This window comes from Micromonospora sp. NPDC023956 (genome assembly GCF_040639195.1).
Taxonomy (GTDB): domain Bacteria; phylum Actinomycetota; class Actinomycetes; order Mycobacteriales; family Micromonosporaceae; genus Micromonospora.
Genome location: NZ_JBEZZN010000011.1, coordinates 57,672 through 113,932, shown reverse-complemented (window position 1 = coordinate 113,932; position 56,261 = coordinate 57,672). Strand labels below are relative to the sequence as shown.

At 73.8% G+C, this 56,261-nt stretch carries 52 protein-coding genes (2 of these 52 cut by a window edge); 10 read left to right on the top strand and 42 right to left on the bottom strand.

Annotation, left to right across the window (positions count from 1 at the left end):
- The 12 genes from AB0F58_RS21345 to AB0F58_RS21290 all read right to left on the bottom strand — a co-directional run.
- On the bottom strand, nt 1–551 hold the 5' portion of the coding sequence (locus AB0F58_RS21345; protein WP_357145483.1) for a hypothetical protein. The gene continues 808 nt to the left of window position 1, outside the view; only the first 551 of its 1,359 coding nucleotides appear in the window; the start codon lies at nt 549–551; its stop codon lies off the left edge, out of view.
- Nucleotides 552–1,523: a transketolase C-terminal domain-containing protein gene (locus AB0F58_RS21340; RefSeq protein WP_357145481.1), complete on the bottom strand. Its 972-nt coding sequence runs from the start codon at nt 1,521–1,523 to the stop codon at nt 552–554.
- Nucleotides 1,523–2,494 (bottom strand): thiamine pyrophosphate-dependent dehydrogenase E1 component subunit alpha, encoded by a 972-nt coding sequence (locus AB0F58_RS21335; RefSeq protein ID WP_357145478.1) that lies wholly within the window; start codon nt 2,492–2,494, stop codon nt 1,523–1,525. The genes AB0F58_RS21340 and AB0F58_RS21335 overlap by 1 nt, the downstream gene beginning before the upstream one ends.
- Nucleotides 2,494–3,288, bottom strand: a complete 795-nt coding sequence (locus tag AB0F58_RS21330; protein ID WP_357145476.1) for a DUF3050 domain-containing protein — start codon at nt 3,286–3,288, stop codon at nt 2,494–2,496. The genes AB0F58_RS21335 and AB0F58_RS21330 overlap by 1 nt, the downstream gene beginning before the upstream one ends.
- Nucleotides 3,289–3,290: 2 nt before the next feature.
- Nucleotides 3,291–4,226, bottom strand: coding sequence for a phytanoyl-CoA dioxygenase family protein (locus AB0F58_RS21325; RefSeq protein ID WP_357145473.1), 936 nt, complete (start codon nt 4,224–4,226; stop codon nt 3,291–3,293).
- Entirely contained in the window at nt 4,223–5,314 is a 1,092-nt protein-coding gene (gene hppD, locus AB0F58_RS21320) for a 4-hydroxyphenylpyruvate dioxygenase (RefSeq protein WP_357145471.1), read from the bottom strand. Before hppD ends, AB0F58_RS21325 begins: the two co-directional genes overlap by 4 nt.
- A gap of 68 nt (nt 5,315–5,382) precedes the next feature.
- Nucleotides 5,383–6,621 (bottom strand): beta-ketoacyl-[acyl-carrier-protein] synthase family protein, encoded by a 1,239-nt coding sequence (locus AB0F58_RS21315; protein WP_357145468.1) that lies wholly within the window; start codon nt 6,619–6,621, stop codon nt 5,383–5,385.
- A complete protein-coding gene (locus AB0F58_RS21310) occupies nt 6,618–8,234 on the bottom strand; it encodes a class I adenylate-forming enzyme family protein (protein WP_357145465.1) in 1,617 nt (538 codons plus the stop codon). The genes AB0F58_RS21315 and AB0F58_RS21310 overlap by 4 nt, the downstream gene beginning before the upstream one ends.
- Complete coding sequence (locus AB0F58_RS21305) at nt 8,189–8,722, bottom strand: hypothetical protein (protein WP_357145787.1); 534 nt, start codon at nt 8,720–8,722, stop codon at nt 8,189–8,191. The genes AB0F58_RS21310 and AB0F58_RS21305 overlap by 46 nt, the downstream gene beginning before the upstream one ends.
- 197 nt (nt 8,723–8,919) lie before the next feature.
- On the bottom strand, nt 8,920–10,005 hold the full coding sequence (locus tag AB0F58_RS21300; protein ID WP_357145462.1) for a beta-ketoacyl synthase N-terminal-like domain-containing protein: 1,086 nt from the start codon (nt 10,003–10,005) through the stop codon (nt 8,920–8,922).
- Entirely contained in the window at nt 9,998–10,243 is a 246-nt protein-coding gene (locus AB0F58_RS21295) for an acyl carrier protein (protein ID WP_357145459.1), read from the bottom strand. The genes AB0F58_RS21300 and AB0F58_RS21295 overlap by 8 nt, the downstream gene beginning before the upstream one ends.
- Nucleotides 10,243–10,512 (bottom strand): phosphopantetheine-binding protein, encoded by a 270-nt coding sequence (locus tag AB0F58_RS21290; protein WP_357145456.1) that lies wholly within the window; start codon nt 10,510–10,512, stop codon nt 10,243–10,245. The genes AB0F58_RS21295 and AB0F58_RS21290 overlap by 1 nt, the downstream gene beginning before the upstream one ends.
- 18 nt (nt 10,513–10,530) lie before the next feature.
- Between AB0F58_RS21290 and AB0F58_RS21285 the strand changes: the two genes are divergently transcribed.
- Nucleotides 10,531–11,211: a 4'-phosphopantetheinyl transferase superfamily protein gene (locus AB0F58_RS21285; RefSeq protein WP_357145453.1), complete on the top strand. Its 681-nt coding sequence runs from the start codon at nt 10,531–10,533 to the stop codon at nt 11,209–11,211.
- Here AB0F58_RS21285 and AB0F58_RS21280 read toward each other — a convergent pair.
- The 6 genes from AB0F58_RS21280 to AB0F58_RS21255 form a co-directional block, all read right to left on the bottom strand.
- Nucleotides 11,142–12,533, bottom strand: coding sequence for a class I adenylate-forming enzyme family protein (locus AB0F58_RS21280; protein WP_357145785.1), 1,392 nt, complete (start codon nt 12,531–12,533; stop codon nt 11,142–11,144). The two genes, AB0F58_RS21285 and AB0F58_RS21280, sit on opposite strands and share 70 nt — an antisense overlap.
- Nucleotides 12,534–12,997: 464 nt before the next feature.
- A complete protein-coding gene (locus tag AB0F58_RS21275; RefSeq protein ID WP_357145450.1) occupies nt 12,998–14,254 on the bottom strand; it encodes a beta-ketoacyl synthase N-terminal-like domain-containing protein in 1,257 nt (418 codons plus the stop codon).
- Complete coding sequence (locus tag AB0F58_RS21270) at nt 14,251–15,525, bottom strand: beta-ketoacyl-[acyl-carrier-protein] synthase family protein (RefSeq protein WP_357145447.1); 1,275 nt, start codon at nt 15,523–15,525, stop codon at nt 14,251–14,253. Before AB0F58_RS21270 ends, AB0F58_RS21275 begins: the two co-directional genes overlap by 4 nt.
- Nucleotides 15,522–15,920 (bottom strand): cupin domain-containing protein, encoded by a 399-nt coding sequence (locus AB0F58_RS21265; RefSeq protein ID WP_357145444.1) that lies wholly within the window; start codon nt 15,918–15,920, stop codon nt 15,522–15,524. Before AB0F58_RS21265 ends, AB0F58_RS21270 begins: the two co-directional genes overlap by 4 nt.
- On the bottom strand, nt 15,913–16,695 hold the full coding sequence (locus AB0F58_RS21260; RefSeq protein WP_357145441.1) for an SRPBCC family protein: 783 nt from the start codon (nt 16,693–16,695) through the stop codon (nt 15,913–15,915). Before AB0F58_RS21260 ends, AB0F58_RS21265 begins: the two co-directional genes overlap by 8 nt.
- A gap of 125 nt (nt 16,696–16,820) precedes the next feature.
- Nucleotides 16,821–17,159, bottom strand: coding sequence for a TcmI family type II polyketide cyclase (locus AB0F58_RS21255; protein WP_357145438.1), 339 nt, complete (start codon nt 17,157–17,159; stop codon nt 16,821–16,823).
- 385 nt (nt 17,160–17,544) lie between these two features.
- On the opposite strand from AB0F58_RS21255, the gene AB0F58_RS21250 reads away from it, so the two are divergent.
- The 3 genes from AB0F58_RS21250 (at nt 17,545) to AB0F58_RS21240 (ending at nt 20,252) form a co-directional block, all read left to right on the top strand.
- Nucleotides 17,545–18,345 (top strand): bacterial transcriptional activator domain-containing protein, encoded by an 801-nt coding sequence (locus AB0F58_RS21250; protein ID WP_357145436.1) that lies wholly within the window; start codon nt 17,545–17,547, stop codon nt 18,343–18,345.
- 255 nt (nt 18,346–18,600) lie between these two features.
- Nucleotides 18,601–19,932 carry a hypothetical protein gene (locus tag AB0F58_RS21245; protein WP_357145433.1) on the top strand — a complete coding sequence of 444 codons (1,332 nt, stop codon included), beginning with the start codon at nt 18,601–18,603 and terminating at the stop codon, nt 19,930–19,932.
- Between the two features lie 110 nt (nt 19,933–20,042).
- The gene (locus AB0F58_RS21240) at nt 20,043–20,252 is read left to right on the top strand and encodes a hypothetical protein (RefSeq protein WP_357145430.1); all 210 of its coding nucleotides are present in this window, start codon (nt 20,043–20,045) and stop codon (nt 20,250–20,252) included.
- A gap of 308 nt (nt 20,253–20,560) precedes the next feature.
- Here AB0F58_RS21240 and AB0F58_RS21235 read toward each other — a convergent pair whose 3' ends face one another.
- The 6 genes from AB0F58_RS21235 to AB0F58_RS21210 all read right to left on the bottom strand — a co-directional run bounded on the left by AB0F58_RS21235 (nt 20,561) and on the right by AB0F58_RS21210 (nt 30,511).
- On the bottom strand, nt 20,561–22,978 hold the full coding sequence (locus AB0F58_RS21235; RefSeq protein WP_357145427.1) for a PQQ-binding-like beta-propeller repeat protein: 2,418 nt from the start codon (nt 22,976–22,978) through the stop codon (nt 20,561–20,563).
- Nucleotides 22,975–23,283, bottom strand: a complete 309-nt coding sequence (locus AB0F58_RS21230; RefSeq protein ID WP_357145424.1) for a hypothetical protein — start codon at nt 23,281–23,283, stop codon at nt 22,975–22,977. Before AB0F58_RS21230 ends, AB0F58_RS21235 begins: the two co-directional genes overlap by 4 nt.
- A gap of 977 nt (nt 23,284–24,260) precedes the next feature.
- Nucleotides 24,261–24,701: a hypothetical protein gene (locus tag AB0F58_RS21225; RefSeq protein WP_357145421.1), complete on the bottom strand. Its 441-nt coding sequence runs from the start codon at nt 24,699–24,701 to the stop codon at nt 24,261–24,263.
- Between the two features lie 140 nt (nt 24,702–24,841).
- A complete protein-coding gene (locus tag AB0F58_RS21220; RefSeq protein WP_357145418.1) occupies nt 24,842–26,362 on the bottom strand; it encodes a S8 family peptidase in 1,521 nt (506 codons plus the stop codon).
- 359 nt (nt 26,363–26,721) lie between these two features.
- Nucleotides 26,722–27,492, bottom strand: coding sequence for a DUF5995 family protein (locus AB0F58_RS21215; protein WP_357145415.1), 771 nt, complete (start codon nt 27,490–27,492; stop codon nt 26,722–26,724).
- Between the two features lie 124 nt (nt 27,493–27,616).
- Nucleotides 27,617–30,511, bottom strand: coding sequence for an AAA family ATPase (locus AB0F58_RS21210; RefSeq protein ID WP_357145412.1), 2,895 nt, complete (start codon nt 30,509–30,511; stop codon nt 27,617–27,619).
- Nucleotides 30,512–30,698: 187 nt separating this feature from the next.
- Here AB0F58_RS21210 and AB0F58_RS21205 point away from each other — a divergent pair, with 187 nt between their 5' ends.
- The gene (locus tag AB0F58_RS21205; protein ID WP_357145409.1) at nt 30,699–32,591 is read left to right on the top strand and encodes an adenylate/guanylate cyclase domain-containing protein; all 1,893 of its coding nucleotides are present in this window, start codon (nt 30,699–30,701) and stop codon (nt 32,589–32,591) included.
- Between the two features lie 190 nt (nt 32,592–32,781).
- Here the strand turns inward: AB0F58_RS21205 and AB0F58_RS21200 are convergent, their stop codons facing one another.
- The 13 genes from AB0F58_RS21200 to AB0F58_RS21140 all read right to left on the bottom strand — a co-directional run bounded on the left by AB0F58_RS21200 (nt 32,782) and on the right by AB0F58_RS21140 (nt 45,703).
- Nucleotides 32,782–34,419, bottom strand: coding sequence for an FAD-dependent oxidoreductase (locus AB0F58_RS21200; protein WP_357145406.1), 1,638 nt, complete (start codon nt 34,417–34,419; stop codon nt 32,782–32,784).
- Nucleotides 34,419–35,126 carry a GntR family transcriptional regulator gene (locus AB0F58_RS21195; RefSeq protein ID WP_357145403.1) on the bottom strand — a complete coding sequence of 236 codons (708 nt, stop codon included), beginning with the start codon at nt 35,124–35,126 and terminating at the stop codon, nt 34,419–34,421. Before AB0F58_RS21195 ends, AB0F58_RS21200 begins: the two co-directional genes overlap by 1 nt.
- Nucleotides 35,123–35,809, bottom strand: a complete 687-nt coding sequence (locus AB0F58_RS21190; protein ID WP_357145400.1) for a putative N-acetylmannosamine-6-phosphate 2-epimerase — start codon at nt 35,807–35,809, stop codon at nt 35,123–35,125. Before AB0F58_RS21190 ends, AB0F58_RS21195 begins: the two co-directional genes overlap by 4 nt.
- On the bottom strand, nt 35,806–36,771 hold the full coding sequence (locus tag AB0F58_RS21185; RefSeq protein ID WP_357145397.1) for a BadF/BadG/BcrA/BcrD ATPase family protein: 966 nt from the start codon (nt 36,769–36,771) through the stop codon (nt 35,806–35,808). The genes AB0F58_RS21190 and AB0F58_RS21185 overlap by 4 nt, the downstream gene beginning before the upstream one ends.
- Nucleotides 36,768–37,757, bottom strand: coding sequence for an oligopeptide/dipeptide ABC transporter ATP-binding protein (locus AB0F58_RS21180; RefSeq protein ID WP_357145782.1), 990 nt, complete (start codon nt 37,755–37,757; stop codon nt 36,768–36,770). The genes AB0F58_RS21185 and AB0F58_RS21180 overlap by 4 nt, the downstream gene beginning before the upstream one ends.
- 10 nt (nt 37,758–37,767) lie before the next feature.
- The gene (locus tag AB0F58_RS21175) at nt 37,768–38,790 is read right to left on the bottom strand and encodes an ABC transporter ATP-binding protein (protein ID WP_357145394.1); all 1,023 of its coding nucleotides are present in this window, start codon (nt 38,788–38,790) and stop codon (nt 37,768–37,770) included.
- Nucleotides 38,791–38,817: 27 nt separating this feature from the next.
- On the bottom strand, nt 38,818–40,332 hold the full coding sequence (locus AB0F58_RS21170; RefSeq protein ID WP_357145391.1) for an ABC transporter substrate-binding protein: 1,515 nt from the start codon (nt 40,330–40,332) through the stop codon (nt 38,818–38,820).
- Between the two features lie 30 nt (nt 40,333–40,362).
- Nucleotides 40,363–41,295, bottom strand: a complete 933-nt coding sequence (locus AB0F58_RS21165; protein ID WP_357145388.1) for an ABC transporter permease — start codon at nt 41,293–41,295, stop codon at nt 40,363–40,365.
- A 13-nt stretch (nt 41,296–41,308) separates the two neighbouring features.
- Nucleotides 41,309–42,232, bottom strand: coding sequence for an ABC transporter permease (locus AB0F58_RS21160; RefSeq protein WP_357145385.1), 924 nt, complete (start codon nt 42,230–42,232; stop codon nt 41,309–41,311).
- A gap of 9 nt (nt 42,233–42,241) precedes the next feature.
- Nucleotides 42,242–43,237, bottom strand: a complete 996-nt coding sequence (locus tag AB0F58_RS21155) for a Gfo/Idh/MocA family oxidoreductase (protein WP_357145382.1) — start codon at nt 43,235–43,237, stop codon at nt 42,242–42,244.
- Nucleotides 43,238–43,618: 381 nt separating this feature from the next.
- Nucleotides 43,619–44,179, bottom strand: a complete 561-nt coding sequence (locus AB0F58_RS21150; RefSeq protein ID WP_357145380.1) for a dienelactone hydrolase family protein — start codon at nt 44,177–44,179, stop codon at nt 43,619–43,621.
- A 77-nt stretch (nt 44,180–44,256) separates the two neighbouring features.
- Nucleotides 44,257–45,222, bottom strand: coding sequence for a zinc-binding dehydrogenase (locus tag AB0F58_RS21145; RefSeq protein WP_357145377.1), 966 nt, complete (start codon nt 45,220–45,222; stop codon nt 44,257–44,259).
- Nucleotides 45,223–45,277: 55 nt separating this feature from the next.
- On the bottom strand, nt 45,278–45,703 hold the full coding sequence (locus tag AB0F58_RS21140) for a DUF6766 family protein (RefSeq protein ID WP_357145374.1): 426 nt from the start codon (nt 45,701–45,703) through the stop codon (nt 45,278–45,280).
- A 237-nt stretch (nt 45,704–45,940) separates the two neighbouring features.
- On the opposite strand from AB0F58_RS21140, the gene AB0F58_RS21135 reads away from it, so the two are divergent.
- Entirely contained in the window at nt 45,941–46,354 is a 414-nt protein-coding gene (locus tag AB0F58_RS21135) for a CrcB family protein (protein WP_357145779.1), read from the top strand.
- A complete protein-coding gene (locus AB0F58_RS21130) occupies nt 46,351–46,713 on the top strand; it encodes a CrcB family protein (protein ID WP_357145371.1) in 363 nt (120 codons plus the stop codon). The genes AB0F58_RS21135 and AB0F58_RS21130 overlap by 4 nt, the downstream gene beginning before the upstream one ends.
- 52 nt (nt 46,714–46,765) lie before the next feature.
- Here the strand turns inward: AB0F58_RS21130 and AB0F58_RS21125 are convergent, their stop codons facing one another.
- Nucleotides 46,766–47,338, bottom strand: coding sequence for an alpha/beta hydrolase (locus AB0F58_RS21125; protein WP_357145368.1), 573 nt, complete (start codon nt 47,336–47,338; stop codon nt 46,766–46,768).
- A 196-nt stretch (nt 47,339–47,534) separates the two neighbouring features.
- Between AB0F58_RS21125 and AB0F58_RS21120 the strand changes: the two genes are divergently transcribed.
- Nucleotides 47,535–48,203: a hypothetical protein gene (locus AB0F58_RS21120; protein WP_357145365.1), complete on the top strand. Its 669-nt coding sequence runs from the start codon at nt 47,535–47,537 to the stop codon at nt 48,201–48,203.
- A 126-nt stretch (nt 48,204–48,329) separates the two neighbouring features.
- Here AB0F58_RS21120 and AB0F58_RS21115 read toward each other — a convergent pair whose 3' ends face one another.
- The 4 genes from AB0F58_RS21115 to AB0F58_RS21100 are packed head-to-tail and all read right to left on the bottom strand — an operon-like array spanning nt 48,330 to nt 52,592.
- The gene (locus AB0F58_RS21115) at nt 48,330–49,190 is read right to left on the bottom strand and encodes an SDR family oxidoreductase (RefSeq protein WP_357145363.1); all 861 of its coding nucleotides are present in this window, start codon (nt 49,188–49,190) and stop codon (nt 48,330–48,332) included.
- Entirely contained in the window at nt 49,187–50,029 is an 843-nt protein-coding gene (locus tag AB0F58_RS21110; RefSeq protein WP_357145360.1) for an amidohydrolase family protein, read from the bottom strand. The genes AB0F58_RS21115 and AB0F58_RS21110 overlap by 4 nt, the downstream gene beginning before the upstream one ends.
- Nucleotides 50,026–51,213: a mandelate racemase/muconate lactonizing enzyme family protein gene (locus AB0F58_RS21105; protein WP_357145357.1), complete on the bottom strand. Its 1,188-nt coding sequence runs from the start codon at nt 51,211–51,213 to the stop codon at nt 50,026–50,028. Before AB0F58_RS21105 ends, AB0F58_RS21110 begins: the two co-directional genes overlap by 4 nt.
- A complete protein-coding gene (locus tag AB0F58_RS21100; protein ID WP_357145354.1) occupies nt 51,213–52,592 on the bottom strand; it encodes an aspartate aminotransferase family protein in 1,380 nt (459 codons plus the stop codon). Before AB0F58_RS21100 ends, AB0F58_RS21105 begins: the two co-directional genes overlap by 1 nt.
- A gap of 266 nt (nt 52,593–52,858) precedes the next feature.
- On the opposite strand from AB0F58_RS21100, the gene AB0F58_RS21095 reads away from it, so the two are divergent.
- Both AB0F58_RS21095 and AB0F58_RS21090 read left to right on the top strand, forming a co-directional pair.
- A complete protein-coding gene (locus AB0F58_RS21095; RefSeq protein WP_357145351.1) occupies nt 52,859–53,674 on the top strand; it encodes an IclR family transcriptional regulator in 816 nt (271 codons plus the stop codon).
- A 282-nt stretch (nt 53,675–53,956) separates the two neighbouring features.
- A protein-coding gene (locus AB0F58_RS21090) for a hypothetical protein (protein ID WP_357145348.1) crosses the window boundary here: on the top strand, nt 53,957–56,261 show its 5' portion. 1,019 nt of this gene lie beyond the right edge of the window; only the first 2,305 of its 3,324 coding nucleotides appear in the window; the start codon lies at nt 53,957–53,959; its stop codon lies beyond the right edge, outside the window.

The following is a 56,261-nucleotide window of genomic DNA, read 5'->3' as shown; positions in this document are numbered from 1 at the left end:
GTCGCGCGGATCGCCGCGAAGCGGGTGTCCATCGCGGACGGGGCCGGTCGCACCGGAGCCCTGTCGAGGATGCCCCGTTCCCGGTAGAGCCGGGTGAAGCGCTCGAGGACGGTGTCGGCGTCCAGGACCCCGCCGATGCTGCTGTCGATGTTGAACTCGACGACCCGGGGCACCCCGTCGCTGAGCAGCACGTCCGGTCGGACGGCGGCGAGCAGGTGCGCGCCGAGCGGCTCGTCGGTGGGGAGCATCCGGGTGCCGACCGGGTCGACGCCGAGCAGTGCGGCCAGCTCGCCGGTGGTGCGGGCCCGCCGCTGGGCGGCCTCCAGGAGCAGCTGCGCCAGCCGGTCGACGACGGCGACCATCACCCGGTAGCTCTGGGCGGTCAGGACCGGCGGCCGGGCCAGCCGCCACTGCTTGTTGTACGTGGCCCGGCCGTGGAAGATCTCCGCCCAGTTCTCGGCGCCGGCGGTCACCATGGCGGCGCGGACCGGCTCCGGCAGGTCGAACCACGCCTGTCCGGCGGCGGGCCAGGCGTACGTCGCGTCGATCATTCATCCGTCCTTCGTGACGTGGTGGATGGCGGCGGTGAGCTGTTCCCGGCTGGGCTGCACGGCCCGGTCCAGGGCCTGCGCGAACGGCAGCACCGCACCGTCCGGGCGGGTGACCCGGGCCGGGGGCGCGACCATCCGGACCCGTTCGGCCATGGTCGCGATGATCTCCCCGGCGATGCCGCAGGAGCGGTTGGAGTCGTCCACGACGACCAGCCGGCCGGTCCGGGCCACGGACGCGGTCAACCCGTCCCAGTCGAACGGGTAGAGGGTGCGCGGGTCGAACACCTCCACCGACACCTGGTCGGCGAGGTCCTCGGCGACGGCGAGCGCGTCGTGCACCAGGTGCCCGACGGCGACCACGGTCACGTCGGTACCGGGGCGGCGGACCGTCCCGACGCCGAGCGGCACCGGGGCGAGGGCGGCGAAGTCCACGTCGTCGCGGACGCCGAGCGCCCCGGCCGGGGCGAAGACCACCACCGGGTCGTCGTGCCGGATCGCCGAGACCAGCAGCCCGTACGCGTCGGCCGGGGTGGCCGGGACGACGGTGGTGATCCCCACGTGCGCGAAGAGGCTGTACGGGTGGTCGGAGTGCTGCCCCGCCCAGCCGGTCCGGGACCCGGAGCCGGGCACCAGGTAGGTGACCGGCGCGGCGCACTGCCCGCCGGTCATCAGCGGGAACTTGTGCGCGTGGTTGACGATCTGCTCGAAGACCAGGAACAGCAGGGACGGGATCTGGAACTCGATCACCGGCCGCAGCCCGGCCAGGGCCGCGCCGGTGGCGAAGCTGGTGAACGCCTGCTCCGACAGCGGGGTGTCGAGCACCCGCTCCGGGCCGAAGCGCTTCAGCAGCCCGGCGGTGACGTTCGACGCTCCGACCCGGATGTCCTCGCCGAGCAGGAACACCCGCTCGTCGCGGGCCAGTTCGTCGCCGAGCGCCCGGTTGAGCGCCTTGAGGTACGACAGCCGTGGCATCAGTGGCTCCCCGTCCGGGCGACCAGCCCGCTCGCGTACAGGTGGTCCAGCGCGCCGGCCGGGTCGGGTTCCGGGCCGGCGAGGGCGAACTCCACCGCCCCGGCGAGCACCGCCTCGACCTCGGCGTCGATCCGCTCCCGCACGTCGGCGGCGAGCCGGTCGCCCTGAATGGTGACCGGGTCGCGCGAGCGGCCCCGGGCCACCTCGTCGGGGTCGCGGTAGTCGAGGCGTACCGCGTGTTCGAAGGTGTGGTGGGCGTCGAACCGGTAGGTGTGGGCCTCGATCAGTTCCGGTCCCCCGCCGGCTCGGGCGCGGGCCACGGCGGCGGCGGTGACGTCCCGGACCGCCTCCGGGTCCTGGCCGTCCACCACGGACGCCCGGATGCCGAACGCCTCGGCCCGGCCGGTGACGGTACCGGCCACCGCGCCGTCGACCGGCATGGTGGTGGCGTAGCCGTTGTTCTCGCAGACGAACAGCACCGGCACCCGCCAGAGCGCGGCCAGGTTGAACGCCTCCAGCAGCATGCCCTCGTTCACCGCGCCGTCGCCGAAGAAGCTCACCCCGACCTGGTCGCCGCCGCGTCGGCGCAGCGCCCAGACCGCCCCGGTGACGATCGCCCCGGACGCGCCGACGATGGCGTTCGCCCCGTAGACGCCGACGCCGAAGTCGGCGGCGTGCATCGAGCCGCCCCGGCCCCGGTTGAGGCCGTTCTCCCGACCGCACAGCTCGGCGAGCATCCGGGCCGGGTCGGCGCCCTTGGCGAGGACGTGCCCGTGCCCCCGGTGGGTGCCGGCGACGATGTCGTCCGCCCGGAGGGCGCCGCAGACACCGGCCGCGACGCCCTCCTGCCCCAGGTACGGATGGATGCCGCCGACGATCGCACCGGAGCGGACGAGGTCGATCGCCCGCTCCTCGAAGCGCCGGATCAGCCGTACGGTCCGGTAGAGCCGGACCGGCTCGGGCTCGGCCACTATCCGCGGCCCTCCTTGATGGCGGCGAGGATGTCGTCCCAGAGCCGGGCGCGGGCGGCGAGCGCGGTGTTGACCGTGTCGGCGCACTCCTGCCACTTGGTGTCGTCGTCGCCGCACAGGTCGGCGAGCATCTGCATCGCCATCGGGGTGTGCTGCTCGCCGTCGACCTCGATGTGCCGCTCCAGGTAGTCGACGAACGTGTTGAGCTTCCGGCTGCGCTCGTTGACCGCGACGACCTGGGTGAACATCTCCGGGATGAGGTCCTCGCGGCCGAACGCGAAGGCCGCCGCCTGGCAGTGCACCGGGGTGTTCTCGATGATGTTCCAGGTGGTGCCGGCGAACGCCGCCGACGCGGCGGGCACACCCGCCTCCACCAGCGCCTCGGCCACGCCACGTCCGGTGCGGAGCAGGTCGATCAGGTTGTCGATGGCGGTGGTGTCCGCGCCGGCCTCGGCCATGCCCCGCACGTACAGCTCGAAGTGGCTGATGTAGCCGTCGCCGAGTGCGTCGCTCTCCTCGACCATCACGATGTCGTTGATCAGGCGGCGGCTGCCGGTCGGCCCGGTGGGGATCCACGGGACCGTGACGCAGGTGAGCTGCCGCTGGAGCGACTTCAGCAGGGACATGAAGTCCCAGACCGCGAAGACGTGGTGCTCCATGAAGGTCACCAGCGCGGCGTGGGTGTCCAGGTTGGCGTAGAGCGGGTGCTGGACCACCACGTTACGGCGGTCGGTGACGGCCTGCTCCAGCCGTTCGATCCCCGGGTGGGTCTGGCCCCAGTCGTACCGTGACATCGTCAGCCTCCTTGGGTGGCGCCATTGCGCCAGATGACCGGGCAGAAATCGGGGTCGGCGTAGTCCGGCCGCCCGTCGGCGGTGCGGCGGACCAGCACGTCGTGGTTGTACGCGGCGCGCGTGCCGTCGGAGAGCGGATACTCCCGCCAGCCGTTGACGCCGTCCTGCAGGTGCAGCGAGACCGCCCGGCGGGGGCGTCCGCTGACGTTCGCACCGCTGCCGTGGTAGGTGCGGCAGTGGTGGAAACTCACGTGTCCCTTGGGGATCACCACCGGGATCTTGCGGATCTCGGCGCCGTTGTGGGCCGCGTTCTCGGCCAGCATCTGCTCGAGCTGGCTGCGGTCGCGGTCGGCGAAGTGCCGCACCACGGTGTCGTCGGCGCCGATCTCCCGCCAGCGGTGCGAGCCGTCGACCATGGTGATGGTGCCCATCTCCTCGCCGCAGTCGTGGAACGGAATGAACGCGGTGAGCATGTTCTCCGAGGACGACGACGCCCAGTAGTGCTTGTCGAAGTGCCAGGGCACGATGTTGCTCGGCTCGCCGGAGATCGGCGGCTTGTAGATCAGGGTGGACTGGAACACCCGGATCTCGTCGGCGCGGGCCAGCCGGGCGGCGACCGCGCCGAGCAGCGGCTTGCGCAGGATCCGGCTGAGCGCGTCGTGCTCGTAGTGGACGTAGTCGTTGTGCCGCTGCACGTCGCCCTGTGCCGGCTCCCAGTAGGCGAGCTTCGGCGGACGCGCCGGCAGCCGCCGGTCCCGCTCGCCGGTGTAGTACCGGTCCGAGGCGGCGACGAGGTCGTCGACCTCGGCGTCGGTGAAGAGCTTCTTCGACAGGTACCAGCCGTGTTCGGCGTAGAAGGCGACGTCCTCGTCCGAGGGGAGCAGCGCCTTCTCCTCGGCGGTCAACGTCACGTCGGTGCTGATCTCGGTCGTGGTCATGCCCCCACCCCCTGAGGAGCCGCCGCGGTGGCGGCCAGCTCCCGTTCCTTTGCCTCGTAGAGCGCCTTGATGTTGCCGCTGCCGAAGGTGAGCGCGCCCCGGCGCTCGATCAGCTCCAGGAAGAGCGTCCGGCGCACGTGCATCGACTCGGTGAAGATCTGCAACAGTTGTCCGGCGTGGTCGCGGTCGACCAGCACCCCCAGCTCGCGCAGCTTGTCGACCGGGGCGTCGAGCCGGCCGACCCGGTCCTCGACCGCGTCGTAGTAGCTGCCCGGCGTGCCGGCGAAGCGGACGCCGCGACTGCGCAGCGTCTCGACGGCGGCGACGATGTCGCCGGTGCTCAGGCCCAGGTGCTGTACCCCGGCCCCGGCATGCTGGGCGAGGAAGGCGTCGATCTGTCCGGGCCGGTGCGTCGTGTCCGGCTCCAGCAGCACCAGGGTGACCTGCCCGGAGGGGCTCTGCACCACGGTGGAGTTCATCGCCTGCCCGGCCACCTCGACGTGCTCGGTGAAGATGTCGGCGAAACCGAAGACCTCCCGGTAGTGCCGGACCGTCCGGTCGAGCTGACCGGGCGGGACGCAGATCGCCAGGTGGTCGATCCCGGTGAGCGGCCCGGCGTCCACCCCTGGCGGGGTGGGCAGCATCTCGACCGCGCCGGGCAGGAACTCCACCCGGGAACCGCGCCGTTCGACCAGTCGGTGCCGCACGTCGCCGAAGCCGCCCACCTCGGCGACCACCACCTCGGCGTCCGCGCCGGTGAAGGTACGCGGCGGGGTCACCCCGGTCGCCCCCCGGCCGACGAGTTCGGCGTACGCCCCGGCGGCGTCGTCGACCTCCAGGGCCACCACCGCGATGCCGTCGCCGTGCCGCTGCACGTACGTCGCGGCGGGGTGCTCGGCGGTCAGCCCGGAGGTGAGCACCATCCGGACGTCGGCCTGGCGCAGCAGCAACGACCGTTGGCCGGTCAGCCCGGTTTCCGGGCCGCCCTCCCCGCAGAGGTGGAAGCCGACCGCCGTACCGAAGTAGAAGGCCGCCTGCCGGGCATCCCCCACGAACATTTCAATATGGTCAATTCCCCGGATATCCATCTTTTCTAGCCTCTCCACAGATCCCCCGTGTGGTACGGACCGGGCCCACCGCCCGGGTGCTGCCTCGGTCACCTCCCCGGCCCGGCGGCCCGACCGACCAGCAGACTGACGTTCTGACCGCCGAAGCCGAAGGAGTTGGACAGCGCGTATTCCGGCGAGGCCACGCGGGGCTCCGTGCGGACGTGGTCCGCCGGACAGTCCGGGTCCGGATCGTCCAGGTGGTACGTCGGCGGCAGCAGTCCCCGGCCGAGCGCCAGGGCGGTCACCGCCGCCTCCAACGCCCCGGACGCGCCGAGCAGGTGACCGGTGAGCCCCTTGGTGGAGCTGACCGGCACCGCGCCGGTGCCGAAGACCGCCGCCAGTGCGGTGGTCTCGGCGATGTCGCCGAGTTTCGTGCCGGTGCCGTGCGCGTTGACGTAGCCCACCGCCGACGGGTCGACGCCCCCGCTGGCCAGGGCGCGACGCATGCTCTCCGCCGCGCCGGTGCCGTCCGGGCGGGGCGCGGTGGGGTGGTGGGCGTCGGTGGTGACGCCGTATCCGGCGAGCGTGGCGTAGCCGGTCACGCCCCGGGCGGCGGCGTGCTCGGCGCGTTCCAGCACCAGCAGCGCGGCCCCCTCGGCGAGGACGAAACCGTTGCGCCGCCGGTCGAAGGGACGGCTCGCCTCGGTCGGGTCGGCCCAGCCCCGGGCCAGGGCGCGGGCGTTGCCGAAGGTGTCGGCGAAGGTCGGGAAGAGCGGTGCCTCGCTCGCCCCGCACAGCACCACGTCGGCCTCGCCGGAGCGGATCAGCCGGACCCCGTCGGCGACGGCCTGCGCGCCGGACGCGCAGGCGGTGCCGACCGACGAGGCGTAGCCACGGATGCCGTGGGCGATGGCGATCCGCGCCGCCGGCATGTTCGGCAGGATGCCGGTGAGCAGGTACGGGCTCACCGCCGCCCGGCCCCGTTCGGCCCGCGCGACGACCTGCGCCTCCAGGGTGGCCATCCCGCCGACCCCGCCGACGATCACCCCGATCCGGCCGGGGTCGACGTCCCGGCCGGCCTCGATGCCGGCGTCGGCGAGCGCCTCGGCGGCGGTGACCAGCGCCAGCACCACGGTCCGGTCCAGCACCCGGGTCTCCGGACCGGAGGCGACCGTGCGCGGGTCGACCTCCGGCAGGAACCCCCCGGCCTCCAGGGACGCCTCGGCGGGGTGGCCCGCCGGCGGACGGCCCAGCCCGGACCGCCCGGTGGTGAGCGCCTCGAAGGTGTCGGCGACGCCCCGCCCGGCCGGGGTGAACAGTCCCATCCCGGTGATCAGCACGGTCATGACGGCGACTCCGTCAGGTACCGCTCGCGCAGCACCACCTTGCGGACCTTGCCGGTGACGGTGACCGGGATGTCCTCGGCGCCCACCGGCACCACCCGGCGCAGGGTCGCCCCGACGTCCGGGCCCAGCGCGGCGCGCACCGCCTCGGTGCGGTCGGTCGCCGGGTCCGCCCCGGCGGCCAGCTCCAGCAGCACGTCGGTGACCACGCCGTCGGCCTCCCGGACGATGACCGCGGTGCAGTCGACGACGTCCGGGCAGGCGGCGAGGACCCGTTCCTCGCTCAGCGCGGTGAAGAAGCGCCGCCCGTCCCCGGCGTCGACGGAGTCGACCGCCCGGTCCAGGTGGTAGTAGCGCCCCTCGTCGTCGGCGTGGACGAGGTCACCGGTGAGGTACCAGCCGCGCAGCCGGGACCGGTGGGTGGTCACCGAGTCGTTCCAGTAGCCCCGGAACAGCGACGGCGAGTCGATGCCGAGCCAGCCGACCTCGCCGGGCGGGAGCGGGTTGCCCTCGGCGTCCAGGACGGCGACCCGGGCGAACCGGTACGGGCGGCCGACGCAGCGGCCGTACCGGTCGGTGTCGGTGCGGTGGGTGATGTGGAACATCGAGTGGCCCATCTCGCTGGAGCCGAGCCCGTCGACGAAGACCGAACCGGGCACCCGCCGCACGCCCTCGCGGGTGACGGTGTCCCGGGAGCCGACCGCGACCAGCCTGCGCACGTGCGGCTCGTGGGAGCAGTCGCCGGTGTTGAACCAGAGCCGCACCGAGTCCAGGTCGTATCCGGACAGGTCGAAACGGGCCAGCTCCGCCCAGGTGACCGAGAAGCCGAACACGCCGTCCGGCCGCCAGCGCTGGATGGCGTCGAGCACCCGTTCGCCGCTCTGCTCGGAGAGCAGGAACATCTCCGCGCGGTTGCCGAGGGCCTGGTTGACCATCAGCACGGTGGCGGTGTGCGGCGCGGGCAGCGCGTTGAGGATCCGGCTGGTGCCCTGCGCCTGCGGCATGGTGAGCAGGTGCCGGGTGGCGGCGAAGAGGCTGGCGTGCGAGTGCAGCACCGCCTTGGGGATGCCGGTGGTGCCCGAGGTGTGGGTGATCACGATCGGGTCGTCCGGGTGGTGCCGGTACGGCGGCGGGGCGGCGGCCGGGTCGCCGGTGCCGGCCTCGGCGGGCGTGCCGAGCAGCGGCACCCCGAGGTCGTGCCCGGCCAGCAGGTCGGTGTGCGCGGCGTCGGCGAGCACCCCGGCACCGCGCAGCCGGCGGATGTACTCGGCGGCGATCTCCGGACGGAGCCGGCCGTTCATCAGCGCCGGGATCGCGCCGACGCGGGTCAGCGCGAGGTAGCTGAGCACCATGTCGGCGGCGGTGCCGGCCCAAACCGCGATCGGGTCGCGCGGGCCGACGCCGTGGGCGTGCAGCCAGGCCGCGCGGGCGTCGACCATCCGGTCGAGCTGGCCGAGGGTGAGCGGGTGTGCGGCCGGATGGCCGTCGACCGGCGTGTCGAAGGTGAGACCCGGGCCGTCCGGGTCGGCACCGTGGGCCAGCACCCGGGCCAGCACGTTGCCCGCGCCGATCAGCTCGTCGGCGGCGAGCCGTCCACGAAGTCCCCTGGAACGCATGCGGATTCTCCTTGCCCCAGCAGCACCGCGACCGCGTGGTCGCCGTCCGCCGTTTGTTCGATGAGGAGCAGCAACGCCTCGTCCGCGTCGCCGTCGTGCAGCAGCAGGTCCGCCGCGGCGGTCGCGTCGGCGCGGGAGTCTCCGGTGGGGCTGAGGCAGACCACCGGCCCACCGAGTCCCCAGCGCGCCGCCACGTGCCCGGCGACGCTGTTCGGCACGGACTGGAAGAAGAACAGCGGTCCCGGTCGGCCACCGGCGGCCACCGTCGCCCGCACGTGGTCGGCGCTGGACCGGTCGCCGCTGGCGCTGACCAGCAGCACGGCGGTCCGCGCGCCGACCTGCGGCGGGGCCGGCGCGTCGCCGTGCCGCCGGGTCAGGCAGCGGTCGGCGACCGCGGCGACCAGCGGCGGGAACGTGGAGTGCACGAACCCGGGCACGGTCGGTGGCGCGGCGTCGCCCGGCTCCGGCCAGCGGGCCTCGGCGAGCACCCGGTGCGCGGCCGGAGTCCGCCCGCCCGACCCGTCGTCGGCCGGACGACCGGCGGTCGTGCCGGCGGTCGTGCCGGCGGACGTGCCGGCGGACGTGCCGGCGGTCGTCGCGGACGTGCCGGCGGTCGTCGCGGACGTGCCGGCGGTCGTCGCGGACGTGCCGGCGGTCGTCGCGGACGTGCCGGCGGTCGTCGCGGTCATACCGCACCGACCAGCAGGGCGGTGTTCGCGCCGCCGAAGGCGGCGTTCAGGCTGAGCGCGTACGGGGTCGCCGCCGGGCGGGGCGCGTGCAGGACCACGTCCAGCGGGCACCCTTCGTCCGGGCCGAGGAAGCCGGCGTTGACCGGCAGCTTCCCGTGCCGTACGGCGAGGACGGTGACCACCAGTTCGAGCAGTCCGGACGCTTCCAGGGCGTGCCCGTGCAGCGCCTTGGTGGAGCTGACCGGCACCCGGTCCGCCGCCGCGCCCAGCGCCAGCCGCAGCGCGTTCGCCTCGGAGGCGTCGCTGAAGCCGGTGCCGGTGGCGTTGGCGTTGACGTACCCGAGCGCCTCGGCGGGCAGGCCCGCGCGACGCAGCGCCGCGTCGACCGCCCGGGCCAGGCCGCGACCCTGCGGGTCGGGCCGGCAGGCGTGGAAGGCGTCCCCGGCCCGGCCCCAGCCGAGCAGGTCCGCCCGCGGCCGGCGGGCCACCGTGGCGGACTCCAGCACCAGCGCCGCGACCCCGTCGCCGAGCAGCAGCCCGGTGCGGCCGGCGCTGAACGGGCGGACCGCCCCGTCGGTGGCGAGCGCGCGGCCGGCGTCGAAGAGCGCGTACTGGTCGGGTTCGACGAGGTAGCCGGCGGCGACCACCACCCGGTCGACGTCGCCGCGCCGGATCAGTGCCGCCGCGTCGGCCACCGCGGAGCTGGCCGACACGCAGGCGGTGGTGTAGACCCGGCGGGGTCCGCCGATCCCGGCGCGCCCGGCCAGCCCGGCGGCGAGCGGGCCGGCGTCCGGCCCGCCGTGCACGGCCAGCAGCAGGGCCGCTGCGCCCCGGTCGGTGCCGGTGAGCCCGGCGTCGGCGCAGGCGGCGTCGACCGCGTCGGCCAGCTCGTCGGCGAGCGGGCCGACGTCGGTCAGGGTCGCCGCCCGGTCCACCCGCCGGCCGGCGGTGTCGAAGCGGGACACCGGTCCGAACCCGGGTTCCCCGGCGAGTACACCGGCGAGCTGCGCCCCGGCTCCCCGGCCGAGGGCGCTGGTCGCGTGGACACCGGTGACGCGGGCGACGACACCCCGCTCAGCCATCTGCGGGGGCGGTCAGCCAGGTGCGGAAGACCTCCTGGGCGTCGTCGACGGTGCGGATCCCGGCGAGCTGGTCGTCGGTGAGGTCGAGGCGGGTGTCGTAGCGCTGCTCGACGAGGTGCACCAGCCAGGCCAGCTCCATCGAGCCGAGCCGCTCGGGCACCTCGGACACCGGCTTGCCGGTCAGCTCGGCGAGCATCTCGACCAGCTCCGCCCGTTCGGGTCCGGGGTGGGCGGCCATCAGGCGACGTCGCTCGTGGCCCCGGCGGAAACCCGGTCGGCCACCATCCGGGTGAACTCGCCGACCGTCATCAGCGCCAGCTTCTCGTTCTCGTCGTCGGCGAACGTCAGGCCGTACCGGTCCTCGACCCGCACGGCCAGGTCGGCCAGGGCCAGGGACTCCAGGTCGACGCCGGCGGGGCCCAGCGTGGTGTCGTCGTCGACGTCCTCGACGTCGTAGTTCATGTCCGTCAGCTGCTCGATGACGAAGGTGCGGACCTCGTCGGACATGGGGATATCCTCTTTTCCGTGAGCCAGCTACCGGTGCCCGGTCGGGACACCGTGTACGTGTGGATCAGCCGTACCTGCGGCGGTCAGCCGGAGGTGACGCGGCGGCTGCTGGTGCACGCGGGGGTGGCACTGCTCGGCCGGGACGGGTCGGAGCTCTCGGTAGAGCGGGAGGCGCGCGGGCGCCGGGTCCGGGGCGGCGGCGTGGAGCTGCCGGTGAGCGTCAGTCACGTCGACGGCGTGGTGGCCGTCGCCGCCTGCCGGGACGCCCCGGTCGGGGTGGACGTCGAGCGTCGTCGGCCGGTGCCGGCGGTGGCGCTGGCGTGCCGGTGGTTCGACCCGGCGGCCGTGGCGTGGCTGCGCGGGCGGCCGGACGCCGACCGGGCCGAGGGTTTCCTGCTGCTCTGGACGGCGAAGGAGGCGGTGGGCAAGGCCCTCGGCGTCGGTCTGCGCGACGGTGGGCTCGCCCGCCCGGTGCCCCGGCCGGACGGACCGGGCCCCCTGCTGCGCCCGGTACCCGGCGGCGGTGGGCTGTGGGTGGGTCACCCGCCGGCCGGGCCGGAGCTGGTGCTGGCCGTGGCGGTCGGCGGGGCACCCCGGGAGGTCGTCGTGGTCGACGTCGGGGACCCCGGTCATGAGGTGGCCGCCCGGAGCGCCTCGGTCGAGCGGACCAGCTTGCCGGTGGTGGTCCGGGGCAGTTGATCCAGCAGGTGCAGGGTGCGCGGGCGCTTGTAGCCGGCGAGCCGCTCGGCGAGCTGCCGGTCGAGGGCGTCCTCGGTGAGGGATCCGTCCGGTTGGACGTAGGCGGTGATGCCGTTGTCGTACACCACCACGGCGGCGCTCACCCCGGGCAGCGCGGCGACGGTCGCCTCGACCTCGGTCAGGTCGACCTTCAGGCCACCGACGCTGACCTGCGAGTCGAGCCGTCCCCGCACGGTGACCAGGCCGGTCACCGGGTCGACCGTGCCGGCGTCGCGGGTGTGCAGCCAGCCGTCGGCCCACCGGGTCGGGTCGGACAGTCCCACGTACGGCGAGGCCGGGCAGCTGACCAGCAGTTCACCGTCGACCTCGCGGACCTCGATGCCGGGGGCGGGCGTGATCGACGGACGGTGCCGGCCGTACAGGTCGGTGCCGATGACCCCGACCTCGGTCATCCCGTACATGTTGCCCAGTGGCACGCCGTGCCGGTCGGCGAAGGCCTGCGCGACGGCGGCCGGGACCAGTTCGCCGCCGGTGGTCATCCGGGTGAACTGCGGGAGCGGGGCGGGTGGCCGGGTGGAGGCGAGCAGGCCGATGTGGAACGGCACGCCCAGGACGGTGGCCGGCGAGTCCTGCGCGGCGATGGCGGCGAGCACGGCGTCCCCGCTGAGCCGCTCCGGCGGCACCAGCTCCACCCGGGCGTGCAGCCCGTAGAGCAGCCCGCCGACCAGCCCGAGGACGTGCACCATGGACGGCAGCAGGATGATCCGCTCACCGGGCCGGGCGACACCGTCGATCTCGGTGTAGCGGCGCACCTCGGCGACCAGGTCCGCGGCGGTGCGTCCGATCACCTTGGAGGGTCCGGTGGAGCCGGAGCTGAGCTGGACCACCGCGTGCGGGCTGCCGGCCGGGCGGTCCGAGTGGGCGGTGAGCCCGGGGGTGACGTCCACGAAGACCCGCAGCGCACCGCCGCCGGTCCGCACCGGCGCGACGACCACCTGCGGGTGGAGGCGGTCCAGCGCGCGGTCGACCTCGTAGTCGGTGAGCCGGTGGTCGAGCAGGACGGCCTGGCCGCCGCTGCGCCAGGTGGCGAGCAGGTGCACCACATAGGAGAGCGAGGGGGGCAGCCGCAGCGCGACGGCGCCCCCGGGACGCAGTCCGGTTGCGGCGAGCCCGGCCTGCGCCTCGGCGACCAGCCGGCGCAGGGTGCCCCGGTCCACCGGTTCGGGCAGCCGCAGACAGATGTCCGTGGCGGGGCCGGCGAGCAGGACGTCGTCCACCCAACCCGGATCCGCCACCGCAGGATCTTCGGCCGAACGCACCATCGTCACCGCCGCCCAGCGCCCAGCACAAAGTAGGGCGAACACGCCCATCGAGTGCGTCTGATTGTTTGCTGCGGGGAACCCTACGACAGCCGTCCGAGGCCTGACCAGATGCGAATGGCTAGATCAATTAGAGCGGCGGACCCTATTGCCGGATGGCGGTCGGCACGGCAGGATCGTCCAGCTGAGCACCCCTGGGGCGGCTGTCCCCTGTGACCGTCCGATCAGGCAGCACGGACCGATCGTACGACGGATCGTCGTCCCTCGTCGTCCCGGCGGTCGGCGGCCGACGCCGGGGCAGGTGCCGGCCGCCGTCACCCGGGGCGGACCCGGACGGGAACGCCGACGGGCCCGCCCCGGTCCGCCTCACCGGTGCGCGACGCCGGCCCCCGCCGGCACCGCGCAGGCCGCCCCGGGTGCGCAGGGCTGGGCGTGCACCCGGGACGGCACACCCGCCCGTCGTCCGGTCATGGTCCCCCGCCGTCCTCACCGGCCGACCGCGCCCCGCGCAGCACCAGCGCGCTGTTGAAGCCGTCGAAGCCACGGGCGCACACCACCGCGATCCCGCTCTCCGGCGACCGTGGCCGACGCAGGAAGTCCAGCTCACAGCCGTCCGCCGGGTGCTCCGGCCCGGCGGAGACGGGCAGCTGGCCGTGATGCAGGGCGAGCAGCGCGGTCGCCACGTCCAACGCCGAACCGCCCTGGTGGGCCCGGCCGGTGAGCGGCTTCTGGGTGGTGACCGGGGGCGGCCGGGTGCCGAACACCGCCCGCAGGGCCTCGGCCTCGGCCCGGTCGTGACGGGGCGTGCCGAGGGCGTCCGGCAGCACCACGTCCACCTCGTCCGGATGCACGCCGGACCGGTCCAGAGCCAGCCGGACCGCGCGGGCGTACTGGACGGGGTCACCGGCGGTCTCCGCCGTGGTGTGCGCCGCGTCGTGGGTGGCGCCCCAGCCGGTCACCTCGCCGTAGATCCGCGCCCCCCGGTCCAGGGCGTGCCCGTGCTCCTCGACCACGAAGACCGCGCCGCCCTCGGCCGGCACGTACCCGCTGGCGTCGACGTCGAACGGGCGGTACGCCCGCTCCGGGTCGTCGACCGGGCTGAGCAGTCCGGAGCGGAGCTGGCAGGCCAACGCGTACGGGCTCAGCGGGCACTCGGTGGCCCCGGCGATGACCACCGGGGTGCCCCGCCGGACGGTGCGCACCGCGTGCGCCAGGCTGTCCAGCCCACCGGCGGACTCGGTGACCAGCACCCCGCACGGCCCCTTGAACTGGTGGTGGATGGAGAGCTGCCCGACGCTGGCCGCGTAGAACCAGGCGATCGACTGGTACGCCCCGACCGTACGGGACGGCCCGCTCCAGAGCCGTTGCAGCTCCCGCTGGCCGAACAGGTTGCCCCCGGAGGAGCTGGCCAGGGTGACCGCGTACCCGTACGGGTCGGGGGCCCGCTCGGGCAGCCCGGCGTCGGCGAGGGCGAGCGCGGTGGCGGCGAACCCGAGGTGCGTCCAGCGGTCGGTCTGCACCAGCCGCCGGCTGTCGGCGTGCCGGGTGGCGACGAAGCCGGGCACCTCGCCGGCGATCCGGGTCGGGTAGCGGTCGTCCGGGTCGAAGAGGGTGATCGGCCCGGTCGACCGGGTGCCGGCGGTCACCGTACGCCAGTGCGCGTCCACACCGATGCCGCTCGGGGCGACCACCCCGATACCGGTGACCACCGCCCGGGAGCTCACTCCCGCACCGCCCCGGCGAGCCGACGGAAGATCAACGCGGACTGGAAGCCACCGAAGCCGCTGCCCACCGAGAGCGCCACGTCGACCGGCAGTTCCCGGGCGACGTTCGGCACGTAGTCCAGGTCGCACTCCGGGTCCCGGGTGACCCAGTTCGCGGTGGGCGGCACCACCCCGTACTCGATGGCCAGGGCGCATGCGGCCATCTCGATCGAGCCGATCGCGCCGAGCGAGTGCCCCACCATCGACTTGATCGAGCTGATCGGCACCCGGTACGCGGCCTCGCCGAGGGCCCGCTTGAACGCGGCGGTCTCGTGCCGGTCGTTCTGCCGGGTGCCGGAACCGTGCGCGCTGACGTACGACACGTCGGTCGGGTCGAGCCGGCCCTGCCGCATGGCGTCGGTGATGGCCAGGGCCATCTCCAGTCCGTCGGGACGCAGGCCGGTCATGTGGTAGCCGTTGCTGCGGCTGGCGTAGCCGACCACCTCGCAGTAGACGTGCGCGCCACGCCGCCGGGCGTGTCCGGCCTCCTCGAGCACCAGCACGGCCGCCCCCTCGGCGAGGACGAACCCGCGCCGGTCGTTGTCGAAGGGCCGGGAGGCGTGCGCCGGGTCGTCGTTGTCCGGGCTGGTCGCCTGGATCGCGTCGAACGAGGCCACGGTGACCGGCGAGATGGGCGAGTCGGCGGCCCCGGCGAGCACCACCTCGGCCTCGCCGTCGGTGATCAGCTGGTGGGCGTAGCCGATCGCGTCGATGCCGGAGGTGCAGCCGGTGGAGACCACCTGCGCCGGGCCGTGCAGCCCGTGCCGGCAGGCCACGTCGGCGGCCAGGCTGCTGGGCACCAGCGCCTGGTAGAGGTACGGGCCGGCGCGGCCCGGGTCGACCAGCCAGTGCGCGCCGTGGTCGCTGACCCGCACGTACTCCTGTTCGAGGGCGGTGGTGCCGCCGACGGCGGAGCCGAGCACGACCCCGGTGGTGTCCCGCAGCGCGTCGGTGAGGTCCAGTCCACTGTCGGCGAGCGCCTCGGCGGCGCAGGCGAGCGCGAACTGGACGTACCGGTCGGCGCGGCACCGTTCGGCGAGGGTGAGGCCGGCCGCGTCCGGGTCGAAGTCGCACTCCGCGGCGATCCGGGACCGGAACGGGGACGGGTCGAAGAAGGTGATCCGACGGGTGGCGGTGCGCCCCTCGGTGATCGTCTTCCAGAACCGGTCCCGGGTGGCGCCGCCCGGGGCGACCACCCCGATGCCGGTCACCACCGTGCGGCGCCCGGTCACGGCGACGCCTCCACGACCTCGGTGTCGACGTGGCCCAGTTCCGGGCGGGGCGCCAGCGGCCCCAGGTGGAACACCACCTCGGCCGGTTCGTCGCCGGTGTTGCGCAGCCGGTGCCGGACGTTGACCGGCACGAACAGGGCCTCCCCGGCGGCGAGCGGCACCGGCCGGTCGTCGAGGTCGACGGTGATCGCGCCCCGGGTGACGTAGAGGAACTCCTCGCTGTAGGGGTGGTAGTGCTCGGCGATGCGCTCGCCCGGCAGCAGCGCCGCCACCCCCATGAACCCGGAGGTGGCGCCGACGGTCTTCGGGCCGAGCAGCACCCGCAGCTCCGCGCCGCGCCGCCGGTCGGCGCAGACGTCCCGGGCCGCGACGACCCGGTCGGCGGTCTCACTCATCGTCGTCCACCTCCAGTCCCCGTTGCCGGGCGGTCCGCTCGACCTTGTCGCGGATGATCACCATCTGTTCCCGGGTGTTGGTGTTGAGCCGGTCCTCCATGCCCCGGTCGTCGAGGGGCGCGTCGGGCCGCAGGTGGAAGTCCTGGATCCAGGTCATCCGGGTGCCCCCGTCGGGCAGGGTGTCGTAGCGCCAGTGCAGGCGCATGTACTCGAACGGTCCGGTCTCCACCCGGTGCGCGTGGACCTGCCAGGTGGCCGGGTCGGTGGTGCGTTCGCTGACCCAGCTCCACACCGTGCCGTCCGGGTCGGGGTGCATGGTCAGTCGGAACCGCACCGTGTTCCCGTCGCGGTGGAGTACCTGCACCGACCGGTACTCGGTGAACAGGTCGGGCCAGGTCTCCACGTCGTTGGTGAGGTCCCAGACCAGCCGCCGGGGCGCGTTGATCACGATGCTGTTCTCGGTGTGGCCGGGCGGGTCGACCGGCTCCCGGGGCGCCGGCGTACCGGCGCGCCCGGACGGGTCGCGCTGCCCGGCGACCAGCTCGGCGACGGCGGGGATGCTCAGGTGACCCGTCTCGGTGGGGATCCCCGCGCCGTACCGGTCGGCGACCACGGCCTGCAACTCCAGCAGGGCCAGCGAGTCCATGCCGAGTTCGGCCAGGCAGGCGTCCGGGGCACGGGCCGCGGCGGCGGGGTCGAGGCCGCAGTGCGCGACCAGGATGTCGGTGATCTCGGTGGTCAGGGCCGTTCCGGCCGGTCCTCGGGTGACGGTCATGGGATCCTCCTCAGCTGTGGGAGCCGCAGCCGCGGCGCGGGCGGCGCGCCGGGGGCGGTACGGGTTGCCGGCACCCGGGACGGGACGGTGGCGGGATCATCCCGACCCGGGCCGGCCGTTCCCGGTCAGGGCCGTCCCCCGTGGCCGGTGGCGTCCCAGCGGTAGAAGCAGCGCGCCATCGCGTCGCGGGGGGACCGCCAGGTGGGCAGGTACGGGGAGATGAACGGCCGCAACCGGTCACTGATCCGGGTGAACTCGGGGTGCCGGCGGGCGGTCTCCACCGCCCCCTCCCCCGCCGAGTCGGTTTCCAGCAGGTGCACGTAGAGGTCGTCCAACCGGTACAGCGACCGGTGACGCACCCCGGCCAGACGCGGCAGTTCCGTCGCGTCCGACTCGGCGAAGATCTCGGCGACCCGCGACTCCGCGGTCGGCAGCACCTTCGCCACGATCAGCGAACGTTCCATGAAGGCCCTCTCCCTACGGCGGACGCCGCGCCGCACGCGGCCGGACGACTGCCGACACGATGCCCAGACCGGCGTCACCGGGGCGTCACCGCAAACCGTCCGACCGCACCCCACCGCCGTGACGCTGGGTTGACGACGGGCCAGGATGATGTCGCCACACCTGCCGGCGCGATGGGAACGGATTTCCAGTAAGTGCAGCTCAGAGGCATTCTCAGGGACGCGCCGAAACGTCCACAGTGACGACAATCGGATTGACTCAGCGTAATTGTTATTGATAATCTTCGTCGCTATCAGCCCGGCGGCGCTGGCCCCGGCCCACGACCGGACACCGCCGTCGCGGGCAGCCGGCGGGCACCGTGGACGACGGGACGAGGGGGGTGCGGCCGTGGCCGCTGACGAGCCGACGACCACCCCCCGGACCCGTCTGCTGCTGCTCGGTGGCTTCCGCCTGCTGCACGACAACCGGCCGGTGGTCGTCCCCCGAGGACTACAACGGATCATCGCGCTGATCGGGCTGCGCCCCGGCGCCACCCGCAGCCACCTCGCCGGCCTGCTCTGGCCCGACGCCTCCGAGGAACGCGCCTTGTCCTCGCTGCGCACCGCCCTGTGGCGGCTGCGCCAGGACCCCTGGTGTCCGATGCTGACCACCGGCGACACCGTACGACTCGCCCCGACCGTCCACCTCGACGTGGACGAGCTGGTACGCACCGCCGCCCGGGTCGGTGACGGCGGCGACCCGAGCGGTGCCGCCGTCGCGCTCGCCGACGGGCGGCACGACCTGCTCCCCGGCTGGTACGACGACTGGGTGCTGCTGGAACGCGAGCGCCTGCGCCAGCTCCGCCTGCACATGCTGGAACAGGTCGCCCGCACCCATCTCCAGGCCGGTCGGCACGGTGAGGCCCTCCAGGCCGCCCTGGAGGCGATGGCCGCCGAGCCGCTGCGGGAGACCCCGCACCGGCTCGTGGTGCAGATCCACCTCGCCGAGGGCAACGCCTTCGAGGCCCTGCACGCCTTCTACGTCTACCGCGACCTGATCCTGCGGGAACTGGACCTGGAACCCTCGGCGGCGATGTGCGCCCTGCTCGACGACACCCTCGCCCCGATCCGCCGCCGCCCCGCGGCACCACCCGGCCCTCGGCGACCCACCCGTCCCGCACCCGGGCCGTCGCCACCGACCTCCGTCTGACAGTTCGCTGACGGGGCGCGGAGGACCGAGCCCTCTCTCCACGGTGGTGCCGGCACCTGCTCGTCGAGGCCCCGACACCGCCGTCACCGTGTGCGACGCCGCGCCCGGCACCCCTGTCGCCCCCCGGCCCGAGCCGCCCGGCCCGGCCGGCGGTCGACGGTATCCTCCCGGCCAGGCTGAGGCCGGTTAACACGCGTATGCGAAGCTGCGGCGGACTTTTCTCGCACTTTCGCCGTACGCACTGGGAGGTACGCCGTGGCGTGGACGTTCGGACACTCGTTGTTACTCATCCTGGCGGTGGTGGGCGGCGCAGCCGCCGGTTGGGCGGTACGCGGCCGGCGGGTCACCGGCCGCCCGACGTCCGGGGTGGACCCGGTCCCCACCCGACCGGACCGCCCGACCGCCGCCACCCACGCCACCCCGCCGATCGCCCCGGTCGCCCCGGCGACGGGCGGTACCGCCGGACCGACGACGCCGGGCGACGCACCGACGGCGGCAACGGACGCCGGCCCGACGGACTCCGTCGGCAGCCCGGAGCCGGCCGACGTGTCCGCAGCGCCCGACCGGTCCGACCACACGCCGGACCTTCCCGTCACCACGGATCCCGCCCCGGCCCGCCCGGTCCCGGCCCCAGCCGGCTACGACGCGGAGGCGCGGAGCCTCGCCGGTGAGGAGCCCGTCGACGCGCAGCCGGAGCCGACGACCGCCCAGCCGGAGCCGGTCGACGCCCAGCCCGAGACGGTGACCGCCCAGTCCGAGCCGGTGGACGCCCAGCCGGAGCCGACGGCCGCGCCGACCGAGCCGACGGGCACGCCCCTCGGAGCCGAGGACACGCAGACCGAACCGGTGACCCCGCAGTCCGCCCTCGTCGACGAGGACTCCGCGCCGGTGACCCCCGGGACCGAGCCGCTCGTCGCGGGCACCCGGCCCCTGCCCGCGCCGGTGGCCGAGGCCGCCCAGGCCCGGCCGACCGTGACCGAGGCGGCCACGCCCGCGCCGGTCGACGAGCCCGGCCCGGCCGGGTCGACCACCGAGGAACCGACCGCAGCCGAGCCGACGGGCGATACGCCAGGGCGGAACCAGACGGTCGTGGCCGAGGCAGCAGAGCCGGCGGTGACCGAACCGGCCGTGGCCGAGCCAGCAGAGCCGGCGGTGACCGAACCGGCCGTGGCCGAGGCAGTGGAGCCGGCGGTGACCGCACCGACCGAGCCCACGGCGGGGTCGTCCGCGACCGAGGACGACCAGATCCCGCCGGTCGCGCCGACGGTGGTGTCCGCCCCGACCGCGTCGGACACCACCGGAGAGCACGGCACCGCGCTGCCTGCCCCGCGCGCCGGTGACGACGCCCCCGATGACGACTTCCGGCGGATCCAGGGCATCGGGCCGAAGATCGCCGCCGCCCTCCAGGCCGCCGGCATCCGCACCTACCGGCAACTGGCCGAACGGGACGAGGCGGGGCTGCGCGAGGTGATCAAGGGTGCCGGGCTGCGTTCCGCCCCGGGCCTGGCGAGCTGGCCGCAGCAGGCCCGGATCCTCGCCGACGCCCCCGCCGAGGCCAACCGGGTCTTCCCCGCCCCCACCGCCTGATCCGCTACCACTCCGCCGAATTCGCCGGGCCGCGCCCGGACGCGGTTAGCCGTTCACCGCGTCTGGGTACAACCCGCCTCACTCGACCCACCGTTACCAGGGAGGCAGCCATGCGGCGTGGCCCGTCGATATTCGGAGTTCTCTTGGTCATCTGGCTCGTCATCGGCGCGATTGCCGCAGGTCAGCGCGGCTACTTCAAGGGTGAAGACACCAACTGCGCCGAGGCCGGCACGATCCTGGTCACCATCGTGGCCGGACCGCTCAACTACGTGGGCGCCAACCCGAAGGTCGACTGCGAACTGCCCCAGCCGTCCAGGTAGCCATTCCCCGGGCTCCGGCCCGGTGGGCGTCAGCTACGTTGATCTACCAGCGCGTGACCAGGCGGCGTTCCGGTCGAGACACCTTCGCGGTGGAGCGGCCGGGCGCCGCCCGCCTGAGCTGGGGCATGGGGTGGGTTCGTACGTGCTCCAGCCGCCGGGCGAGAACGAGCCGTGCTCGGGACCGGAAACGGACGAGCTGCTGAGCCCCACCCCCGAGAACCGAGCTGGCAGGCGCGGCGGCGCCGTACCGGATCATCGTCGCGGACGGCGCGGAGTTCGCTGACCCACCTCCGGCGCGGAGGCGGTGGTCAGGCCTCGAGCGCGCAGATGCCGTCCCCGTCCGGGACGAGGACGAGCGGACCGGCGACGGCCGGGGCCGGCGCGCTGTTCTTGGCGGTGATCGGATACTCCCAGACGACCTCGCCCGTCGCGGCGTCCAGGGCGTACAGCTTCGTCGGGATGTCCGTCGCGTTGGGGGCGACCGTGACAAGCAGCTTCCCGGATTTCAGGAGCAGGTGCGAGGCGTAGCGGATGTCCAGGGATTCGGTACGCCAGCGCCGGGCCCCCGTCGCGACGTCGAAGGCGTAGACGGCGTCGCCGGCGAAGAAGACGGTCTGGTCGGCGAACACCACCGAGAGGGCGGAGAAGAGTTCGGCCCCGGCGGCCCGTGCCCGCCACTTCACCGTGCCCGCAGCGACATCGACGACGTAGAGGTAGCCGGCAGGGCCACGACCGTCTGCGGTGAACAGGTACAGGAGACCACCGCCGAGGTGCAGCGGATCGACGTCGACGAGGAGCGGAAGGCTCCAGCGCTGCTGTCCGGTGCGCGCGTCCCAGGCCAGCAGGGTGGTGTGGCGGCTCTTGACCGCCGAATACCCGAAGGTGACATCGCCGTCCGACCGAAGCGCCCCGATGTATCTGCCCGCGCCCGCGATCCGCCACAGCTGGCGCCCCGTCGTCGCGTCGGTGGCGACGGCGTAGGGAGGGACGTCGTCCTCGTCATCCCGGAAACTGCTGGAGTACAGCACGCCGTGCGACAGGAAGAAGGATCCCTGGTTCGGTGGCAGCGGAGCCGTCCGGGTCAGCTTCCCCTTGGCGTCCAGCGAGTGCAGGCGCTGGTCCTCGCCCCCCACCACCAGGCGGACGGTTCCGTCGCTGACGCCGACGAAGTCCACCGTGTCGTCGACGATCTGGTAGGACCAGCGCCGCTGACCGCTGGCCGCGTCGAGCGCGTGGACGTAGGTGGTCGTGCCGTCGTCGACCTTCGCGTACACCACCCCGCCGTCGATGACGACGGAGTCGGCGTTGTCCCCCGTGGGAAAGGTCCACCGCTGGGCGCCGGTGGCCGGGTCCAAGGCGACGATCGCGGCGCTGGACAGCACGTCGGACACCTTGGAGGTACCCGTCACGTAGGCCAGTCCGTCCGTGACGAAAAGGGTCACGAGTTGCTCCAGCCCCAGCGAAACCCTCCAACGCCGCTTCGGGGCCGGCCGTTTCGGGCGCCCACCGAGCCCCGGGGCACCGGCGAGCCTCCACGTCAGGGCACCGGCGCCCAGGGCACCGGCGCCGACGATGGCGTTGCGGCGGGTCAGGCCGCGCCGGAGCGCTTCCGGCAGGCGGTCGACGGGTGACGCGGTGAGCATCGCCGAGGCGACCGGCGCGGCTGGTGTCTCCGCAGGTGGTACCTCCTCCGGCGGCGGTGTCTCCCCTGCGGGCGAGGACCGCTCGCCGGTGTTCACCGGCAAGGTGGTTTCGGGCCGTCCCTCCCCCGGCTCCGGCGGCAGGTCGCGACCGCGAGCGGCGGCCGGCTCCCCACCGTTGCGGCCGGCACGGACAGAGTCCTGGGCCAGGAGACGGAGGTACTCCCTGCCGGTGATCCCGGTTCGGGCCAGGTGGGCACCGGCCTGGGCCACCGCCGACGGCAGGCCCCCCACCTCGGCGCAGACTGCGGCGGCGTCGGCGGGATCGATGACGGCCCCGCCCCGGGTGACGATCCCGGTGAGCAGCTCGACCGCCTGGTGTGGTTCGAGGACGTCCAGGCGCAGCGGGGTCACGATGTCGGGCCAGCCGGTGCCGTGGCGGCTGGTCAACACGATCAGTCCTCGGGGCAACCTGGCCAGCAGCTCGCTGAGGTGGTGCGGGTCGGTGACGTCGTCGAGGATCAGCAGCCACCCGTCGTGGCAGGCCAGCCACCGTACCGCCCACTCCCGCAGTGCCCGGGGCGGCAAGACCGCGCCGAGGCCCGCCTGTAGCGCGACGGCCAGCGCGACCAGGCCGGCGTCGAGGGCGGCGGGGCTGTCGGCGGTGATCCACCAGACAGGGCGGTGGTCCTCGCGGCGGGCCGCCGCCCACCGGGCCACCACTGCGCTCTTGCCGATCCCGGCCGGTCCGTGGACCGCCTGAACGACCACCGCCCCAGGATCCTCGACGGCCCCGTCCAGCCAGTCCAGCGCGTCCGCACGACCGACGAAGAGCCGCAGTCGCGCCGGCAGGTTCACCAGCCCGGCCGGGGCCGGCACCGCCTCCGGCGCGACCAGCGCCTCCGCCGACACCACGGTGACATGCTGGGTGTTGGTCGCATGGTCACCCGTGGACGCGATACCGGAGATGCTGCCGGCCGTGGTCGCCCGCGACCCGCCCGACTCGACGGTGTCGCCCGCCGGCTCGGGCGTCGCCGGTCGGGCGTGCCCGGGCGTCGACCGCCCGCGTCGGGACCACCAGCTCACCGGTGCTGGGTGTTCGTCGTGCTGTCGCCGGTCGAGACGATTCCGGTGACGTCACCCGTCACGACGACCGACCTCGGCCCAGCCGGTGGCAGCGTCGCCACGTCCGGAGCCGACGCAGCCGGCGTCGGCGTCGACGCTCCCGACGGGGCCAGCAGGACCGCCGTGACCGCGACCACCAGGCTGGCGACACCGGCCAGCCACCCGGCCACCTCCACCCCCTGCAACCCGAACAGCACCGCAGCCACCACCAGCCCGGCAGCGACCGCCCCACCCACCCCGACGATCACCCAGCGTCGCGAACGCATATCGACATCATCGACCACCATCGCCAGCACAACCAGACCGGGAGGATCGCGCAGGCGAGAGCCCCTCGGGAGGTCGTGGACGCCGTCCTCGTTCAGGTCAGGTCACACCGTCGCCCCGCCGGGGCATCCTCCATCGCGATCGCGGTGTCGCCATGTCCCTGTGCAGGTAGAACAACAACCACATTCGGACCGCTTGAGGCGGCCGCGGTTCGAGGCCCACGTCCGTGTACACCCGCCGGTAAGCGCTGTTCACCCGTACCGTCGCCAGGAGACCGGACAGGAAGGAGAGCATGAACGCCGCCCGCAGGATCGGCCCGTCGTACGAGGCCGCCACGCCGATGACGACGGTGCCGCAATTGACGGTGAAGGAGCCGAGGAAGTGCCGCTCCCCGGAGATCAGGCTGGGGCAACTGTCGGCGGAGCGGCATCCGTCCGCGATCTCACGTGCTTCCGTGCTCAACGATGCCCCCCGGCCAGCAGGTAGGGCCTACCGCGCAGACAGCGTCCGTTCAGGCGAGCAGCAGGTACCCTCCGACGAGGAACGTCACGGTACCCAGCACCGTCATCATCGCCCCGAGGATCCTGTCGAACACCACGAAACGGGCTCGACGTCGGGCAAGGCGCTCATCCGTCCCACTCCCCCGACGGGACGGGCCAATCGGATGCACCAGCCGCGAAGAAAGCTCGATGTGCCTCGTCGCAACACCGCGGTAGTCGATAGGTGGGCACTCGACGGGACGTTCGCTCGCCCGGACCACGTCATCGCTGACATGGGCTACAGCTCCCGAGCGATCCGGGCCGAGCGTCGCCGACGCGGTATCGGGCACACGATCCCCGAACGCGCTGACCAGCAGGCCGGCCGCCGGCGGGGCAGCTGCGGTGGCCGGCCACCCGCTACGACAAGACCGCTACCTCGTACCAGGCCACCATCACCATCGGCGCGCTACTGCGATGGGTGTGAACCTCGAAGACGCTGCCTAGGGAAAGTCCAGCTCCGCCGTCACCGGCTGGAACAGCTCGGCCGCGCGCTCCGGGTGGTGGCGGTCCAACTCGGCCCACCAGGCCGCACGGCGTACCAGGAACACGTGGGTGTCCGAGTAGTACGAGTCGCGGACGAGCCGCGCGTCGTACTTCGGAGCGAGGATCCGGATGACGGCACGGATCGTCTCGTACCGGTTGGCCAACGTCCCCGGCAGCGTCACGTGGTGGGAGATCCCGTTGTAGGTGATGGTGAGCCCATCGTCGGTGTGCTCCGATCCCAGTTTGTCGCCCTTGTCGAGGAATCGGCCGAAGTCCCAGACGACTTCGGTGTCGTCCGCCCGCCAGTCGATCACAGCGGTGTTCCTGGTGTTGCCGAGGTACCCGTCCACCTGCTCGGCGTCGCCGTCGATGAGGACCCTCTCGATGATCTCCGTCACGGCATCGGATACTAGTTCTCGATCAGCTGCTTTGGGGCCGCCAGTGCTGTCGCCGGCGGCTTGCACCGTTGCGCGGGACGGGGCCGCGGTGCTCGCGCACCACGACCCCGTCGGACGAGTCGGAACGGAACCGGTCAGGGTCAGAGGAGCAGGTAACCGATCAGGTGTTCGTAGATCTGGCCCTCACAGTTGCTGGCGGCCGAGTCGAAGTGGTCGCCGGAGCTCATCCGGCACCGGTGGAACGCCCGGTGCGGCTCGGCCGGCGGCGACGTGTACACGTAGCCGATAATGCCGGCGGAAGCCTGGCCCTCGCAGTTCGAGGCACTGGAGGTCATCCGGTCCCAGCCGCTGACGATGCACTGGTAGATCGGCTTCGTGCCGGCGGCGGGGGTGGTGTGCAGCTTCCCGAGGGCGTACTCGTTCGTGTAGCCGCTGAGCGAGACGCTGGTGCTGCTGATGTGGTCGCGGCCGTTCCAGTGCCGGTAGAGGTTGGCCGTACCGGGAGTGCTGGTGCCGGAGGGAACGTGGAGCAGCCGGTTCGGCGAGCCCGCGCCCGGGTTGGTGATCTTGTTCGGGGTGGCGTTGGCGTAGAGGGTGTCGGCGACCTGGGCCGGGCTCAGGCCCGGGTTGGCGCCGAGCACCAGCGCGGCGGCGCCGGCCACGTGCGGGGCGGCCATCGAGGTGCCGCTGATGGTGTTGGTGGCGGTGTCGCCGGTGTGCCAGGCCGAGGTGATGCCCTCGCCGGGGGCGAAGATGTCGGTACAGGTGCCCCAGTTGGAGAACGACGCACGCGCGTCGGCGCTGGTGCTGGCGTTGACCGTGATCGCCTCGGCCACCCGGGCCGGGGTGAAGTTGCAGGCGTCGCTGTTGTTGTTGCCCGAGGCGAGCGCGTAGACGACACCGTCGGCGATCGAGTTGCGGACCGCGTTCTCCAACGTGGCGTTGCTACCGGTGCCGCCGAGACTCATGTTCGCCACCGCCGGCACCCCGGGGGCGTGGTGGGCGGTCACCCAGTCCACCCCGGCGGTCACCCCCGCCCAACTGCCCGAACCCGTGCAGCCGAGCACCTTGACCGCGATCAGTGACACTCCCTTGGCGACACCGTACGCCGCGCCGCCGATGGTGCCCGCCACGTGCGTACCGTGGCCGTTGCAGTCGGAGTCGTTGCCGTCCCCGGTGGTGTTGGTGCCCCAGCCCGCCCGGCCGCCGAAGTCCGTGTGCGTGGTCCGGATACCCGTGTCGATCACGTACGCCTGCACGTTGCCCGCCGTGTTCGGGTACGTGTAGCTGCTGTCCAGCGGCAGGTTCGGCTGGTCGATCCGGTCGAGGCCCCAGGACGGCGGGTTCGGCTGGGTCGCGGCTGTCCGTACCTCGGCGTTCTGCTCGACGTACGCCACCTCCGGCTGGGCGGCGAGCCGGCGGGCGTCGGCCGGGCTCATCGTGCCCGCGAACCCGCGCACCGCATGCGAGTAGGTGTACTCCACCCGCACGTCGAACTCGGCAGCCAGTTGACGCGTCACTGCCCGCGTGTCAGCCGCCTTGCTCTCCTTGAGCACCACGATGTAGCTGTTCGGAATGGCACCCGGGGTGCCGGTGCCGAGAATCTGACCCTCCGCCGCCGCTGCCGGCGACGCGGTCGCCGAGAGGAACAGGGCGGCCATACCGGCTGTCGCGACCGATCCGACCAAACGCCGTCGCCGGGCTACGCCGACATCCTTCATGGTGATCCCTTCCGTGCTGACGCTGGGTGTGGGAAACCGTGGAGAACGCAGATCATGATCGCTGCGCCAGGATATCCACGCCCCAACCGCCAGTCAATTGACGAACTTCAGTGTGTCGTGTTCGTGTCGGTAATCAACCAAACAAGCACCCGCCAAAGGTGAATCGCCTTTGACCGGGGTGCCACCCACGGTCCACACCGGAGTGGATTCCGGAGTGGACCGGGGGCTCACGATTCCCGTAGGAGAGCACACGCTCCCTAAAGCATCCTAGGAGGATGGGCTGAAGGTGTCGCGCCGTCCTACTGGAGCAGCGCGCCCAGCGGCGAGAGCAGCAGCCGGCCGAGCCGGGCGGCGGTGCCGTCGAGGCGGGTGCGCTCCTGCTCCCGGGCGTGGGTGTCGTGGCGTACCCGCCAGATCCGCTGGGCGTTGCGCCAGGCTACGTCCCGGGTGTACTCCACCAGTTCGCCCTGGTACCAGTCGTCCAGGTCGCCGTTGAGCGTGTCGATGATTAACTGCCAGCGGTCCAGGTAGCCCCGGCGCAGCGTCGGGATCGACTCGGCGAAGATCTCGTTGATCTGGAGGTAGTCCCGGTGCTGGTCGCCGCCGTCCACCGGCTCGGACTCCAGGTGGTCGAAGGTGGTCACCAGGGCGAACGGAAGGTCGAAGTTGATGTGCGCGTTCACCCCCGCCGCCGCGGCCGGCAGCGGCCGTACGTCCGGTCCCTGCATCCGCTCGAAGATGCAGGACCAGGCCTGCGGCGTGTACGGGCTGGACTCCGTCCACAGCCGCAACGCGTCGAAGTAGCGGGCGGCGAACTCGACGTCCAACCGGGACAGGAACGCCGGGTCGGCGAAACGGCCGTCGTAGAGCCGCTCCAGCACCTGCTCGGTGATGGTGAGGTAGAGCCCGTTGAAGTCCGCCAGCGGGCAGCTCTCCTGTAACGGGGGAAGACGGACCAGGACGTCCTGGAGCTTGGTCAGGTGGTCGACCACCGCCGGCACGTCGGCGGGATGGTCGGCGAGCAGATCCGCCACGTCCTGGTGGACGGGTCCCCAGATCGGTTCGGTCACGTCTTCCTCCCCTGTGGTCCGCGGCGCCCCGTGTCGCCGCCGGTGCACAGCGTGGCAGCGGGGCGCAGCGCGGACATCAGTAGAACGACGTATCCCGGTGCCGCCGGCCGACCGGAGGAGTGCGTCAGCGCGGACGGTGGCGCAGGTGGATCGCGCTGGCCTGGACCCTGGTCCGGACCTGGAGCTTGTCGAAGATGTGCGAGACGTGCACGCCGATGGTGCGCTCGCTGATGAACAGCCGCTGGCCGATCTCCCGGTTGGTCAACCCCTCGGCCACCAGCGTCAGGACCTCGCGCTCGCGCGGGGTGAGAGCGGACAGCTCGTCGTGGGCTCCCCCGGGGCTCGCGGCCCGGTCGCCGGCCCGGTCGGTCGCCCCGTCCGGCACCGGTACCCGGGCGCGGGCCGCCAGCGCGGCGATCTCCTCGCCCAGCGGCCGGGCCCCCAGCCGCTGGGCCATCTCGTACGCCTCCCGCAGCAAGGCTGCCGCGGTGGCGTCCCGGCCGCGCCGGGCCAGCAGCGCCTCGGCCTGACGCAGCCGGGAGTAGGCGGCCGGGTACGGGTGCCGGCGCCGGTCCCAGACCTCGGCCGCCCGGGCCCAGAGGGCCGGGTCGCCGGGGCCGTCGAGGCGACCGACCTCGGCGGTGCAGAGGGCGAGGAAGGCGTCGACCACGTCGCGGACCGGCCGGGCCGCCTGGACGCTGGTGCGGCGGACCCGGTTGGTGACCTCCCGCAGCCGGCGCACCGCCGTCAGGTCCACCCGGCCGGTACGGCTGGCGTACAGCTCGGCCTCCGCGCGCAGGCCGTGCCAGGCGAGGGTGGCCAGCAGGACCAGGTCGTCGGAGCGGGTCTCGGTCAGCCCCCGGGCGACCGCCTGCCGCGCCTCGTCGTGCCGCCCCTGCCACATGGCCAGCCCGGCCCGGAGGGTGAGCAGCGACAGGACGTGCCGGGCGCCCCCGCCGGCGAGCAGGGTGGCCACCGCCTCCAGGTCCCGGTCGGCGGCCTCGACCTCGCCGTACGCGACCGAGAGCCGGCACCGGGCGAGCAGCAGCTCGGCGGCGTCGGCGCCGGAGGGGCGGTGCCGCAGCGCGTCGGCGATGACCTTCTCCGCCTCGACCCACTGGCCCACCCGGAACAGCCCGTTCGCGGCGACGGCCAGCAGCCGGGTTTCGAACGTCCGGCCCAGCCCCAGCTCGGTGACGCGTTCGGCGCCCCGCCGGGCCACCACGACGCCTTCCTCGATCACGTTGAGCGGACCGGTGAGCAGCTCGGCGAGGTGCAGGTAGGCGAGGGCGACGTCCTCCGGCCGGCCGGACCGCTCGGCGGTGGCCAGTGCCTCCCGCATCACCGGCAGGCCCGCGTCCGGGTCCTCCAGGTACGCCTCGCTGAAGCCGAGGGCGGCGCTGGCCAGCACGGCCTCCGAGGCGGCTCCCTCGACCGACGCCGACAGCGCCAGCGCCTCCCGGGCCCGGCGGCCGGCCTCGGCGTAGCGGCCGAGGTGCAGCAGCAGCTCGGCCAGGTGCGCGGCGGCCGTCGCCCGCTCGCCGGGGGTGCAGTCCGGGGCGTCCAGGGCCTGCTGGTACTCCGCCTCGGCCGGGGCGGTGCGTCCCGCGTGGGCGAGGTAGCGCGCCCGCCGGATGCGCAGCGCGCAGGTGGACGTGCCGAGCAGGGTGGCCTGCTCCTCGAGCAGGGCCAGGGCCCGCGCGTGCTCGCCGCAGTGGTGGGCGGCCTCCGCCGCCCGCTCCAGCAGGGTCACCCGCTCCGGTACGCCCAGGCCGGTGTCGGTGGCCGCCTGGAGGGCGAGCGACCAGTGCCGGTGCGCCTCGGCGTAGCCGTGCAGCCGTTCGGCCTCCTCCGCCGCGGCCATCGCGGCCCGCAACGCCCGTACCGGCTCGCCGGCCAGCCGCCAGTGGTGGGCCGACCGGGCGTGGTGCAGCTGCGCCGGTTCGGCGCCGAGCGCGTCGGCGTAGCGCCGGTGCAGGGCGGCCCGCTCGGCCGGGAGCAACTCGTGCTCCAGCACCTCGGCGACCAGCCGGTGCCGGAGGTGGTACGCGTTGTCGGTGCAGACCAGCAGCCGGTGCGCGATCGCCGCGTGCACCGCCTCGATCAGCTGCTCCTCCGGGAACCGGACGACCCGGGCGAGCAGCTCGTGTTCCACCGGCTCCACCCCGACGGCGACCGCCTGGACGGCCTCGTGGGCGTGCGGGGGCAGCGCCTCCACCCGGTCGAGGAAGATCTCCCGGAGGGTGTCGGAGAGCCCGTCCCGCCCGTCGCGCAGGTCACGGGCCAGTTCCTCGACCACGAACGGGTTGCCGCCGCTGCGGCGCCAGAGCCGCTCGGCGGCCTCCGGCCCGAGGGGCCGGCCGAGGATCGCGGTAGCCAGCTGGTCGGTCCCGAGGCGGTCCAGCGGGGCCAGGTCGAGCACCCGTACCGAGCGCAGTCGCCGTAGTTCGGTGAGGACCCGGCGCAGCGGGTGGGCACCCTGCAACGCCTCGGCCCGGATCGCGGCGAGCACCGACAGCTGCATGTCACCGAGCCCGGCCAGCAGGTAGAGCAGGAGCTGCCGGGTGCTGCGGTCGACCCACTGGAGGTCGTCGAGCACGAGCACCAACGGACGCCCCTGGGCGATCAGGTGCAGCCCGCGGGAGACCCGCTCCAGCAGGGTGCCGGCGCCCTCCCGGCCGGGCGTCTCGTCGGCGAACATGTTGAGCAGGTTGCGCACCGCCGAGCAGGTGCGGGCGTGCGACACCTCGGTCTCGAACCGGCGCAGCGCCTGGAGCAGCGGGTGCAGGGGGGAGGCGTCGCCGATGTCCAGGCAGCTTCCGGTGAGCACGACCGCTCCCCCGGCGCGCAGTCCCGCCGCCACCTCACCGAGCAGCCGACTCTTGCCCACCCCGCTCTCCCCGTTGACGAAGACCGCGGCGGTGTGGCCCTGCGGAACCCGGTCGATCAGGGCGGCGCGCACCATCGCGACGGTGTCGGCACGGCCGACCAGCGGGGTGGCGTCCACATCGCTGGCCATGGCAAGCAGCCTAATGGCAGCCACCGGGGCGTTCATAAGGGTAAATCGTCCGTGTGGTACTCCCCGCGTCGAGATGGCGACGGAAAGTTGCGCGTCGCCGACATACGTCGTTCGGCAGATCCGCCGTCGGTCCGGTGGTGCGAGGGTCGGATGGGTCGTCCGGCACCACGGGGGAAAGGTGAACGCGATGCACGTCAGCACAGTCACCCAGCCAGCTCCGGCGATGGCCGCGACGCGGCACTGGCCGGTACCCGAGGAGCGGCGCACGGTCAGCGTCCTCTTCGTCGACATCGTCGGTTCGACCGCGCTGGTCGACCGGCTCGACCCGGAGGACGTCCGGACCCTGCAACGGGAGTACTTCGCCACCGTCGCGGCGGTCCTGCGCCGGTGGAACGGAGTGGTGGAGAAGTACGTCGGTGACGCCGTCATGGCGCTGTTCGGCGGCGTCGAGTCCGACGGGTTCGACGCGTACCGGGCGGTGCGCGCGGGTCTGGAGATCCAACGGGTCCTGGACGGGCACCCCCTGGCCGGCGGGACCGTGGTGCGGCTGCGGGTCGGCGTCGCCACCGGCGAGGCGGTGGTGGGCCTGGCCGCGGCACACGACGCCGGGCACGGCGCGGTGAGCGGCGCGGTGGTCACCCTGGCCGCCCGGCTCCAGGAACACGCTCCCCGGGGCGCGGTGATCGTCTGCGCGGACACCCGGCGGGCCACCGCCGACCTGGTCGACTACCGCGATCTGCCGCCCGCCTCGATGGCCGGCAAGCCGGCTCCGGTCGCCGTCTGGCGGGCCGCCGGCACCGCCCCGAGCCGGGCGACCGGGGGCGAGCCGCCGTTCATCGGCCGGCGGCGGGAACTGGCCGCCCTGCGGGACCAGGTGGTCCGGGCGGTGCGGGAGCGGACGGCGCGCTGGGTCTCGGTGGTCGGCCCGACCGGCGTCGGCCGCAGTCGGCTGCTGGCGGAACTGGCCCGGACGGTACGACAGGTCGACGGGGTGCCGGTGCGCTGGTGCGGTGCGCAGTGCCCGCCGTACCCGGACGTCCCGGCCGCGCCGCTGGCCGCGCTGGTGGGCGACCACGCCGGGGTCCGGACCGGCGACGGACCGGCCGCGGTACGGCACACGCTGCTGGCCGCCTGCGCCCCGGCGGTCCCGGCCGGGCGGCTGGCCGCCACCGTCGCCGCGCTCGGGACGCTGCTGGGCGCCGACACCGACGACGGTACGGCGGCCCGGTGGCGGGAGGCACTGCTCGCCCTCGCCGGGCGGACACCGCTGGTGGTGGCGGTGGACGACGTGGACCGGGCGGCCCCCGAGGTGGGTCGTTTCCTGCACGAGCTCTTCGCCCTGGCGACCGTGCGGGCGGTGCCGCTGGTCGTCGTGGTCACCCATCGTCCGGAGTGGGGTGACCTGCTTCCGCTCGGCCCGGCCGATCGGCGGCACCGGCTGACCGTGCCGCCCCTGGGGACGGTGGACACCGGACGGTTGCTGCGCCACCTGCTCGGCGAGACGGCCACGGTGGCCCGGCTGCTGCCCCTGGTCGCGGGGCTTCCCGGCTACGCCCGAGCGTATGCGGCGCAGGAGGGCGACGACGGCGCCGCGCACGGCGAGCCGCCGGTGCCGGAGGCGGTCCGCCGGATGGTCGCCGCCCGCCTCGACCTGCTGGACGGGACCGGGCGGGCGGTGGTGATGGCCGGTGCGGCGTTCGGTGCGGGGTTCACCGCCGAACGGCTCGCCCACCTGCTCGACCTGGACCCGGAGTCGCTGCGGCCGGTGCTGCGGGCCCTGGTGGAGCGGGGTCTGCTGCGGTGGCGCTCGGCCCGGCACGGGTACGAGGTGGCGGACCGGACGCTGGCCCGGGTGGCGTACGAGCGGCTGCCGCGCGCCGTGCGGGCCGAGTTCCGGCGCCGGGCGACCACTCCCCCGCGCGACGGGTCGCCCCGGCCGGTCCGGCTGGTGGGTGCGGCCCTGCCCCCGGCGACCCCCGAGCCGGCCGCGCCGACGGCCCCGGGGACGACCGGTCGGACGCGGACCCGGCCGGCGACGACGCCGCCCGCCGCCGCCCCGCCGCTGGCCGCCAGCGCCTGAGGCGGCACGCGGTGGCACGCGGTGGCACTGCCGCACGGGCGGCACTGCCGCACAGGCGGCACTGCCGCACAGGCGGCACTGCCGCACAGGCGGCACTGCCGCACAGGCGGCACTGCCGCACAGGCGGCACTGCCGCACGAGCGGGCCGGATGCCCGGCCGGCGCGACCGCACGACCGGCAGCGGCGCCGCTCACTCCTGCGGCAGCGCGGTCCCCTCCGGCCAGCGCAGGTCGACACCCCGCCGGGTCAGCGCGTCCTGGAAGTCCGCCAGCAGCCCGGGGCGCTCCCGCACCGCGTGCGGAGTGCTCCCGGTGGCCAGGCAGAACGCGGCGAGCGCCCCGGCCGCCTCACCGATCGACCACTCGGCCGGGTGCACCCGGTAGCAGCCGTTGGTGATGTGCGTGGTGCCCAGGGCCTTGCCCGCCGCCACCACGTTGGTCACCCGCTGCGGCAGCAGCGCCCCCAGCGGGATCTCAAACGGGTGTGCCGCGACGTCCAGGTAGCCGTCCCCGCCGGTGCTCGGGTGCAGGTCGATCCGGTAGTGGCCGGTGCCGACCGCGTCCGGGTACCGCACCGCGCCGGCCGCGCCCCGTACCGCCACCGACAGGTCCTGCTCGGTCGGGGTGGTCACCGCCCGCAACCGGCGGGACTCCCGGATGTACGGCGCCTGCGCCAGGCCGTCCGGGGTGCCGGTCACGTCGGGGCGCAGCCGCAGGCCCGGATAGCCGCAGCCGCCGTCCGGCCGGGGCGCCTCGGTCTGCAACCAGTACAGGAAGGCGAGGCTGAACTCCCGGGCCCGCCGCAGGTGCCACTCGGCGTCCGGCACGTCGAACAGCGGACCGTCCAGGTAGTCGGTCATCGGCCAGTTCACGATGGTCACGTCGCTGGGCAGCAGCCCCGGCCGGAACGCCCGGCGGTCGAGGATCCGCCGGTAGGTCCACAGCTCGGGGGCGCGCAGCGCCTCCTCCATGGAGGCCGCCGCGCGTTCCGGGTTGGGAGTGAACCGGCCGGTCACCGGACGGCCGGTACGCGGGTCCGGGTAGGTCCAGCTGAACAGCCGGTCCGGCCAGCCCGGCGGGGTCAGCGTCCGCCACCGCTCGTAGCCGTCGGGCCGGTCGACGGTGTGGTCCCCGTCGACGTGTTCGAGGGCGAAGCAGACCGTGGCGGCCTGCATGTTCAGCGGGCCAGCCCGCTCGGGCGCGCTCGGTTCACCGGTCTGGTCCCGCGACTCGGTGCCGGTGCGGTGTTCGATCCCGGCCAGCGAGAGCAGTTCGCCGGTCTCACTGGCCTCCAGCACCAGCCGGGCGCTGATCTCCCGTACCGTGCCGTCGGAGAGTCGGACGCTCACCCCCCGGACGGTGTCGCCGTCGGTGTGCGCGGCCAGCAGCCGGGCCTCGGTGTGCACGACCAGCCGGCCGGCCGCGCACCACGGGGCGATCATGGCCCGCAGCACGGCCAGCGACGCCCGCGGCTCGTGACAGAGCGGGCTGACCCAGCCGTTGCCCGGGTTGAGCAGGGCGTCGTCGGCGGCCCGGTCGAGCGCGTACCAGTCGCGGTAGTAGCCGCGCACCCCGCGCCGGAAGCGTCGGTAGCTCGCCGTCGAGCCGGTCGTCTCGATCCACCGGTGCTCGTCCGGCGGCACCGCCTGGGAGGTGAGCTGGCCACCGATCCACCGGTACGGCTCGACCACCACCACCCGGGCACCGCCCTCGCAGGCGGCCAGCGCGGCGGCGACGCCGCCCACACCCCCGCCGACGACGAGGACGTCGGTGCTCTCCCCGGTGGCCGGGCGCGCCCGGCGGGGAGCCGGGACGATCGTCGCGGTCATCAGCCGTCCTCCCCGCGCCGGGCGGTCAACGCGAAGCGGTAGCGGTCGCCGCGGTAGTAGGACACCGCCAGCTCGACCGCCCGGCCCCGTCCGTCGAAGCCGATCCGCCGCACCTCCAGCAACGCGGCCACCGGTGAGATCTCCAGCAGCTGGCACTGGCGCGGGGTGGGCACCACCGCGGCGATCATCTGCTGGGCGACGACGACCTGGACCTGGTAGCGGTCCCGCATCGTCTCGTAGAGCGCGCCGTCGAGGTTCTCCACCAGCAGCCCGGGGAAGAGGTCCGCCGGCAGGTGCACCTCCTCCAGGCACATCGGCGCGCCGTCGGCCATCCGCAGCCGTTCCACCCGGTAGAGCAGCGAGCCCTCGGGCAGGCCGAGTTCGTTGGCGAGGGTGTCCCGGGCGACCACCGCGTCGGCGTCGAGCATCTTGCTGCTCGGGGTCAGTCCCCGGGCCCGCATGTCCTCGGTGAACCCGCTCAGGCTGGTGCCCTTGGCGATGCGGGTGTCGGAGACGAAGGTGCCCTGGCCCCGGATCGTGTAGATGAGGCCGTCGGTGGTGAGTTCCCGCAGCGCCTGCCGCAGCGTGGTCCGGCTGACGCCGAGTTCCTCGGCGAGGTCCCGCTCCCGGGGCAGGGCGGTGTGCGCCTTCATGTCCGCCACCCGGCTGCGCAGCGCGGTCCGGATCTGGCTCAGTTTGGTGGTCATCGTGACTCCACGGGGGCATGCGGGCATGCGGACGCGAACCGACGGGTGGTGTTCACCGGGTCGGAGATGGCGGTGCCGACGACCACGGCCCACGCGCCCTCGTCGAAGGCGGCCGCGACCTGGGCAGGGGTACGGTACCGCCCCTCGGCGATGACCGGAACCGGACACCGCCGGCTGATCGCGGTGACCAGCCCGATGTCCGGTCCGTCCGGCACCGTCGCGCCGGTGTAGCCGGCGAGGGTGGTCCCGACGAGGTCGGCTCCCGCGTCGACCGCCGCGAGGGCGGCGTCCACACTGTCCACGTCGGCCATGAACAGCGCCCCGCCGGCGTGGGTGGCGGCGATCAGGTCGGCCAGCCGCTCCCCGCCGGCCCGGGGACGGTCGGTGGCGTCCGCGGCCACGATCTGTGCACCGGCCCCGGTCAGCGCGACCACGTCGCTCCGGCCCGGGGTGATGTAGACGGGACTGCCCGGGCTGTGCCGCTTGACCAGCCCGACGACCGGCACCCCGAGGGCGACCATGGCCCGCACGTGCGCCACCCCCTGACCACGCAGCCCGGCCGCGCCGCCCAGCACCGCCGCGGTCGCCATCGCCATCATGTGCGCGGTGTCCAGGAAGGGGCTCCGGTCCTGCGCCTGGCACGAGACGACCAACCGTCCCCGGATGGCCTCGGCCACGTTCATCGCTTTCCTGCCCTTTCCTCGATATCACAGTGGACGACCAGTCCGGTGAGCAGCGTCCGCCCGGTGGGGCGGGCGCAGAGCGCCAGGGCGCCCGCGAGCGGGTCGGCCGTGGCACTGGTCAAACGGGCGTGCGGCGCTCCGCCGCGCAACGCCCGGGTGAAGGTCGGCAGCAGCAGCTCGGCGGCGGCGAAGACCCCGCCGGTGCCGGCCACCGGCACGTCCGCGCCGGCCAGGCCGGCCCGGCGCAGCGCGGCCACCGTCGAGTCGGCCAGCAGCACGCCGGCCCGCCGCCACACCGACCGGGCGTCCGGATCACCGGCGCGGGCCAGCTCCGCCACGGGGCCGGCGAAGCCGGCGAGCAGCTCGGGGGTCGGCGGCTGGTCCCGCCAGCGGGCCGGCAGGGTCTCCACCGGACCGAAGGCGGCCACGGCCGCGTCGAGCAGCGGCCCCGCCCGGTCCCGGTCCCGTTGCCGCAGGGCCAGCCGGAGCGCGGTCCGCCCGATCCAGTGACCGGAGCCCCGGTCGCCCAGCGCGGCGCCCCAGCCGTCGACCCGGGCGGTCCGCCCGTCGGGCCCGGCGGCCAGCACCACCACGCCGGTGCCGGCCGCCACCACCGCGCCGGGCACCGGCCCGAGGGCACCGAGGTAGGCGGTGACGCTGTCGTCGGCGACGTGCAGCGTCCCGCGCAGACCCCGGTCCCGCAGCCCGGTCCGGAGGTCGTCGGTCGGGGGTGGCTGGCCGTTGAGGCCGGTCATGCCGACGCCGACCGCGACCGGCCCGTCGGGCACCGGCCCGAGGTCGGCCAGGGCCGCGCCGACCGCCTCGGCGACCCGCGCGGCCGGCCGCCCCGACCAGAATCCGGGGGTACGGGCGTGGCCGCTGCGACCGGCGTGCCGGGCGGTCGCGCGACAGCCGCCCTGCCCCAGGTCGACGCCGATCCGCACGACCGGTTCGCCGCTCACCGCGACGGCTCCGGCTCGACGTCCGTCCGGCCGGCCAGACTCGCCTCGGCGAAGTGGCAGGCGACCTGCCGCCCGGCGACGGACCGCAGCTCGGGGACGACCTCCGCGCAGTACGGCTGGGCGAGCGGGCACCGGGTGCGGAACCGGCAGCCCGACGGCGGGTCGGCGGGCGAGGGCACCTCGCCGCGCAGCACGATGCGTTCGGTCGGCGGCCCCGCCCAGGGGCGCGGTACCGGGGCCGCCGAGATCAGTGCCCGGGTGTACGGGTGGGCCGGTCGGTCGTAGACGGTGGCGGCGGGTCCGGTCTCCACGATCCGCCCCAGGTACATCACCGCGACGTCGTCGCTGACGTGGCGCACCACCGACAGGTCGTGTGCGATGAACAGGTAACCCAGGCCGAGGTCGTCGCGCAGGTCGGCCAGGAGGTTGAGGGTCTGCGCCTGGACCGAGACGTCCAGTGCGCTGACCGGCTCGTCGCAGACCACGATCCGGGGCGACAGGGCCAGGGCCCGGGCGATGCCGACCCGCTGCCGCTGACCGCCGGAGAGCTGGTGCGGGTAGCGGTCGGCCAGTTCGGCGGCGAGCCCGACCCGGGCGAGCAGGTCGGCCGTGCGCGCGGTCCACCGGTCGCGCGGCAGCAGTCCCCGGTGGGCCCGCCAGCCCTCGCTGACGATGAAGCCGACCGTCTTGCGGGGGTTCAACGAGGAGTACGGATCCTGGTAGACCATCTGGATGTCGCGGGTGAGGCGGCGACGCCGGGCCGCGTCGGCGGAGTCGATGCGCTCACCGCCGTACCAGATCTCGCCGCCGCTGGGACGACGCAGGCCGACGATCGCGCGGGCCAGGCTGGACTTGCCGCAGCCGGACTCACCGACCAGCCCCAGGGTGCGGCCGGTGGTCACGGTCAGGTCGAGCCCCTCGACCGCGCCGATCTGCGGGGCCCGGTGGAGCAGCCCGCGCCGGCCGCCGGGGTAGGCGACCCGCAGTTGCCGGACCTCAAGCCGCGTCTCGGGTGCGGACACCGGTGACCACCTCCTCGGCGTAGTGGCAGGCCGAGTGCTGGCCGGGGGCGATCTCGCGCAGCGCCGGCCGTTCGGTGCGGCACCGGGGCCGGGCCAGGGGGCACCGGGGATGGAAGGAGCAGCCGGTGGGCATCCGGTGCGGGGCCGGCGGCATGCCCTCGATCGGGGTCAGCCGGGCACCGGGGTGTTCCGGGGTGGGGATCGAGTTCATCAACCCCCGGGTGTAGGGGTGCGCGGGGGTGTCGTAGACGGTGCGCAGCGGGCCCGTCTCGACGACCGAGCCGGCGTACATCACCGCGACCCGGTCGGCCACGTCGGCCACCACGCCGAGGTCGTGGGTGATGAGGATCATCGCCATCCCGTTGGCCCGGCGCAGCTCGCGCAGCAGGTCCATGATCTGCGCCTGCACGGTCACGTCGAGGGCGGTGGTGGGTTCGTCGGCGATCAGCAGCCGGGGGCCGAGGGCGAGCGCCATGGCGATCACCACGCGCTGACGCATCCCGCCGGAGAACTGGTGCGGGTAGTCGCGGGCGCGCTGGGCGGCGTGCGGGATGCCGACCTGTTCCAGGCCGGCCACCGCCCGCGCCCACGCCTGGCGTCGGGACAGGCCCCGGCGCACCCGGTACAGCTCGGCGATCTGGTCGCCGACCCGCACCACCGGGTTGAGCGCGCTGAGCGAGTCCTGGAACACCATGGCGAACTCGGTGCTGCACAGCTGGCGGGTACGCCGTACCGGCAGCGCGGTCAACTCCTCGCCGTCGTAGCGGATGGTGCCGCGGGTGACGGTGGCGCTGTGCCGGGGCAGCAGCGCCATCACGGCGCGGACGGTGACCGACTTGCCGGACCCGGACTCGCCCAGGATGGCCAGGGTCTCCCCGGCGTCCACGTGGAACGAGACGCCGTTGAGCACCGGGTGGGTGCCGAGCGGGCCGTCGAAGGAGACGACGAGGTCGTCGACCGTCAACAGTGGTTGCCGGGTGGGTGGTGGTGCCACCATCGCAGGTCCTCCGGGTCCGGGGCCGGGTCAGTCGAGCGAGACGCCGGCGAAGTCGGGCAGGTCGTTGGGGGTCGGGGTGAAGCCCTGCACGCCCTTGCGCAGCACCACGTTGCCGCTGAGGTCGAGGGGGAAGATGCCCACCGCGTCGGCCCAGATGATCTTTCCGGCCTGGGCGTACAGCTCGGCGCGCCGGTCCTGGTCGAGTTCGCTGCGGGCCTGGAGCAGGATTTTGTCCAGTTCCGGGTTGGCGTAGCCGTTGCGCTTGGCGGTGGAGAGGTAGAGCCGGGCCAGGGTGAAGTCGGCGTCACCGGTGACCGTGCTGCCGGTGGTCATGGTGCTGTCCCAGTCGAGCTTGAGCAGCCGGTCGAGCCAGCTGGCCCGCTCCAGCTCCTGAGGCTTGACCACGATGCCGACCTTGGCCCAGTCACTGATCATCGCGTCGGCGAAGGAGTTGCCGTTGGTGCAGCAGCCGGTGCTCCACATCATGGTGGTGGTGAAGCCGTTCGGGTAACCGGCCTCGGCGAGCAGCTGCTTGGCCCGCGCCGGGTCGTGGCCGTACGGGTTCTGCTTCGCCGCACCGAACACCGCCTCGGGCAGCGGACCGGCGGCCGGGGTGCCGGCCTGGTCGAAGAGGGACTTCGTGATGGTGTCGAGGTTCAGGGCGTGCCACATGGCCTGCCGGACCCGGGGGTCGGTGAACGGCTTCCGGGAGCTGTTGAACCAGATGTAGTAGTTGGCGTACGTGGGGAACGAGGTGACGGTGAGCCGGTCGTCGTCGCGCAGCCCGGTCAGCTGGTCCGGCGGCAGCCCCCAGGTCACGTCGATCTCGTCGTTCTCCAGTGCGGTGACCCGGCCGGAGATCTCCGGGATGTACCGGTAGGAGATCTTCTCCAGCTTCGGACGCTCGCCCCGGTACGCGTCGTTGCGCACCAGCTCGACGCTCTGCCCGGCGGTGAACGAGGCGACCTTGAACGGGCCGGTGCCGTAGGGGGCGGCGAAGAAGCTCTGGTCGCCGAGCTTGGCCGCCGGGGCGATCCAGACCAGGGTGAGGTTGCTCAGCATGGTGCCGAGCGCCTCGCTGGTGCGGATGGTCAGGGTGCGCTCGTCCGGGGTGTCGATCGCGGCGACGGCGGCCCAGAGTCCGGCCAGCGGCCCCTTGCCGTCGATCAGGGCCTGCACCGACGCCTTGGCGTCGGCGCTGGTCAGCGGGGTGCCGTCGGCGAAGGTGACGCCGCTGCGCAGGGTGAACTGCCAGGTCAGCGGGTCCGGGTTGGTCCACTTCTCGGCGAGGTTCGGCACGATCTCGCCGTCGCGGCGGGAGACCAGGGTCTCGAAGACCTCCTGCACGACGGTGAGGGTGGGCTGGTCGGCGGAGTTCGCGGCGTACGGGTTGAGCGACACCACCGGGGTCGGGTTGGCCACCCGCAGGGTGGTCCGGCCGGCGGCCCCGTCGCCGCCGGTGTCGCTGTCGAAGGAGCAGGCGGTGAGGGCCATGACGCCGGCCAGGGCCAGCGCGCCGAGGCGGGTCTTCGGGTTTCTCATCTGACATCCGTTCCGCTGGCGGGAGGGGGGTTACCGGGTGGAGAGGTTCGGGTCGGAGCGGTCGCGCAGTTCGTCGCCGAGCACGCCCGCGCAGACCACGAAGAGCGCGAGGACCAGACCGGGCAGGGTGGCGATCCACCAGGCGCCGGCCAGGTGGTCACGGCCGTTGGCGATGGTGGTGCCCCAGCTGGGGGTGCCGGGCGGGATGCCGAGCGACAGGAAGCTCAGCGACGCCTCGGCGACGATGACGAAGCCGAGTTGGACGGTGGCCACGACGAGCACCGGGCTGAGCACCGCCGGCAGCACGCAGTGCCGCACGACGTGCCAGGGACCGGCGCCGAGCGTGCGGGCCGCGTTGGCGAAGTCCCGGGACCGGGTGGCGAGGGTCTGCGCCCGGGCGACCCGGGCGAAGACCGGCCAGGTGGTGATGGAGAGGGTGAGCACCACGTTGGTGACGCTGGCACCCAGCACACCGGCGACGAAGACGGCCAGCAGGATGGAGGGGAAGGCGAGCTGGATGTCGGCCAGCCGCATCACCACCGTGTCGACCAGGCCGCCCCGGTAACCGCAGAGCACGCCGAGCGCGGAGCCGACGGTGCCGGCGAGCACCAGGGTGGCCGCGCCGACCAGCATGGACACCCGGGCCCCCTGCATGATCTGGGCGAGCAGGTCCCGGCCGACCTGGTCGGTGCCGAGCAGGGCGAGGCTGCCGTCGGCGAGCCGGCTGCCCGGCGGGAGCAGCCGGTCGGTGACCGAGGTGGCGATCGGGTCGTACCGGGCGACCATCGGCCCGAACACCCCGGCGACCAGGTACGCCCCGATGACCCCCAGGGGTATCCAGAGGCGCAGCCGGCGACGGCGTCGGGCGGGGGTGCCGGTCGGGGGTGGCGGACCGGTCGGGGTGGCCTCCGCCGGGGCGGGCGCCACGTCGGTCAGCGGGGTGCCGGGGACGGCGCCGGTCATGTCGACCAACTCCTCAGACGCTCTCGCGGACCCGGGGGTCCAGCCGGACGTACAGCAGATCGACCACCAGGTTGATGACGATGAAGATGGCCGCGACCGTGATCACGCAGGCCTGCACGATGGAGTAGTCCCGGGCGGCGATGGCGTCGGTCATCAACCGGCCCACCCCCGGCCAGGCGAAGACGGTCTCCACGATCACCGCGCCGCCGAGCAGGCTGCCGAACTCCAGGCCGGCGACGGTGACCACCGGCAGCAGCATGGTCCGCATCGCGTGCGAGCCGACCACCCGCCACTCGGACAGGCCCTTGGCCCGGGCGGTGACCACGTAGTCCTCGTGCAGCACGTCGAGCAGGCCGCTGCGGACCAGCCGGAGCACCACGCTGAGCAACGGCAGGGCGAGGGTGACCGCGGGCATCACCATGGCGGCCGGTGAGGCCGCTCCCGAGCTGGGCAGCAGGTGCAGGAACCGGGAGAAGACCAGGATCAGCATGATGCCGACCCAGAACGACGGCAGCGACTGGGTGAGCATGGACAGCACGGAGACCGTCCGGTCGACGAGCCCGCCGGGGCGGGTCGCGGCCAGCACCCCGAGGGCGAAGCCGACCACCAGGGCCACGGCGAAGGCGGTGAGCGACAGTGCGGCCGTGGCGCCCAGGTGCCCGAGTACCAGCTCCATCGCGCTACCGCCGAGCCGGAAGGACTCGCCGAAGTCGAAACCGGCGGCCCGCTGGAGGAACCGGACGTACTGCACGGGCAGCGCGGCGTCGAGTCCGTACTCCTGGCGCAGCGCGTCGAGAGCCGCCGGATCGGCGTCCGGGCCGAGCACGGCGGTGGCCGGGTCGCCGTCCACCGCCCGCATGGCGAAGAACACCACGGTCGCGGCGCCGAAGAGCACCAGCACCGAGATGGCGAGCCGGCGGATGGCGTAGCGCAGCATGTCCGGTCCTCAGCCGGCGGACGACGGTGTCGACGCCGGGTCGGCGGCCAGGGCCGCCTCGATGCCCTCGACGACCGCGACGGCCGCCCGGCCCTCCTCGCCGCTGACCGGGGTGGGTCCGCCGGTCAGCGCGGCGTCCGCGAACGCCTCCAGCTGGGTGCGCAGGTTGTACGCCCCGCCGGTGCCGCGGCTGGGCCAGAAGTACGTGTCGAGGTAGCTGGCCGTGCCCTGGCGCTGGGCGTAGAGCAGGTCGTTGTGGGAGAGGTCCATCTCCAGCAGGCCGTGCTCGCCGACGATCCGCAGCCCCGCGTCGGCCCGGGAGGGTCGGGAGTGCGGCAGGGTCCAGGTGTTCTCCATGGTGCCGATCGCGCCGTCGTCGAGCCGGACGGTGGCGTGCACGACGTCGTGACTGGGCGAGAGGACCCTGCGGCCGACCGCACCGGTGACCTCGACCTCGCGTCCGGTGACGAACCGCAGCAGGTCGGCGTCGTGGATGCCGAGGAACCACGCCACCGAGGTGCGGTCCCAGATGCCCGCGCCGACCGCCTGCGAGGTGCAGCGCCAGACCTTGACGTGCCAGATGTCGCCGAGTTCACCGGAGCGCACGATCTCGCGCAGCCGGACGACCCGCGGGTCGAAGCGCAGGATGTGGCCGATCATCAGGGCGTCGGGATCGGGCCGACCGGCGATGATCCGGTCGCAGCTGGCGGTGGAGAGCGCCATCGGCTTCTCCAGCAGCACCCGGCGGCCGGCGGCGAGCGCGGCGAGCGTCGCGTCCTCGTGCAGGTGGTCGGGGGTGCAGATGGTCACCGCGTCGACCTCGTCGAGGAGGTCGGTGATGTCGGGGACGGCCCGGACCCCGAGGGCGTCCACCGCCCAGTCGCGGTTGCGGGGTGCTGGATCGGCGACGGCGACCAACTCGACCTGCCGCATCTCGCGCAGCGCGCGGGCGTGCAGCTGGCCCTGGACACCGATTCCGACCACACCGATCCTGAGGCGGTCCACGCCAGGCCTCCCATTGTTTCGTACCAGTCGATACCTAGGTATGTACCTAGCTCGCATAGTTGTACACCTGATCGTCGAGCCTGACAAGACCCGAGATTCGCCTGGTCAGCGGCTACGTCCGGGCCGACGAGGCCGCCGTGCGCCACCGTGGGACGGGCCATCGACGGGGACGTCCGCCGGAACGGGCGAGCCGGACGACGCGGCGGGCCCGCCCGCCCATGGCCACGGTGCGTGTCTGCGGTCAGGAGGTGGCGATGTCCTACGCTCGGTGCACCGACGGGTGCAGAGCAAAGGGCGCGTGGGAGGGTGGGGCGGGCCGGGCGGGGATCACTCAGGGTGAACGCAAACACCGGGCCGGCCGCACGGGGCGGGAGACAGAAGCTAGCCGAGGAAGGTGTGCACCCGGCCCCAGAGCCGGTCGGCGTCGACCGGTGAGTACCCGGGCAGCTCCGGATCGGTGAAGAGGTGGTCGGTCCCCGGGTAGCGGTACACCTCGACCTCGGCCCCGGCCGCGTCCATCGCCCGCCGCCAGGCGTCCACATCGGCGGGAGGGTCGTACGGGTCGGGGTCGGCGATGTGCAGGTGCACGGGCAGGCCGGCGCGGGCCGCCTCGGGCGAGCCGCCGGTGCCGTGCAGGAGCAGCAGCCCCGCGCTGGCGGGCCGGTCGGTCAGCAGGGCACCCGCCACCCCGGCCCCCATGGAGAGCCCGGCCAGCACGGCGTCGGCCGGCAGGTCCGCGACGGCGGCACGGGCCCGCGCCAGCACCGTCTCGATGCCGATCCGGCCGAACAACGCGAAGCCCTCCTCGAGGCTCGCGACGGCGGGCACCCCGTACAGGTCGGGGGTGACGACGCGGTGTCCGGCGGCACGGAGCCGGTCGGCGGCGCTCAGGACCGCCGGGCGGAGGCCGTACACGGAGTGGAAGAGCACGATGTGCCGCATCCGGCCATCGTGCCCCGCGGCCCGGCCGCGGCACCACCGGCCGGGCACGACGCGCCGACGGACGCGGACCGGGACGCTCAGATCGTCAGCAACGTCTTGCCGGTCGCCGTCCGTTCCTCGATCGCCCGGTGCGCGTCGGCGGCACGGGCCAGCGGGAAGGTCTGCCCGACCAGCGGGGTGAGCCGCCCGGCGGCGGCCGCCTCGAGAGCTTGGACCAGATGCCCCCGGGCCACCTGCGGGGGGAACCGGATGTCGTCGATGCCGAACACCGTGACGCCCCCGGCCCGCGCCCGTGCCGGCTCGGGTACCGCGAACGATCCGGCGGGGGCGCCGTGGGCGGAGTAGCGACCCCCCGGCGCCAACAGGTCGAAGGCGGCCCGGCCGTATTCGCCCCCGGCTCCGTCGAACACCACGTCGAGGCCCCCGGTGGCCTCCCGCACCCGGTCGGTCCAGTCCGGTGCGGTGTAGTCGACGACGTGGTCCGCGCCGAGCCGCCGGAGCAGGTCGAGCTTCGCGGCGCCCCGAGCGGCGGCGACCACCCGTGCCCCGGCGGCGTGGACGCACTGCACGAGCAGCGCGCCGAGGCCGCCACCGGCCGCGGTGACGAGCACCCGGTCGCCGGGGCGCGGTGGGATCAGGGCGAGCAGCCCGAAGGCGGTGGTGCCGTCGTGCAGCAGCGCCGCCGCGTCCCGCAGGCCGACCGGGTCCGGCACCGGGACGAGCCCGTCGGCCGGCACCGCGACCCGTTCGGCGTACCCGCCGTGTTCGCCGGTGCGGGTGACCACCCGCCGGCCTACCCAACCGGCGTCGACGTCCGGGCCGACCGCCGCCACGGTGCCCGCCACCCCGACGCCCGCCCGGTACGGCGGCCGGACCGGGAAGTAGCGACCACCGTGACCGCTACGGATCATCGTCTCGACCCAGAGCACGTCCGCCACCGCGACCTCGACGACGACCTCGCCCGCTCCGGGCACCGGATCCGGCGCCTCGATCAGGGTGAGCACCTCCGGCCCACCGAACCTGGACACCTCGACCACCCGCATGCTGCCCCTCCCGTTGTCGACGCCGATCAGCCTCGGACGTGAAGCGGGGTTGAGGTCAAGGGCGGTCGGACGTGAGCCCGCGCTCGCGCAGCAACGCGTCCAGTTTGGCCTCGATACGCTCGTCGGACTCCCGGGACTGCGACGATCCCCAGTAGTAGAAGAGGGCCAGCCCGGCCGCCTGCCAGATCAGCTGGAGAAACTCGCTCTGCCAGTTCTCGAAGGTGCTGGCGAGGAACTGGGGCAGGAACTCGCCCCAGGCGAACGACTCACCGTGCTGCCGGGCCTCGTTGTTCGCCACGGTCATCTGGAACAGGAACTGGCCGATCCAGGAGAAGACGAAGAGCGCGCCGGTGACCAGGGCGAAGCCGTACGCCCGGGGCCAGCGCGGTTTCCGGAAGGGCGGGTCCTTCCGGCGGGCGTCAGCTGTGCGGTCTCTCGGGGTCGACCGGTCCGTGGTCGACGCCGCGCTCTCCCCCAACATGTCTCCCCCTCCGCTGGACGACGCTGTCGTGACCGACATTGCCCCAGGTCAACCGGGCTGAAACCGACATTGGGGATGCGGCCTGCGGCCGGTGGGCCGCGTGGCGCGTCCCGTTAGGCTGGCGTCCGGGCGTGTCCCGCCGGTTCCGCCCGGCGTCCTGATGCTCGTGGAGGAACGGTGTCCGACAGTCCCCGGACCGAACCCGACGTCGATCCACTCGGCCCGGCCGTCCCGCCGGTGCGGCCGGCGGTGATGCTCGCGGCCGTCGCTGCGGGTGGCGTGGTCGGGGCGCTGGCCCGGGCCGGGGCGCTGGCCGCGTTCCCGTACCGACCCACCGCCTTCCCCTGGTCGACGTTCACCGTGAACGTGCTCGGTTGCCTGCTGATCGGCGTGCTGATGGTGCTGCTCACCCGGGTCTGGACGGATCGACCGCTGCTGCGTCCGTTCCTCGGCGTCGGGGTGCTGGGCGGGTTCACCACCTTCTCCACGTACGTGCTCGACGCGCAGCAGGCCGTCCGGGCCGGTGCGCCGGAGACGGCGCTGGCCTACCTGGGCGTGACGGTGCTCGCCGCGCTGGGCGCGGTCTGGCTCGGCGACACGGCCACCGGGTGGCTGCTGGACCGGACGCGGGCGGGCGGGGCGACCCGGTGACCATGCTGCTGGTCGCGCTCGGCGCGGCCGTCGGCGCGCCGCTGCGCTACCTGACCGACTGGGCGCTGCGGGCCCGGTTCGGCGCGGTGCTGCCCTGGGGGACGCTCGCCGTGAACGTGGCCGGTTCGTTGCTGCTCGGCGTGGTACTCGCGGTGCCGGTCGGCCCGGCGGCGACCGCCGCGCTCGGCACCGGCCTCTGCGGTGCGCTGACCACCTGGTCCACACTCTCGTACGAGACGCTGCGTCTGGGTCGCGACGGCCGGCGGGGTGCCGCGCTGGCCACCGTGCTGCTCAACGTGACCGCCGGTCTCGGCGCGGCCTGGACGGGCCTGCTCCTGGCCCGGCTGGTCACCGGTTGACGCCACGGACGATCACCGGCCGCTGGTTCGGCGGCGGGCGGGTGACGGGTGGTCAGGCCCGGTCGGGCGGGCGAGGGTGCCCGGGGGCGGCCTCCGGTGCCGCGGCGAGCCGGGCGACCAGGCGTTCGCCCTCGGGCCAGGGACCGTAGCCACTGCCGGTGTCGACGTGCCCGGCGGGACCCAGGTCGACCAGTTCCGCGCCCCACCGTTCGGCGTACCAGCGGGACTGGTCGAACGTCGCGTGCGGATCGGTACGGCTGGCCACCAGCACCGACCGGAACGGCAGCCGTCGTCCCAGCGCCACCGCGACGCCGGCATCCGTTCCGGACGGCCAGTCCGGACCGACGTACGGCGGCGCGACCAGCAGCGCCGCCCGGACCGGACCGGTGTGTCGGGCGGCCCACACGACCGTGGTGAGACAACCGGCGCTGTGGGCGATCAGGACCGCCGGCTCGTCGTCGGCGGTGACCGCCGCGTGCAACGCGGCCACCCGCTCGTCCAGCCGGAACGGCGGCCCGGACGGTGGGGGCGCCCACCGGTGGTCGGGCCGCGCGTCGGCCCACCGTTGCTGCCAGTGCCCCGGACGCGGCCGGCCCCGCCCCGGCACGAGAAGGAAGCGGGTCACCGGTCGACCCTAGCCCCACCCGGCGGTTGTCGTCCGCCCCGGCGGCGCGAGCCCGGCGGACGGGTGGACGCCGACGAGGCGCTGCGCGCACCGCCCCCTGGGCCGGTGGGCGGTCCACCGCCCGGGGCGCCGGGATATTCCGTTGCGGGCCGCGCCGGTGTGCCGGAGATTGCCCGAGGACGACGGGAGGTGCCCGGTGGCGCACGCCGAGGCGGTCACCGCGGCGCGGAACAACGCGGCGTGGTGCGACGCGGTCTGCCGGGCCCACGGCACGACCGGGGTATGCGACGCCGACGCCTGGTCGGTGCCACGCCGGTCCCCGCCGTGGTACCCGGACGCGGTGACCCTCCGGCCGGAGGCGACCGCCGCCGCGCTGCTGCGCCGGGTGGACGCCGGCTCGGGCGCGGCGGTCAAGGACAGCTTCGCCGCTCTCGACCTGGCACCGTACGGGTTCCGGGTGTTCGTCGCGGGGCGGTGGATCCACCGCCCCGCCGGCGACGTGCCGGCCGGTCCCCCGCTGACCCCGGTGACCACCGCCTCCGCCCTGGCGGTCTGGGCCGACGCGCACGGCGGGGCGGCCCTGCGCCACCCGGCGCTGCTGGCCGACCCGTCGGTCACGGTGCTGGCCGCCTACGGTCCGGCGGGCACGGTGACCGGCGGCGCGGTGGTCAGCGCGGGCGGTGGGGCGGTCGGCGTGTCGAACGTGTTCGGCACCGACCCGGCCGTGGTGTGGCACGGGGTGTGCGCCCGGTTCGGCACCGGGCCGCTGGTCGGCTGGGAGACCGACGACGACCTCTCACCCGCCCTCGACGTCGGGTTCCGCCCGGTCGGGCCGCTTCGCGTCTGGCTGCGACCGGGAACCTGACCGGGGATCGGGGCGCGTCGCCGCCACGGCACCGTCGCCGCCGGGCGGGAACCGGTCAGACCGGCGCGATCGTGTGGACGGTGGCGGTGACCTCGATCGTGCGGGGCCGTATCCCCTCGGCGTTGGTCACGGTCCGTCCCGGTCGCCCGGCGGGCCTGCCGTGGGCAGTGTGCTGCGGTACGGCGGCATGAAGCGCAGCCGGGGCATCTGGTCGGCCAGCACTCCGCCGTCCACCACCAGGTGGGTGCCCGTGACGTACCGGCCGGCGTCCGAGGCGAGCAGGAGCAGCGCACCCACACAGTCGGCAGGGGTTCCGTACCCGCCGCGCAGCGGGATGCGCTGTGCCCAGGCCGCCTCGAACGCGGCCCGGTCGAAGGGGAACTCCCCGTCGATCGGCGTGGCGATCATGCCGGGGGCGATGGTGTTCGCGGTGATCCCGTGTGGGCCCAGTTCGGCGGCGAGCGACCGGGTGAGCAGCTCCACCGCCCCCTTCGAGGCGTTGTAGTGGGCCAGCCCGGCCTCGGCGACCAGCCCGTTCTTGGAGGAGATGTTGACGATCCGGCCGGACACGCCGTCGGCGATCATGTGCTCGGCGACCCGCTGGGCGCAGAAGAAGACAGCGTCCACGTTGATCCGCATCAGCTCCCGCCAACCGGCCACGGTGATCTCGTTGAAGTGCTCCAGCCGGGCGACCCCGGCGTTGTTGACCAGGATGTGCAGCGGGCCGTGGGCGGCCCGCAGGTCGTCCACCCAGCCGGCGATCGCCTCGGTGTCGGCCAGGTCGAACGGGTGTCGGTGGGCGGCCCGACCGGAGCCGGTCACCTGCTCGGCGACCGGACCGAGGTCCACCCCGGGCCGGTCGACCAGGACCAGGTCGGCCCCGGCGGCGGCCAGGCCGGCGGCGAACGCGGCCCCGAGCCCCCGGGCCGCCCCGGTGACGACGGCGAGCCGGCCGGTGAGATCGAACGAGGGCGGTACGACGGTCATCCCAGCCCCAGCAGGTCGAGCGACGGACGGTGGATGAGCTGTTCGATCTGGTCGACGTCGAGCGGGTCCAGGCCCGGGATGCCGGGCACCCGGCCCACCCGGCGCAGCCCCTCGACCGAGGCGTCGACGGTGGTGAACGGGTAGTCGCTGCCGAACAGCAGCTTGGGCCACACCCCGTAGTCCTGCACCAGGCGCAGGCTGTGCCAGAGCTGGAACGGCCGGTAGTGCAGGGCGGAGACGTCCGCGTAGACGTGCCGGTGCTTGCGGATCACCGCGATGCACTCCCCCTCGTACGGGTGGCCGAGGTGGGCCAGGACCATCCGCAGCTCGGGGTGGCGGATGGCCACCTCGTCCAGGTGCACCGGCAGCGCATAGCGCAGGGGCGCGGTGGAGACGAAGGTGGTGCCGGTGTGCACCAGCAGCGGCAGGCCGTGCCGTTCGGCGTAGGCGTACAGGTCGTCGTACGCCGGGTCGGCGGGGTCGAAGCCGGCGTACATCGGCATCAGCTTGATGCCGCGCAGGCCGAGGTCCCGGTGCCCGTGCTCCAGTTCGTCGCGCCAGCCGGGCTGGGTGGGGTCCAGGGCGAGGTAGCCGATCAGCCGTTCCGGCTGGGCGGCCACGTACGCCGCCACCGCCGCGTCGTCGACCCAGAGGCCCGAGCGGCGGGCCTTGCCACCGACCACGACGGTACGGGTGCCGGCGGGTGCGGTGGCCGCGTACTCCGACCACCGCACCGTCAGGTCGACCTCGCCGCCGTGCGCCCGGGACGCCTCGGCGGCGAACGGGTCGCCGACGTGCTCCGGGCAGTCGAACAGGTGCGAGTGCACGTCGACGATCATCGCCGGTCCCGCTTCTCCCAGCCCTCGGCGAACATGTTCCAGAAACCGTGGCTCGGCGGGTGCTCGGCGAAGACCTCGTCGACGAGTTCGACCCCGAGGCCGGGGGCGGTGGGGAGGTCGACGTGCCCGTCCACCACCGGCAGGGCACCCCGGACGGCTTCGAAGACATAGTCCTCCAGCAGCCCGTCGAAGGTCTCCAGGATCGTGAAGTTGGGCATGCCGAGCACGGCGTGCACCGACGCGGTGGTGCACAGCGGTGAGTTGGAGTTGTGCGGGGCGACCAGCATGGCGTGCTGGTCGGCGATGGCGGCGAGCTTCCGGACCTCGGTGAACCCACCCGCCATCGACAGGTCCGGCTGGATGATGTCCACCGCGTTCGTGGCGAAGAGCCGGGCGTACTCGTAGCGGTTGTGGAAGTGCTCCCCGCCGGAGATCGGCATGGTCGCCCGGGCGCGCAACTCGGCGTAGCGCTCGATGTGCGTCCAGGGCAGCGGCTCCTCGAACCACCCGAGGTCGAACGGGGCCAGTTCGCGCACCAGTCGGGCCGCGGTGGGCATGGCGAACCGGGCGTGCCCCTCGACGAAGAGGTCCACGTCGGGGCCGACCGCGTCCCGGACGGCGGCCACGATGTCGACCGACCGGCGCAGTTCCGTGCGGGACAGCTCGCCCAGTCCGGCGCCGAAAGGGTCGAACTTGAGCGCGGTGTACCCCTTGGCGACGGTGGCGACGGCCCGCTCGGCGAACGCGGCCGGCTCCCGGTCGCCGGTGTACCAACCGTTGGCGTAGACCCGGACCCGGCTGCGGCACGCGCCACCGGTCAGCCGGTACGCCGGCACGCCGAGCGCCTTGCCCATCAGGTCGTACAACGCCTGGTCGACGCCGGAGACGACGATCCCGCCGACGTCCCCGCCGCGCAGGAAGTCGCCCTGGTACATCCGCAGCCAGATCTCCTCGACGTCGAACGGGTCGGCGCCGATCAGGTGCCGTCCGGCCATCGCCTCGGCGAGCTGGCAGGTCTCCCGGCCCCGGTACGGGTGGGTGATCTCGCCGACCCCGGTCAGCCCGGCGTCGGTGTGCACCCGCAGGTAGGAGAAGTCCCGCCAGGCGGTGCCGAGGGTGAGGGTCTCCACCCGGGTGATCCGGCCGGCCGGACCGACCGGGCGCGTGGTGTCGACGGTGAGCATCAGGACACCCCCCGGGCCGGAACCGCGCCACCCATGGTGGCGGTGTTCGCCAGCTCGGTCACCCCGCCGGCCGCGACGGTGTCGCGGACCGCTGCCCGGGTGGCCTCGATCAGGTGGTCGACGTCGGCGTCGGTGTGGGCGTAGGAGACGTGGTTGCGCTTCAGGTTGAGCGGCAACTCGAAGATGCCGTGCTCGGGCATCCGCCGCCGGTAGCCGATGAACATGCCCGCATCGTTGCGCAGCAGGTCGTCGTAGGTACGCGGAACCGGGCCGGACATGAAGTAGCTGACGAAGACCGAGCCGTGGCCGGTGACCACCGCCGGGACGTCGAGGTCGACGAAGACCTCGGTCAGCCCGGCGCGGATCCGCTCGCCGAGCCGGAAGACGTGCTCGTGGACCGGTTCGGTACGCAGCTTGTCGAGGGTGGCCAGCGCGGCGGCCACCACGGCGGGGTGCCCGTTGTAGGTGCCGGCGAAGAAGGCGGGGGCACCGGGGCGGGTGCTGAACAGGTCCATCAGGTCGGCCCGACCACCGAGCGCGCCGACCGGGTAGCCGTTGGCGATGGCCTTGCCGAGGGTGGTCAGGTCCGGGGTGACGCCACTGATCTTCTGCCAGCCGCCCAGGTCGTGCCGGAAGCCGGTGATCACCTCGTCGAAGACCAGCACGCTGCCGGCACGGGTGCACTCCTCGCGGAGCGCGACCAGGAAGTCCTGGTCGGGCAGGAGACAGCCGACGTTGTGCGGCACGGGCTCGACGATCACGGCCGCGATGTCCGCGCCGTGCGCGGCGAAGGCCGCCCGGACCTCGGCAACGTCGTTGAACCGCAGCACCAGGGTGGCGTCGAGCACCTCGGGCAGGATGCCGGTGGAGATCGGGTCGGGTTGGCCCACCCGGTCCGGTGCGGAGATGACGTTGAGGCTGACCGAGTCGTGCCAGCCGTGGTAACAGCCCTGGAACTTGACCACCAGGCGCCGGCCGGTGGCGGCTCGGGCCACCCGCAGGGCGTGGAAGGTGGCCTCGCTGCCGGTGCTGGTCAGCAGGACCCGCTCGATGCTGGGGACCAGTTCGGCCAGCGCCTCGGCGAGCTGCACCTCGCCCTCGGTGACGGCCACGCCGCACAGGTCGAGCCGTTGCCCGACCTCGGCCACCGCGGCGTTGACGTCGGGGTCGTTGTGTCCGAGCAGGGGTGGGCCGAAGGCCGCGTGGTAGTCGGTGTACGCCCGCCCGTCCGCGTCCCAGAAACGCGCACCGGCGGCCCGGGTGATCACCAGGTCGGTGAGGCCGGGAATGCTGCGCTGCCCGCTGTTGACGCCCCCGGGAATGACCCGGCGGGCCCGCTCGGCGAGCGAGGTGCCGGACGGGGCCGATCGTGGATTCACACCTGTCTCCTCATCGGTGCGGTGCGGTGACCCAGCCCGGTCACGACACCGCGGTGTTGTCCGCCGCAAGAGGAACTGTTGTCGAAATATCAGAACACTGTTCGGCAGTACCAAACGATGTTCGGCATATTAGGCACGACGATTCCGCATGGTCAACTGGTAGGGGCCAGATTTCCCGAACAAATTTGTTACGCTGTTCGGCCTTGACGAACACTCGCGGCCATCCTGGCCGAACACCCTCCGATCCGCTGACCGAAGAGAGGACCATGACCGTCACCGAAGAAACGGACGGCTCCCGCTACCTGGTGCGCAGCGTCAGCCGTGCGGCCGAGGTGCTGGAGGCGCTCGCCGCCGGCACCCCCGGCCACGGCATGAGCGTCACCGACGTGGCCCGGGCCTGCGGACTGTCCAAGAGCGCCGCCTTCGCCACCCTGCACACCCTCTGCCAGCACGGACTGGCCGCGGACGACGGCGAGGGGATGAACCGGCGCTACCGCCTCGGCATGGCCCTGGCCCGGCTCGGGGTCCGCGCGCAGGAGCAGCTCTCGCTGCGCGACATCGCCCGCCCGGTGCTCGCCGCCCTGACCCGCCAGACCGGGCTCACCTCCCGGCTGGCCGTGCCCGAGGGGGCGCACGCGGTCGTCATCGACCAGGTCAGCAACGGTGAGCGGATCCAGATCGAGCTGCGGATGGGCACCCGGGAACTCCCGCACTGCACCGGGCTCGGCAAGGCGCTGCTGGCCGAGGCGCCCGCGCCGCAGGTCCGCGAGCTGATCGAGCGGGTCGGCCTCCCCCGGCGGACCGACCACACCATCACCGACCTGGACTCGCTCCTGGCCCACCTCGACGACGTCCGGCAGGCCGGCTACGCGCTCGACGACGAGGAGGACGCCGAGGGCGTGTTCTGCATCGGCAGCGCGCTGCGCGACCACACCGGGGGCTGCTCCGGGGCGATCAGCGTGACCGGGCTCAAGCTCGCTCTGCCCAGCTGGCGCTACCAGGAGCTGGGTCGACAGGTTCGACAGGCCGCCGAGGAGATCTCCACCCGCCTCGGCCACGCCGGCCCGCCCCTGGCCTCTTGACACCTGGTTCACCAGCTGTTTAACGTCACCGCCAACGTCACGACCTGCGGGTCGTGACGGGTCGGGGCCCAGGTCACGACCACTCTCGGGCGAACATGCTGACGCCCGCCGCGCCGCAGCCCCGGCGCCGGGCCGTACGGTCAGCAGCTCCGCCGCCTGCGCGCCTCGCGCGTTTGCCCGACCTTCCCCCCGCCCTCCGGCGCTTCCCCGCGCCGCACGGCACCCCCGCACCGCCGGACGGCGACGTCGTCGTCCGCTGGACCGCGAAGGTTGAGGCTCCCCATGGGTCAACCCGATTCGTCCGTGCTCGCCCGCCCACCCGTACTCCAGGTCGACACCATCGCCGACCTGCGCCGACTCACCCCCGCCGGCCTGACCGCCCGGACCCTGGTGCGGGTCGCCGGTTACCGCAGCCCCGGCGACGGGGGCGGCACCCTGCTGCGCTGGTCGCCGACCAGCACCGCCGCCGGCAACGGCGGCACCGTGCACGACCCGTACGGTCGGCGCGCCGGCCGCTGGCTGGCCGTACACGACGGGGTCGGCGACTTCCGGATCTTCGGCGTTTTCGGTCGGGACACCCCCGCCGACGCCGCGCTGGACGCGATGGTCACCGATCCCACGATCCACCGGATCGAGGCCCACACCGACCTGCGCTTCGTCAAGCGGCACACCTTCGGCCGCAGCGACATCGAGCTGGACTTCGGCGGGCACACCGTGCACACCGACGGCATCGAGCGCAACACGCACGACAATCCGTTCGGCGCGGTGCTCTACTTCCGGGGCCGGGTCACCGACACGGTCGTCACCCACACCCTCACCGAGACGGTGCCGGAGCTGTCGGACGTCTTCGAGGTGCCGGACTCCGGCCGGTTCGCCGTCGGGCAGTGGTGGACCGCCACCAGCAACGCCCTCACCGGCCTCGACGAGCGGGACCTGCAGAGGATGGTGCAGGTCACCCAGATCGTGGACGGCCGGCACATCCGGGTGAACTACCTCAACGGCTGGGAACTCGCCCCCGGACGCACCGTCACCTGGCGGCGACCAGCGCCTGGTGCTCGACGGCGGCGCCGTGGTCACCGGCACCAACTCCCGGGGCGCGCTGCTCGGTCGGGCCGCCGGCCCCGGGCAGGTCCGCGTCGAACTGGGCGACTACCACAGCACCGCGGCGGACGCGCGGACCGCGCACGTGCGCCTCGACACCGGCGTCAACCGGTACCGGGCGGTCGGCTCCCGGTTCGCCGGCGGACGTCTGGTGCTCACCCCGGCGGGCTTCGGCACGCCGTCGACGCTGCTGCACACGAGGTGCGTCGAGGAGGGGGTCGAACGGGAGTTGCCCGCCGACTCTCCGCGCGTCGCCACCGGCGACAACCTCGTCCACTGACCGCCCCCGGCTCCCCCGCCCGTAGGAAGAGAAACCCCATGGAACGCTCCGAACCGACCACTCGCCGGGTCCTGCTCCGCGCCTCCGGTCTCGGCGGTCTCACCCTCGCCGGCACCGCGCTGGCCCTCTCCCCCACCTCCGCGGCCTCCGCCGCCCCCACCGAGCCGGGCTCCGGGGCCGCCCCGCTGCGCCCGGGCCGCGACGCGGTGTTCCACGTCCCCACCGTCGCCGCCCTGCTCGGCCTGGACCCGAAGCAGGTCGACGACGGCCAACTGGTGCACGTCGACGGCCACCACGCCGCCGGGGACGGCGGCGGCCGCCTGGTCCGCTGGGCCGCCACCAGCACCGCGACCGCCAACGGCGGCACCGTGCTCAGCCCGTACGGCGACCGGCCGGGCGCCGGACGCTGGCTCCAGGTGCACGACGGGGTCGTCGAGTTCCGGCACTTCGGGATCTTCGACCCGACGACCCCGGCCGACGCCGCGCTCGACGCCATGGTGAACGACCCGACGGTGCACCGCATCGAGGCCCACTCCGACCTGCACTTCGTCAAGCGGCACCGGTTCACCCGCAGCGACCTGGTGCTCGACTTCGGCGGGCACACCATGTCCACCAAGGGCATCGAGAACGCCGGGCAGGACGACCCGTTCGCCGCGGTGCTCTTCTTCCGGGGCACCGTCACCGACCAGGTGCACACCCACAGACTGACCGAGGTGGTCCGGGAGGGCTGGGACTCCTTCCAGGTCGGCGACTCGTCGGCCTTCGCCGTCGGGCAGTGGTACGCCGTCGAGGTCAACCAGCTCGCCGGCCGCTGGGAGAAGGAACTCCAGAAGCTCGTCCAGGTCACCCAGATCGTCGACGGCACGCACGTCCGGATCAACTACAAGAACGGCTGGGAGCTGGCCGCCGGTCGAACCCTGACCTGGACCCGGGTCGAGCCGGTCAGCCGGGTGCACGTGCGCAACCTGGTGTTCACCGGTAACGGCGCCGACCAGTACACCGGCTCGCACCCGCTGGCCTACGAGTACGCGGTGCACTGCGACGCGACCGACATCGACGCCACCGGCTCCTTCTGGCCGGTGATCATGCGGCGCTGGTCCACGTACTTCCACACCGCCCGGTGCACCCTGACCAACCCCACGTCGGTCACCTGGGGCGGCGCCGGCTACCTCACCCAGCAGATCTACTGCCTCTACGGGCACGTCG

Excerpts from the sequence above, each read along its gene's own strand:
- AB0F58_RS21095 (WP_357145351.1), top strand. The coding sequence starts at position 52,859 with ATGACCGTCACCGAAGAAACGGACGGCTCCCGCTACCTGGTGCGCAGC.
- AB0F58_RS21170 (WP_357145391.1), bottom strand. The coding sequence starts at position 40,332 with ATGAGAAACCCGAAGACCCGCCTCGGCGCGCTGGCCCTGGCCGGCGTC.
- AB0F58_RS21260 (WP_357145441.1), bottom strand. The coding sequence starts at position 16,695 with ATGACCGTCACCCGAGGACCGGCCGGAACGGCCCTGACCACCGAGATC.
- AB0F58_RS21210 (WP_357145412.1), bottom strand. The coding sequence starts at position 30,511 with ATGGCCAGCGATGTGGACGCCACCCCGCTGGTCGGCCGTGCCGACACC.
- AB0F58_RS21220 (WP_357145418.1), bottom strand. The coding sequence starts at position 26,362 with ATGGCCGCCCTGTTCCTCTCGGCGACCGCGTCGCCGGCAGCGGCGGCG.
- AB0F58_RS21205 (WP_357145409.1), top strand. The coding sequence starts at position 30,699 with ATGCACGTCAGCACAGTCACCCAGCCAGCTCCGGCGATGGCCGCGACG.
- AB0F58_RS21105 (WP_357145357.1), bottom strand. The coding sequence starts at position 51,213 with ATGCTCACCGTCGACACCACGCGCCCGGTCGGTCCGGCCGGCCGGATC.
- AB0F58_RS21290 (WP_357145456.1), bottom strand. The coding sequence starts at position 10,512 with ATGTCCGACGAGGTCCGCACCTTCGTCATCGAGCAGCTGACGGACATG.
- AB0F58_RS21310 (WP_357145465.1), bottom strand. The coding sequence starts at position 8,234 with ATGCGTTCCAGGGGACTTCGTGGACGGCTCGCCGCCGACGAGCTGATC.
- AB0F58_RS21195 (WP_357145403.1), bottom strand. The coding sequence starts at position 35,126 with ATGACCACCAAACTGAGCCAGATCCGGACCGCGCTGCGCAGCCGGGTG.
- AB0F58_RS21255 (WP_357145438.1), bottom strand. The coding sequence starts at position 17,159 with ATGGAACGTTCGCTGATCGTGGCGAAGGTGCTGCCGACCGCGGAGTCG.
- AB0F58_RS21230 (WP_357145424.1), bottom strand. The coding sequence starts at position 23,283 with ATGCGTTCGCGACGCTGGGTGATCGTCGGGGTGGGTGGGGCGGTCGCT.
- AB0F58_RS21150 (WP_357145380.1), bottom strand. The coding sequence starts at position 44,179 with ATGCGGCACATCGTGCTCTTCCACTCCGTGTACGGCCTCCGCCCGGCG.
- AB0F58_RS21295 (WP_357145459.1), bottom strand. The coding sequence starts at position 10,243 with ATGGCCGCCCACCCCGGACCCGAACGGGCGGAGCTGGTCGAGATGCTC.
- AB0F58_RS21115 (WP_357145363.1), bottom strand. The coding sequence starts at position 49,190 with ATGACCGTCGTACCGCCCTCGTTCGATCTCACCGGCCGGCTCGCCGTC.
- AB0F58_RS21140 (WP_357145374.1), bottom strand. The coding sequence starts at position 45,703 with ATGTTGGGGGAGAGCGCGGCGTCGACCACGGACCGGTCGACCCCGAGA.
- AB0F58_RS21340 (WP_357145481.1), bottom strand. The coding sequence starts at position 1,523 with ATGCCACGGCTGTCGTACCTCAAGGCGCTCAACCGGGCGCTCGGCGAC.
- AB0F58_RS21315 (WP_357145468.1), bottom strand. The coding sequence starts at position 6,621 with ATGACCGTGCTGATCACCGGGATGGGACTGTTCACCCCGGCCGGGCGG.
- AB0F58_RS21265 (WP_357145444.1), bottom strand. The coding sequence starts at position 15,920 with ATGAGTGAGACCGCCGACCGGGTCGTCGCGGCCCGGGACGTCTGCGCC.
- AB0F58_RS21175 (WP_357145394.1), bottom strand. The coding sequence starts at position 38,790 with ATGGTGGCACCACCACCCACCCGGCAACCACTGTTGACGGTCGACGAC.
- AB0F58_RS21160 (WP_357145385.1), bottom strand. The coding sequence starts at position 42,232 with ATGCTGCGCTACGCCATCCGCCGGCTCGCCATCTCGGTGCTGGTGCTC.
- AB0F58_RS21325 (WP_357145473.1), bottom strand. The coding sequence starts at position 4,226 with ATGACCACGACCGAGATCAGCACCGACGTGACGTTGACCGCCGAGGAG.
- AB0F58_RS21280 (WP_357145785.1), bottom strand. The coding sequence starts at position 12,533 with ATGGTGCGTTCGGCCGAAGATCCTGCGGTGGCGGATCCGGGTTGGGTG.
- AB0F58_RS21145 (WP_357145377.1), bottom strand. The coding sequence starts at position 45,222 with ATGCGGGTGGTCGAGGTGTCCAGGTTCGGTGGGCCGGAGGTGCTCACC.
- AB0F58_RS21165 (WP_357145388.1), bottom strand. The coding sequence starts at position 41,295 with ATGACCGGCGCCGTCCCCGGCACCCCGCTGACCGACGTGGCGCCCGCC.
- AB0F58_RS21190 (WP_357145400.1), bottom strand. The coding sequence starts at position 35,809 with ATGAACGTGGCCGAGGCCATCCGGGGACGGTTGGTCGTCTCGTGCCAG.
- AB0F58_RS21110 (WP_357145360.1), bottom strand. The coding sequence starts at position 50,029 with ATGATCGTCGACGTGCACTCGCACCTGTTCGACTGCCCGGAGCACGTC.
- hppD (WP_357145471.1), bottom strand. The coding sequence starts at position 5,314 with ATGGATATCCGGGGAATTGACCATATTGAAATGTTCGTGGGGGATGCC.
- AB0F58_RS21200 (WP_357145406.1), bottom strand. The coding sequence starts at position 34,419 with ATGACCGCGACGATCGTCCCGGCTCCCCGCCGGGCGCGCCCGGCCACC.
- AB0F58_RS21330 (WP_357145476.1), bottom strand. The coding sequence starts at position 3,288 with ATGTCACGGTACGACTGGGGCCAGACCCACCCGGGGATCGAACGGCTG.
- AB0F58_RS21240 (WP_357145430.1), top strand. The coding sequence starts at position 20,043 with ATGCGGCGTGGCCCGTCGATATTCGGAGTTCTCTTGGTCATCTGGCTC.
- AB0F58_RS21300 (WP_357145462.1), bottom strand. The coding sequence starts at position 10,005 with ATGGCTGAGCGGGGTGTCGTCGCCCGCGTCACCGGTGTCCACGCGACC.